56 protein-coding genes and 5 tRNA genes (2 of these 61 only partly in view) are annotated in these 55,647 nt (G+C 65.0%); 31 read left to right on the top strand and 30 right to left on the bottom strand.

Going from position 1 to position 55,647, the window contains the following annotated elements:
• The 11 genes from ASF81_RS11295 to ASF81_RS11250 all read right to left on the bottom strand — a co-directional run.
• Positions 1-52: the 5' portion of a biopolymer transporter ExbD gene (locus ASF81_RS11295; RefSeq protein ID WP_017505196.1), read on the bottom strand. It extends 383 nt beyond the left edge of the window; only the first 52 of its 435 coding nucleotides appear in the window; it begins with the start codon at positions 50-52; the stop codon falls past the left edge of the window.
• A 5-nt stretch (positions 53-57) separates the two neighbouring features.
• Positions 58-939, bottom strand: a complete 882-nt coding sequence (locus ASF81_RS11290; RefSeq protein WP_017505197.1) for a MotA/TolQ/ExbB proton channel family protein — start codon at positions 937-939, stop codon at positions 58-60.
• Positions 940-1,472: 533 nt separating this feature from the next.
• Positions 1,473-1,548 (bottom strand) — tRNA-Phe (locus tag ASF81_RS11285).
• Between the two features lie 63 nt (positions 1,549-1,611).
• Positions 1,612-1,776 (bottom strand): DNA gyrase inhibitor YacG, encoded by a 165-nt coding sequence (locus ASF81_RS14885; RefSeq protein WP_082503546.1) that lies wholly within the window; start codon positions 1,774-1,776, stop codon positions 1,612-1,614.
• A gap of 3 nt (positions 1,777-1,779) precedes the next feature.
• On the bottom strand, positions 1,780-2,814 hold the full coding sequence (locus ASF81_RS11280) for a ribonuclease E/G (protein WP_055808613.1): 1,035 nt from the start codon (positions 2,812-2,814) through the stop codon (positions 1,780-1,782).
• A complete protein-coding gene (locus tag ASF81_RS11275; RefSeq protein ID WP_055808611.1) occupies positions 2,811-3,392 on the bottom strand; it encodes a nucleoside triphosphate pyrophosphatase in 582 nt (193 codons plus the stop codon). The genes ASF81_RS11280 and ASF81_RS11275 overlap by 4 nt, the downstream gene beginning before the upstream one ends.
• The gene (gene infA, locus ASF81_RS11270; protein WP_008261544.1) at positions 3,393-3,611 is read right to left on the bottom strand and encodes a translation initiation factor IF-1; all 219 of its coding nucleotides are present in this window, start codon (positions 3,609-3,611) and stop codon (positions 3,393-3,395) included.
• Positions 3,612-3,714: 103 nt separating this feature from the next.
• A complete protein-coding gene (locus ASF81_RS11265; protein ID WP_017505201.1) occupies positions 3,715-4,182 on the bottom strand; it encodes a UPF0262 family protein in 468 nt (155 codons plus the stop codon).
• Positions 4,179-4,664 carry a DUF2948 family protein gene (locus ASF81_RS11260; protein ID WP_055808608.1) on the bottom strand — a complete coding sequence of 162 codons (486 nt, stop codon included), beginning with the start codon at positions 4,662-4,664 and terminating at the stop codon, positions 4,179-4,181. Before ASF81_RS11260 ends, ASF81_RS11265 begins: the two co-directional genes overlap by 4 nt.
• Complete coding sequence (gene murA, locus ASF81_RS11255; protein ID WP_055808606.1) at positions 4,654-5,943, bottom strand: UDP-N-acetylglucosamine 1-carboxyvinyltransferase; 1,290 nt, start codon at positions 5,941-5,943, stop codon at positions 4,654-4,656. Before murA ends, ASF81_RS11260 begins: the two co-directional genes overlap by 11 nt.
• A gap of 102 nt (positions 5,944-6,045) precedes the next feature.
• A complete protein-coding gene (locus ASF81_RS11250) occupies positions 6,046-6,243 on the bottom strand; it encodes a hypothetical protein (protein ID WP_045811305.1) in 198 nt (65 codons plus the stop codon).
• 110 nt (positions 6,244-6,353) lie between these two features.
• On the opposite strand from ASF81_RS11250, the gene ASF81_RS11245 reads away from it, so the two are divergent.
• Positions 6,354-6,428, top strand: a tRNA-Thr gene (locus ASF81_RS11245).
• A gap of 67 nt (positions 6,429-6,495) precedes the next feature.
• Here the strand turns inward: ASF81_RS11245 and ASF81_RS11240 are convergent.
• The 4 genes from ASF81_RS11240 to lipB form a co-directional block, all read right to left on the bottom strand.
• Positions 6,496-7,083: a hypothetical protein gene (locus ASF81_RS11240; protein WP_200932949.1), complete on the bottom strand. Its 588-nt coding sequence runs from the start codon at positions 7,081-7,083 to the stop codon at positions 6,496-6,498.
• 48 nt (positions 7,084-7,131) lie between these two features.
• Entirely contained in the window at positions 7,132-7,626 is a 495-nt protein-coding gene (gene msrB / locus ASF81_RS11235) for a peptide-methionine (R)-S-oxide reductase MsrB (protein WP_045811309.1), read from the bottom strand.
• A 72-nt stretch (positions 7,627-7,698) separates the two neighbouring features.
• Complete coding sequence (locus tag ASF81_RS11230; protein WP_055808604.1) at positions 7,699-9,183, bottom strand: hypothetical protein; 1,485 nt, start codon at positions 9,181-9,183, stop codon at positions 7,699-7,701.
• A gap of 127 nt (positions 9,184-9,310) precedes the next feature.
• The gene (gene lipB / locus ASF81_RS11225) at positions 9,311-10,027 is read right to left on the bottom strand and encodes a lipoyl(octanoyl) transferase LipB (RefSeq protein WP_055808602.1); all 717 of its coding nucleotides are present in this window, start codon (positions 10,025-10,027) and stop codon (positions 9,311-9,313) included.
• 65 nt (positions 10,028-10,092) lie between these two features.
• Between lipB and ASF81_RS11220 the strand changes: the two genes are divergently transcribed.
• The 7 genes from ASF81_RS11220 (at position 10,093) to ASF81_RS11190 (ending at position 15,624) form a co-directional block, all read left to right on the top strand.
• Positions 10,093-10,344 (top strand): FliM/FliN family flagellar motor switch protein, encoded by a 252-nt coding sequence (locus ASF81_RS11220; protein ID WP_017505209.1) that lies wholly within the window; start codon positions 10,093-10,095, stop codon positions 10,342-10,344.
• 195 nt (positions 10,345-10,539) lie between these two features.
• Positions 10,540-10,624 (top strand) — tRNA-Leu (locus ASF81_RS11215).
• A 65-nt stretch (positions 10,625-10,689) separates the two neighbouring features.
• Positions 10,690-12,108 carry a magnesium transporter gene (gene mgtE / locus ASF81_RS11210; RefSeq protein ID WP_045811312.1) on the top strand — a complete coding sequence of 473 codons (1,419 nt, stop codon included), beginning with the start codon at positions 10,690-10,692 and terminating at the stop codon, positions 12,106-12,108.
• Positions 12,109-12,186: 78 nt separating this feature from the next.
• Positions 12,187-13,332 carry a glycoside hydrolase family protein gene (locus ASF81_RS11205; RefSeq protein WP_156363236.1) on the top strand — a complete coding sequence of 382 codons (1,146 nt, stop codon included), beginning with the start codon at positions 12,187-12,189 and terminating at the stop codon, positions 13,330-13,332.
• A 43-nt stretch (positions 13,333-13,375) separates the two neighbouring features.
• Positions 13,376-14,545 carry an isovaleryl-CoA dehydrogenase gene (locus ASF81_RS11200; RefSeq protein WP_055808597.1) on the top strand — a complete coding sequence of 390 codons (1,170 nt, stop codon included), beginning with the start codon at positions 13,376-13,378 and terminating at the stop codon, positions 14,543-14,545.
• 29 nt (positions 14,546-14,574) lie between these two features.
• Positions 14,575-14,760 carry a DUF3008 family protein gene (locus tag ASF81_RS11195; protein ID WP_055808595.1) on the top strand — a complete coding sequence of 62 codons (186 nt, stop codon included), beginning with the start codon at positions 14,575-14,577 and terminating at the stop codon, positions 14,758-14,760.
• Positions 14,761-14,859: 99 nt separating this feature from the next.
• Positions 14,860-15,624, top strand: coding sequence for an exopolysaccharide biosynthesis protein (locus tag ASF81_RS11190; protein ID WP_200932948.1), 765 nt, complete (start codon positions 14,860-14,862; stop codon positions 15,622-15,624).
• Positions 15,625-15,875: 251 nt separating this feature from the next.
• On the opposite strand, the gene flaF is transcribed toward ASF81_RS11190, so the two are convergent.
• Complete coding sequence (gene flaF / locus ASF81_RS11185) at positions 15,876-16,241, bottom strand: flagellar biosynthesis regulator FlaF (RefSeq protein WP_055808591.1); 366 nt, start codon at positions 16,239-16,241, stop codon at positions 15,876-15,878.
• The gene (flbT, locus tag ASF81_RS11180) at positions 16,201-16,623 is read right to left on the bottom strand and encodes a flagellar biosynthesis repressor FlbT (RefSeq protein WP_055808589.1); all 423 of its coding nucleotides are present in this window, start codon (positions 16,621-16,623) and stop codon (positions 16,201-16,203) included. Before flbT ends, flaF begins: the two co-directional genes overlap by 41 nt.
• A gap of 156 nt (positions 16,624-16,779) precedes the next feature.
• Here flbT and ASF81_RS11175 point away from each other — a divergent pair, with 156 nt between their 5' ends.
• The 8 genes from ASF81_RS11175 to ASF81_RS11140 all read left to right on the top strand — a co-directional run bounded on the left by ASF81_RS11175 (position 16,780) and on the right by ASF81_RS11140 (position 22,812).
• Positions 16,780-17,223, top strand: coding sequence for a hypothetical protein (locus tag ASF81_RS11175; RefSeq protein WP_055808746.1), 444 nt, complete (start codon positions 16,780-16,782; stop codon positions 17,221-17,223).
• A 12-nt stretch (positions 17,224-17,235) separates the two neighbouring features.
• Complete coding sequence (locus ASF81_RS11170; RefSeq protein WP_017505218.1) at positions 17,236-17,430, top strand: hypothetical protein; 195 nt, start codon at positions 17,236-17,238, stop codon at positions 17,428-17,430.
• Positions 17,431-17,493: 63 nt separating this feature from the next.
• The gene (locus tag ASF81_RS11165) at positions 17,494-18,354 is read left to right on the top strand and encodes a MoxR family ATPase (protein ID WP_055808587.1); all 861 of its coding nucleotides are present in this window, start codon (positions 17,494-17,496) and stop codon (positions 18,352-18,354) included.
• 73 nt (positions 18,355-18,427) lie between these two features.
• Positions 18,428-19,231 (top strand): hypothetical protein, encoded by an 804-nt coding sequence (locus tag ASF81_RS11160; RefSeq protein ID WP_055808586.1) that lies wholly within the window; start codon positions 18,428-18,430, stop codon positions 19,229-19,231.
• A gap of 94 nt (positions 19,232-19,325) precedes the next feature.
• The gene (locus ASF81_RS11155; protein ID WP_017505221.1) at positions 19,326-19,967 is read left to right on the top strand and encodes a YfbR-like 5'-deoxynucleotidase; all 642 of its coding nucleotides are present in this window, start codon (positions 19,326-19,328) and stop codon (positions 19,965-19,967) included.
• Positions 19,968-19,971: 4 nt separating this feature from the next.
• Positions 19,972-20,904, top strand: coding sequence for a hypothetical protein (locus tag ASF81_RS11150; RefSeq protein WP_055808584.1), 933 nt, complete (start codon positions 19,972-19,974; stop codon positions 20,902-20,904).
• A gap of 87 nt (positions 20,905-20,991) precedes the next feature.
• Positions 20,992-21,081, top strand: a tRNA-Ser gene (locus ASF81_RS11145).
• A gap of 168 nt (positions 21,082-21,249) precedes the next feature.
• The gene (locus ASF81_RS11140; protein WP_055808581.1) at positions 21,250-22,812 is read left to right on the top strand and encodes a carboxylesterase/lipase family protein; all 1,563 of its coding nucleotides are present in this window, start codon (positions 21,250-21,252) and stop codon (positions 22,810-22,812) included.
• Here ASF81_RS11140 and ASF81_RS11135 read toward each other — a convergent pair.
• From ASF81_RS11135 to ASF81_RS11125, 3 genes are all read right to left on the bottom strand, one after another.
• Positions 22,809-23,795, bottom strand: coding sequence for an alpha/beta hydrolase (locus ASF81_RS11135; protein ID WP_055808579.1), 987 nt, complete (start codon positions 23,793-23,795; stop codon positions 22,809-22,811). The genes ASF81_RS11140 and ASF81_RS11135 overlap by 4 nt on opposite strands.
• 96 nt (positions 23,796-23,891) lie before the next feature.
• Positions 23,892-25,178, bottom strand: a complete 1,287-nt coding sequence (locus ASF81_RS11130) for an MFS transporter (protein ID WP_055808577.1) — start codon at positions 25,176-25,178, stop codon at positions 23,892-23,894.
• Positions 25,179-25,266: 88 nt separating this feature from the next.
• Positions 25,267-26,103: a 2-keto-4-pentenoate hydratase gene (locus tag ASF81_RS11125; RefSeq protein WP_055808574.1), complete on the bottom strand. Its 837-nt coding sequence runs from the start codon at positions 26,101-26,103 to the stop codon at positions 25,267-25,269.
• A 135-nt stretch (positions 26,104-26,238) separates the two neighbouring features.
• On the opposite strand from ASF81_RS11125, the gene ASF81_RS11120 reads away from it, so the two are divergent.
• On the top strand, positions 26,239-27,288 hold the full coding sequence (locus tag ASF81_RS11120) for a LacI family DNA-binding transcriptional regulator (protein WP_235559340.1): 1,050 nt from the start codon (positions 26,239-26,241) through the stop codon (positions 27,286-27,288).
• Positions 27,289-27,328: 40 nt separating this feature from the next.
• Here ASF81_RS11120 and ASF81_RS11115 read toward each other — a convergent pair whose 3' ends face one another.
• Positions 27,329-27,991, bottom strand: coding sequence for an RpiB/LacA/LacB family sugar-phosphate isomerase (locus ASF81_RS11115; protein ID WP_055808570.1), 663 nt, complete (start codon positions 27,989-27,991; stop codon positions 27,329-27,331).
• A 171-nt stretch (positions 27,992-28,162) separates the two neighbouring features.
• On the opposite strand from ASF81_RS11115, the gene kduI reads away from it, so the two are divergent.
• From kduI to ASF81_RS11095, 4 genes are all read left to right on the top strand, one after another.
• The gene (kduI, locus tag ASF81_RS11110) at positions 28,163-29,008 is read left to right on the top strand and encodes a 5-dehydro-4-deoxy-D-glucuronate isomerase (protein ID WP_055808744.1); all 846 of its coding nucleotides are present in this window, start codon (positions 28,163-28,165) and stop codon (positions 29,006-29,008) included.
• A 22-nt stretch (positions 29,009-29,030) separates the two neighbouring features.
• Positions 29,031-29,789, top strand: coding sequence for a 2-dehydro-3-deoxy-D-gluconate 5-dehydrogenase KduD (gene kduD / locus ASF81_RS11105; protein ID WP_055808568.1), 759 nt, complete (start codon positions 29,031-29,033; stop codon positions 29,787-29,789).
• 21 nt (positions 29,790-29,810) lie between these two features.
• Positions 29,811-30,854, top strand: a complete 1,044-nt coding sequence (locus tag ASF81_RS11100; protein ID WP_055808566.1) for a sugar kinase — start codon at positions 29,811-29,813, stop codon at positions 30,852-30,854.
• A 159-nt stretch (positions 30,855-31,013) separates the two neighbouring features.
• Complete coding sequence (locus tag ASF81_RS11095) at positions 31,014-32,657, top strand: pectate lyase (protein ID WP_055808564.1); 1,644 nt, start codon at positions 31,014-31,016, stop codon at positions 32,655-32,657.
• A 60-nt stretch (positions 32,658-32,717) separates the two neighbouring features.
• Here the strand turns inward: ASF81_RS11095 and lldD are convergent, their stop codons facing one another.
• The 3 genes from lldD to ASF81_RS11080 are packed head-to-tail and all read right to left on the bottom strand — an operon-like array spanning position 32,718 to position 35,453.
• Positions 32,718-33,851, bottom strand: a complete 1,134-nt coding sequence (lldD, locus tag ASF81_RS11090) for an FMN-dependent L-lactate dehydrogenase LldD (protein ID WP_055808562.1) — start codon at positions 33,849-33,851, stop codon at positions 32,718-32,720.
• A 9-nt stretch (positions 33,852-33,860) separates the two neighbouring features.
• Positions 33,861-34,622 (bottom strand): SDR family NAD(P)-dependent oxidoreductase, encoded by a 762-nt coding sequence (locus ASF81_RS11085; protein ID WP_055808560.1) that lies wholly within the window; start codon positions 34,620-34,622, stop codon positions 33,861-33,863.
• A 24-nt stretch (positions 34,623-34,646) separates the two neighbouring features.
• Positions 34,647-35,453 carry an IclR family transcriptional regulator gene (locus ASF81_RS11080; protein WP_055808558.1) on the bottom strand — a complete coding sequence of 269 codons (807 nt, stop codon included), beginning with the start codon at positions 35,451-35,453 and terminating at the stop codon, positions 34,647-34,649.
• A gap of 140 nt (positions 35,454-35,593) precedes the next feature.
• On the opposite strand from ASF81_RS11080, the gene rhmD reads away from it, so the two are divergent.
• From rhmD to ASF81_RS11040, 8 genes are all read left to right on the top strand, one after another.
• Positions 35,594-36,787, top strand: a complete 1,194-nt coding sequence (gene rhmD, locus ASF81_RS11075; RefSeq protein ID WP_055808557.1) for an L-rhamnonate dehydratase — start codon at positions 35,594-35,596, stop codon at positions 36,785-36,787.
• A 21-nt stretch (positions 36,788-36,808) separates the two neighbouring features.
• Complete coding sequence (locus tag ASF81_RS11070; RefSeq protein WP_055808556.1) at positions 36,809-37,657, top strand: fumarylacetoacetate hydrolase family protein; 849 nt, start codon at positions 36,809-36,811, stop codon at positions 37,655-37,657.
• Entirely contained in the window at positions 37,654-38,403 is a 750-nt protein-coding gene (locus ASF81_RS11065) for an SDR family NAD(P)-dependent oxidoreductase (RefSeq protein WP_055808555.1), read from the top strand. Before ASF81_RS11070 ends, ASF81_RS11065 begins: the two co-directional genes overlap by 4 nt.
• A gap of 9 nt (positions 38,404-38,412) precedes the next feature.
• Positions 38,413-39,315, top strand: a complete 903-nt coding sequence (locus tag ASF81_RS11060) for an amidohydrolase (protein ID WP_055808554.1) — start codon at positions 38,413-38,415, stop codon at positions 39,313-39,315.
• A 61-nt stretch (positions 39,316-39,376) separates the two neighbouring features.
• Entirely contained in the window at positions 39,377-40,642 is a 1,266-nt protein-coding gene (locus ASF81_RS11055) for a sugar MFS transporter (protein WP_055808553.1), read from the top strand.
• Positions 40,642-42,924, top strand: a complete 2,283-nt coding sequence (locus ASF81_RS11050) for a hypothetical protein (RefSeq protein WP_235559337.1) — start codon at positions 40,642-40,644, stop codon at positions 42,922-42,924. Before ASF81_RS11055 ends, ASF81_RS11050 begins: the two co-directional genes overlap by 1 nt.
• 27 nt (positions 42,925-42,951) lie before the next feature.
• Positions 42,952-44,403 carry an oligogalacturonate lyase family protein gene (locus ASF81_RS11045; RefSeq protein WP_055808552.1) on the top strand — a complete coding sequence of 484 codons (1,452 nt, stop codon included), beginning with the start codon at positions 42,952-42,954 and terminating at the stop codon, positions 44,401-44,403.
• Positions 44,404-44,609: 206 nt separating this feature from the next.
• On the top strand, positions 44,610-47,366 hold the full coding sequence (locus tag ASF81_RS11040; protein ID WP_055808551.1) for a TonB-dependent receptor: 2,757 nt from the start codon (positions 44,610-44,612) through the stop codon (positions 47,364-47,366).
• 117 nt (positions 47,367-47,483) lie between these two features.
• On the opposite strand, the gene ASF81_RS11035 is transcribed toward ASF81_RS11040, so the two are convergent.
• From ASF81_RS11035 to uxaC, 3 genes are read right to left on the bottom strand one after another with little or no spacing between them, the layout of a single operon-like run.
• Positions 47,484-48,983 (bottom strand): UxaA family hydrolase, encoded by a 1,500-nt coding sequence (locus ASF81_RS11035; protein ID WP_055808550.1) that lies wholly within the window; start codon positions 48,981-48,983, stop codon positions 47,484-47,486.
• A 3-nt stretch (positions 48,984-48,986) separates the two neighbouring features.
• Positions 48,987-50,456, bottom strand: coding sequence for a mannitol dehydrogenase family protein (locus tag ASF81_RS11030; RefSeq protein ID WP_055808549.1), 1,470 nt, complete (start codon positions 50,454-50,456; stop codon positions 48,987-48,989).
• On the bottom strand, positions 50,453-51,868 hold the full coding sequence (gene uxaC / locus ASF81_RS11025; RefSeq protein WP_055808740.1) for a glucuronate isomerase: 1,416 nt from the start codon (positions 51,866-51,868) through the stop codon (positions 50,453-50,455). Before uxaC ends, ASF81_RS11030 begins: the two co-directional genes overlap by 4 nt.
• A gap of 210 nt (positions 51,869-52,078) precedes the next feature.
• Between uxaC and ASF81_RS11020 the strand changes: the two genes are divergently transcribed.
• Together ASF81_RS11020 and ASF81_RS11015 are read left to right on the top strand one after the other, a co-directional pair.
• Positions 52,079-52,154 (top strand) — tRNA-Thr (locus ASF81_RS11020).
• 21 nt (positions 52,155-52,175) lie between these two features.
• The gene (locus ASF81_RS11015; RefSeq protein ID WP_055808548.1) at positions 52,176-52,802 is read left to right on the top strand and encodes a TetR/AcrR family transcriptional regulator; all 627 of its coding nucleotides are present in this window, start codon (positions 52,176-52,178) and stop codon (positions 52,800-52,802) included.
• Here ASF81_RS11015 and ASF81_RS11010 read toward each other — a convergent pair.
• The 3 genes in view from ASF81_RS11010 to ASF81_RS11000 are tightly spaced (at most 33 nt apart) and all read right to left on the bottom strand, a layout consistent with a single transcriptional unit that may run on beyond the window.
• The gene (locus ASF81_RS11010; protein ID WP_055808547.1) at positions 52,799-53,563 is read right to left on the bottom strand and encodes an A24 family peptidase; all 765 of its coding nucleotides are present in this window, start codon (positions 53,561-53,563) and stop codon (positions 52,799-52,801) included. The two genes, ASF81_RS11015 and ASF81_RS11010, sit on opposite strands and share 4 nt — an antisense overlap.
• Positions 53,564-53,596: 33 nt before the next feature.
• A complete protein-coding gene (locus tag ASF81_RS11005) occupies positions 53,597-55,465 on the bottom strand; it encodes a ferrous iron transporter B (protein WP_055808546.1) in 1,869 nt (622 codons plus the stop codon).
• On the bottom strand, positions 55,465-55,647 hold the 3' portion of the coding sequence (locus ASF81_RS11000) for a FeoA domain-containing protein (RefSeq protein WP_055754847.1). It continues 84 nt past the right edge of the window; the window shows 183 of its 267 coding nt (coding positions 85-267); its start codon lies off the right edge, out of view; the stop codon is at positions 55,465-55,467. The genes ASF81_RS11005 and ASF81_RS11000 overlap by 1 nt, the downstream gene beginning before the upstream one ends.

Here is a 55,647-nt window from a genome sequence, read left to right as displayed (position 1 = left end):
TGTTGGCCTGAGGCAGGTTGCCAGCGCCGCCCGATTTAATCTTGGCGGCCATCCGTCTTACGCCCCCTTGTCGAGCTGACGCGAGATGCCGTTCAGCAGCTCAGCGGCGAAGCCGTCGGCGCGCGTGCCGTAAGCAGCGATGCGGGTGTTGAAGTAGTTGTAGAACACAACGGCCGGGATAGCGGCGAACAGACCGATACCGGTGGCCAGCAGAGCCTCAGCGATACCCGGAGCCACGACGGCCAGGTTGGTCGTGTTCGACTGGGCGATACCGATGAAGGAGTTCATGATGCCGTAAACGGTGCCGAACAGACCGACGAACGGACCGATCGAGCCGACCGACGCCAGGAACTGCTGGCCGCCCGACAGGCGCAGGGCCAGACCGGATTGCACGGCGGCGACAGCCGACTGAGCGCGGGCCATGGCCGAGTCGAGGTGATCGCCGGTGACCGACAGACCCGATTGACGCGACAGTTCGATTTCCTCAGTGGCGGCGGCGGCCATGTCGGCCAGCGGGTTGCCGTCGAACTCTTCCTGGGTCGAAACAGCGCGCATGTCAGCGATGGTGCGGGCGCCGCGGAAGTTTTCGAGGAAGTTGTCGGTCTTGCGGTTCAGAGCGCCGAATTCGAACAGCTTGATGAGCAGCAGGGTCCACGACAGGATCGAGGCCAGCAGCAGGCCGGCCATGACGACCTTAACGACGACCGTGGCTTCCATGAACATGGAGATCGGGGTGATGTCGCCGTGACCGCCGCCGACGGCGTCGTTCACCGTTGCGGGATCAGCTTCGCCGGCAGCCGGAGCGGCGGCTGCGGGAGCCGCAGTCGAGGCAGCCGGGGTGGGCTCGGCCGGGGCCTGGGCCAGGACCGGCGAGCTCGCCATCAGCGCGGCGGCGCCGGCCATGGCGAGAAGGATATTCGTCTTTTTGCTGTTCAGCATAATTCGCCAGTTCCTGCTTGGTCTGACTCGTGGAACCAAAGGTGCGGCCATAGTCAGCGACCGCCCCCCAACCTGAAATGTTTCCTTCAACGCGCCCGTCCTTTCGAGGATCAGAGCCCGCTGAAATCTTCGGTGGAGATCGAGCCGGTCGCCCGCCTCGTCTCCGCTGGTCGAACCTTCGGAGACACGTCCCCGGCGATCCGCATTAACGTCTTCTTGCGAAGGCGCCTCAACCCTTTGACGAACCCTTACCGGAGCGTCAAGGGACAAGAGGGGCTTTTAACCCGTCGAGAGACATGGAGAAAAGTTCCACCAACCGGCGCATTAAAGTGCAGCCGCGCGACATTTTGATGATGATCTGACGTCAGATGAAGCAAGTTTGTTCAAAACGGCCATCTTGAGCGCGATCATTTCCCAATACAGCAAATTGTAGGGCTGATCGCTGCAAGCCAGTCAAAACCGATGGGCGGCGCAAAGGCCGCAGCGCAGGATCATGCGCCCAAAACAATCGATTTTCACGGTGTAAGAAAAGATGGTGCCTGGAGGCGGGTTCGAACCACCGACACGCGGATTTTCAATCCGCTGCTCTACCAGCTGAGCTATCCAGGCGCCGACGCGGCGTCGCGAGAGGCGGGTCTATAGGGGAGGCTTTTCCGCCTGTCCAGCGCCCAATCAGTCCTTTTCGTCATCATCTTCCGCACCCTCGTCCAGGGTGACCGGAATGGCGTAGCCGCCAGTGAACCAGCGCTGCAGATCGACGTCGGAACAGCGGCGTGAGCAGAAGGGCTTGTACTTGGGATCGGCGTCGGCCTTGCGGCAGATGGGACAGGAAGCCACGGCTCAACCCTCTTCTATTCGTCCGCGCCCGGCCGGGATCGCGGGATCGGCCTGGATCACCGCTCGCGGTCCCAGACGAGCCGCCAGCGGTTGAGCAATCAGGGCTTCTTCCGGCGCGCAACGCGCGATGATGCGCGGCGACAGGGTATCGGCCAGAAGCTGCCGCCGCAAAGCGCGCACGACAGACAAGGCTCGTGTTTGAACAGACGGGCGTCCGCTGGCGTCGAGCAAGACCTCCTCGGTCGGCGTACGGCGCCAGGGAAGCGACATCTGCAACAGGCCGAACCGACTGACGGGTCCGAAGACGGCCTGGGGGTCGTGACCGAACGCGGCCCGCGCAACCTTGGCCTGGGCCTCCGCGTCCGTACCGTCCCCGATCATGTCGATGACGACCAGGCCGCCCCAGTTCCGCAGGCCGATCAGCCGCGCCGCCTGTTTCAACCCCTCGCGATTCGCAGCCGCCCTTGCCTGTTTCGGATCACGACCGGGCGTGGATGCGAAGTCGATGTCCCCAGCCACCAGGGCGCGGGTGCGCTCTATGGCGAGATCGATTCCGTGCGAGGCGAAAACGCACGACCGAGCTAGGGCCTCCTCCTCCGCCTCGATCACGGCGTCGATGGCGGCGATGCCGGTGACTGATTCCTCGCCGGGCGCGAGATCGCGCAACTGTTCGGCGATGCTGGTCGCGGGCTGAATCAGGCGAGGCGTCCCCTCTCCCGCCCCCAGAAGGCGAACCACCGCCCCTTTCCCGGCCCGACGTTCGGCGGTGACGACGACTTCCAGCCGCTGGCCTTGGGTAAGCCGGTCGTTTCTCGGGAAAGGCAGAAAGGCGGCGGCCGGTGCGGCGATATCGACGAAGGCGCCGCGTAAGCCAAGGTTCACCTCGATCACACGCCCCACCGAGCGGGCGCCGAGCCGGGTCTGCGCCGCATCATCCTCGCGGTGGATCAGAAGATGAGTGTAGCGGCCGTCGCGCATGATCGCGCCACGCGTCTCGCCAGGCGTCTCGTCGAGGAATACCTCGACTGCGCCGCTCATGAACGCCAGCCGACGCCGTTCAAAAGCTGGACGGCCTCATAGACGGGCAGGCCCATCACGGACGGATGGCTGCCGACGATGCGCTGGATGAAGGCGGCTGCTGGCCCCTGGATGCCATAGCCGCCGGCCTTGCCACGCCAGTCGCCCGTGGCGACGTAGGATACGATCTCGTGGTCGGACAAGGGTTTGAAAGTCACGCGGGTTTCGTTGACGCGCGACGATATCTTTCCGTCGCGCCAGACAGCGACGCCGGTGAAGACGCGGTGATTGCGGCCGGACAGCAGTTTCAGAAAACGCGTCGCCTCGGCCTCATCCGCCGCCTTCTCCAGAAAGCGACGCCCCACGGCGACAACCGTATCGGCGGCGATGACGACCGCGTCGGGACGGCGTTCCGCGACGACCCGGGCTTTCGAGGTGGCGAGCCGTTCGGCCAGACGCGGCGGGGTCTCGCCCTTCAGAGGCGTCTCGTCGATATCGGCGGGATCGATGTGGTCGGGCGTGATCCCGACCTGCGCCAGCAATTCGATGCGGCGCGGGCTGGCCGAAGCCAGCACCAGTTCGGGGCGACCCGCAGCCACTTACTTGAAGCGATAGGTGATGCGACCCTTGGTCAGGTCGTAGGGGGTCATTTCGACCAGCACCTTGTCGCCGGCCAGGACGCGGATGCGGTTCTTGCGCATCTTGCCGGCGGTGTGGGCGATGATCTCGTGGTCGTTCTCGAGCGTCACGCGGAAGGTGGCGTTCGGCAGCAGTTCGCTGACGGTGCCGGGAAACTCGAGCAGTTCTTCCTTAGCCATGCGGCCTCTCACGCCCGTTGAATATGCGTTCGACCCCACGCCGGGCGGGCGCGAGGGGCGGAATGGACGGGCCTAATGCCCGAAAACACAGAGATAGTCGAGGTCAGCCGCGACGGTAGAGGGCGCAGAGCAATGTGAACAGGCGGCGAGACGTCTCGTGATCGACCACGATCTTGCCGTCCAACCGCGTCTTTAGCTGTTCGGCGCCCTCGTTGTGAAGGCCGCGCCGGCCCATATCGACCGATTCGATCTGGCTGGCCGAGGATCCGCGCAGAGCCTCATAGTAGCTGTCGCAGATCATCAGATAGTCTTTGATCACGCCCTTCAGCGGCGTCAGGCTGATGGCGTAGGTGCGCGTGAAGTTCTCGCCGTCGATGTCGAACACCAGACGGTTGTCCTGAAGCGACAGCTTCAGCCTGTAGGGTCCGCCCTCGGCGCCGACGGGCTCGAAGCTGTTCTTCTCGACCAGATCAAAGATGGCGACGCGACGCTCGTGCTCGATCTCGGCCGTCGCCGCCGGCAGGGTCGCGGCGTCCAGTTCGACCGAGGCCAGCTTGTGATCGGCGCTCATGCCGCAGTCCCTTCGTCCAGTTCGGGCGTGTCCAGGTGGGTCGGCGCGATCCTTGCAGGCCAGCGGTCGGAGATGTCCGTGACCACGGCATCCAGACATTCCACGTCGATTCGCAAATCACCGCCGCCGGCGAACATCAGGATGACGCGCCCGCTCAGATCCTCGGTCGGAGTGAAGTCGAGCGCGAGCAGTTCGAGCGAGGCGTCGGGACTGCGCGACAGGCGACGGCTCTTGACCGCCAGGACGTCGCCGAACTGCATGGCGCACATCACCCGCGTCCCGCCGCACTCCCAGCAGAAGCGGCTGAAGGCGATGGTCAGGGTCCGGGCCGCCTTTTCCCAGACGATGTCAACGGGCCGCAAAATCGCGTCCTGAAGGGCGGCGGAGATGATCTGAAGATCGTCGGCGTCCTCGGCCAGCAGGCGCAGCGGTTCGACTGGCGCCTTGGCTTCAGGGATGATGCCGTCGATCTCAGTGCTCATCACCTGTTCCCTTTATGCGGCGGATGTCGGCTCCGCATGCGCCGAGCTTTTCTTCCAAACGCTCGAAACCGCGATCCAGATGATAGACGCGTCCGACCGTCGTTTCGCCCTCGGCGACGAGGCCCGCGATGACCAGGCACATCGAAGCCCGAAGATCCGTCGCCATAACCTGTGCGCCGTGCAGAACTTCGACGCCGTTGACGTGCGCCTCTCCGGCGTGAACTGAAATGTCGGCTCCAAGTCGCGCCAACTCCGGCACATGCATGAAGCGGTTTTCGAAGATCGTCTCGCGAACCGTGCTGACGCCCTCCGCCGTCGTCATCAGCGCCATGAACTGGGCCTGGAGATCGGTGGCGAAGCCCGGATAGATGGCCGTCTCGACATCCACGGCCTTCAGGCGCTGCTTTGGGTCGCGCTTGATCAGAACGCCGTCGGCGGTCGGCGACACCTCGACGCCCGCCTCGACCATCTTGTCGGTCAGCGAACCGATCAGTTCAGCCCGCGCCTTGGTCAGCCGCACCTCGCCGCCCGCCATGGCGGCGGCGACGGCGTAGGAGCCCATCTCGATCCGGTCGGGAATCACAGACCAGGTCGTTCCGTTCAGCGACGAGACGCCGGTGATGGTCAGCACATCGGTGTCGATTCCCTCGATCCTAGCGCCCATGGCCGTCAGACAGTGGGCCAGATCGCCGATCTCGGGTTCGCGCGCCGCACGGCGCAGGACGGTCGTGCCCTCAGCCAGCACAGCGGCCAGAACCGCATGCTCGGTGGCGCCGACCGAAACGAAGGGGAACTCAATCTCGGCGCCCTTCAAGCCCTTGGGCGCGCGGGCGGTGACATAGCCTTCGTCCAGCTCGATCTCGGCGCCCAGCGCCGTCAGCGCCTGCAGATGCAGATCGACCGGACGCGCCCCGATGGTGCAGCCGCCCGGCAACGAGACCTTGGCTTCGCCTGTGCGCGCCAGCAACGGCCCCAGCACATTGAACGAAGCCCGCATCTGGCGCACCAGATCATAGGGCGCGAAGGTCGAGGTCAGGTCCTTGGCGTGGAACAGGCTCTCTTGCCCGTCCGCATTGTCACGCTCAGTCACTTCGATGCCGAACTGGCGCAGCAACTGACCCAGGAACCGGGTGTCGGCCAGACGCGGCATATTGGTCAGCAGCAAGGGCTGATCCGTCAGGATCGAGGCGGCCATCAGCTTGATGGCGGAGTTCTTGGCGCCGCTGACGGGAATGTCCCCGAAAAGCTGGGCGCCGCCCTGAATGGCGATGCTGTCCATGACGTCCTTAAGCGCGCCCGATGCCAACGCCTCGGGGGGAAGGTTCTCTAGCAAGCCGGCGGGCGCTTGCCAAAGGGCTGCGTGATCGCGAGCCGATGACTTTCAGTTGCTGTCGCGTGGCGCGGCCGGCGTGCGCGCCGGCGCCTTGCGCCGCCGCAGATTGGCCCGGAGCGCCGAGGCCAGCCGCATGGCCTTTTCCGCCTTCGCCCGCGCTTTCTCAAAATCGGGACCCGATTCGACGATCGGCGTCGCCTGCGCGGCGGCGGAGGGCGTATCGGCGTCATTCGGCGTGCGAGTCATGGCGCGATGATGCCGTGATCACGGGCCATGTCCAAACTTTCTTTCAGATCGTCAAAAAGCCGCTTCCCTCCCCGGAAGGGTTTGGCTATACGGCCGCTTCCTCAGTCGGGGCCGCCGTAGCTCAGTGGTAGAGCGCATCCTTGGTAAGGCTGAGGTCGTGGGTTCGATTCCCCCCGGCGGCACCATCTGAGACTTAAAAAGGCCCGGCTTTCGCCGGGCCTTTTTGATTTTCCAGATCGGACGGACAAGCCTTCAGTCGTAGCCGTAGAGGCCCCGGCGATAGGGGTCGCGGTCATCCGCATCGCCATCCTTGCTCCAGCTGAACCCCATCGACATCGACTTGGTCGTGGTGTCGGCCCCATGGCCTCGACCGCGCCAGCCGCCGCCATAAGGCGAATAGAAGCCCGGCCCGCGCAGACCATAGCCGCCATAGCCGTATCCCCAAGGCTCGTTGCGGCCTTCGCGGTAAGCGAGGTCCAGGCGACCGTTCTCGCCGACCGGCAAGGAAACGGCCGCGCCATAGCTGCGATAGCCGCCGGTGCCGATCCCGGCCTCGACGACACCATGCATCTTGCGCTCGGCCGGGGCGCCCGGCTCTGCGCTTTCGTCGAAGGTTGCGCCCGGCGTGCGCGCGCTGATCCAGTTCTGGATCTGTTGTTCGGTGGTCATGCCGTGCGGGGCGGCGTCCTGAGCCGTCGGCGCAGTCAACGACGCCTCAGGCGCCGCCGCCAGGGCCCGAGCCAGGATGGGCGCGTTTGTCGGCGCCGTCGTCACGACACCGTCCGGATCACCGTCCGACGCCGCCAGCGCCACACCCGCCAAGAGACTTGCGATCAGCATAGGCCACCTCCGTTCGACATCATCCTAGCACAGCGATTGAGGCCAAGGTCAGGCGATGCCGTCGCCACGGTTGAGAGGGTCCGGCAGAGCCTCGCCCTCGGCTACGAAACTGAGCGCGACCGAGTTGATGCAATAGCGGTTTCCGGTCGGCGGCGGACCGTCGGGGAAGACGTGACCCTGGTGGCTGCCGCAGCGGGCGCATTGGGTCTCGATCCGGATCATGCCGTAGCTGGTGTCGCGGATCGCGTGGACGTGCGCTTCATCAACCGGCTGGGTGAAGCTGGGCCAGCCGGTGCCGCTTTCGAACTTGGTTCCGCTCTTGAACAGCGGCAAGCCGCATTCGCGGCAGCAGAAGACGCCCGCCCGCTTCTCGCCCAGCAGAGTGCCGCAGAAGGGCGCCTCCGTGCCATGGGACAGCAGGACGCGCTTTTCCTCTGGGTTCAGGTCGGCTTCGAGCCGGGCGCGTTCTTCGGCGTTCGGCGGGGTCAGGTCATAGCCCGACGGCGAACGGAGGGATTCGGAGGTTTGGGCGAGATCGGTCATGGACTGCAAATAAGAAGGGCGGGCCAAGGGTTCCACCACTGCCCGCCCCTCGTTCATTCGACCGACCGTTCCTTATTGGAACAGCGTGCCCACCCAGGCGCGCACGGCCGCTTCGTCCGTCGCGGAACCGGTGTAGGCAAGGCCCTGCGCCGGCGTGAAGGGCGCATCATTGCCGCGCTGGCGCGTCGTCCAGGCCTTATGACCATAGGTCAGCTCGGCATAGTTCGACGGCAGGCGCAGAACGGTCGGCTCGATGAAGATCGAATCCTCCGCCGTCACCGATCCGGCCAGGCGCACGTTCGGCAGGCGCGTCAGCAGGTCCAGCGTATCCAGGCACCCGCTGGTGCAGCCGCTGTCGACCAGGACCACGACCGGACCCGCCACGGGGTTTGCTGCGCCCGTGTCCGCCACCGACGGGCGGCCCGGCATGGTGAAGGTCGGCTGATTGGCGGCCAAGGCCGAATCGAAGGCGGCGACGATGGCCTGGGTCTGTTCGATCACCGGGCCGGATTCGGCGACGAAGCGCGGGTCGGCCTGCATGCGGGCCAGGGTGTCGGCGAACCACTGACGGTTTGCGGTCGTGGCGCGGTAGGTGATCGAGCCGGCTTCTGGCTGACGGCTGACGGTGAACTCCGGCGTCCAGATGCGGTTGGCCAAGCCATAGCCCTTGCCCGTCGCATTCAGCGAAGTGCCGTTTGCGCCGCGCAGATCGATGACCAGACCCTGCGTGCCGCGAATGGCGGGCAGTTGGGCTTCGACAGCGGTGTAGAAGGCGTCCCATCCGGCGTCGTCAGCCAGGGTGTGAACGTTGATCCACGGACGGCCGTCGACCGTCTCGACCGACAACGGATTGGCGCCCGGCGTATAGACGGTGGCGCGATAGGCGGCTTCCAGGCTGGCGGCGTCGGCCGGCTGGGGCTGCATCTGGAAGTCGCGATCGCGACGCCCGACCTTGAAGGTGCACAGCGACGGAACGCCGCCGGTGAACGGGTTATTGCGGTTCCACAGCAGATAGGGGGCGGTGCGGACACGTCCGGCTTCCGTCGTCAGGTCGCCTTCCCAGCGGTCCAGCCGCTCTTCGGCCAACTGAGCGGCGGTCTTGTCGCCGCACTTGACCAGGGTCGCGCCGAGCGGCGGCACGTTGCGAACGCCGGGCTTCACATAGGAGACGACATATTCGCCGTTGCGCCACGCCGTGGTCACGCCCGGCCAGCTGGTCGCGAAGAAGGGACCGAGGCCTTCGTAGGTCGGGCGAATTGCGATGTTCGAATCGCGGAAGCCGTTGGCGTAGTAGCGCATCAGATAGGCGTGGCTGTCGCCGCTGTTCACGCGGCCAACCTTGCCTTGCGCATCCGTCAGGCCGGCATCGATCCAGCTGCGAAACGCTTCGCTGGGCGCGCCGGGAATCACGGCGGCGGGGTGGTTGGCGGCCAGCGCGTCATGCGCGGCCTGAAGGTCTTGCTGCGCCAGAGCGCGAAAATCCTGTGCGACAGCGGCGCCGGCGGCGACGGTCAGCGACAGAACGGCGGCCGATGCGGCGGCGATCATTCGGTTCATGGGGTTTCCTGCGGCCTTTGATTTCAAGCTCGTGGGAAAGGTTAAACCCCATGCGTCCGGCGCTTGCCAACCCCGCCGCGCGGGTTTTCGCCCGATTGTCACATGGGCTGCGGCGATGCGGCGCGCGTCAAAGCGGCGCCGGCGCCTCGACCGCTGCGCCGAAGATCCGATCGAAGCTGCGCCTCAAGGCCTCATCCGCCTCATCCATCGTCGCCAGGACGCCGAGATCGACCAGGCTGGTCACGCCGTGTTCCTGAATGCCGCAGGGCACGATGCCGCCGAAATGATCCAGATCCGGCTCCACGTTCAGACTGATGCCGTGGAAGCTGACCCATTTGCGGACCTTGACGCCGATGGCGGCGATCTTGTCCTCACGCGACCAGCCCGCCCCCTTGCGCTCGACCCACACGCCCACGCGACCCGGCCGGATGTCGGCCTTTACGCCGAACGTATCCAGGGCGCCGATCAGCCACAGCTCAAGCCCGCGCACGAAACACCGCACGTCCTTGCCGCGTCGGTTCAGGTCCAGCATCACATAGGCCACGCGCTGCCCCGGCCCGTGATAGGTGAACTGTCCACCTCGCCCCGTGCGATGCACTGGAAACCGGCCGGCATCCAGAAGGTCGTCGTCCTTGGCCGAGACGCCGGCCGTGTAGAGCGGCGGATGCTCGAGCAACCAGACCATCTCATTCGCCTCGCCGGCCGCAATGGCGGCGACGCGCGCCTCCATGAAAGCCTCCGCGGCCGTATAGTCGACGTAGCCTTTCGACACGGCCCATTCGACCGGTCGGCCATCGTCGAGACGCAGTTTCTGAAGGGACGGGCTTAACGGCTCAGCAAGCATGACGCTTCAATGTGGTCGCCAGGGCGTTTCTGCAAGAGACGGCCCTCCAGTGAAGAGAGCTTTACGTGACCCAGATCAACGCCGTCGATGTCGAAATCTCAGTGGTGCTGGGTCGCTCGGTGCTGCCGATGTCGCAACTGCTTCGCATGGGTCGCGGCGCGGTGATTCCCTTGGACGCCGCAGAGGGCGACGAGGTCTGGATCCTAGCCAACAACTATCCGGTCGCGCGCGGCGAAATCGAGATCCGAGACGACCGTATCGCCATCACCGTCACCCGCCAGGCGGACGTGTACGACTTCATGGCCGGGTCGGCCTGATCAGTCAGTGACGAGGGGCGAGTGACGAGTGGCGAGTGGCGAGTGAACGCATTGTGCCTTCCGTCGTCAAACCATGGTCGCGGCGTCGCTTAGAATCGCTTTGATCTCCTCGCCACTGACCACTCGTCACTCGCCACTGTATTCGCCCCTTTCCTTTTCCAACGGCTTCGTCTATTCGCCGCCGCTCCGATGCGAGCGGTCGTGGCGGAATTGGTAGACGCGCAGCGTTGAGGTCGCTGTGGGGCAACCCGTGGAAGTTCGAGTCTTCTCGACCGCACCATCTGGCTAAACAGGGCGATTCATCGGCTAAGTACGGCTGGACATTCTACCAAGGGAGGCGACCACGTGAGCACCACGGACACCGCCTTTGCTCCAGACGAGACGCTCGATAACGAAGACCACGCCGCCCTGGACGAGGACTATGTCCTCACCCCTCAATTCGTCGAGAAAGTCGTGGACGCCGCCGACGACGGCGACGGGATGCGGCTGCGCTCCCTTCTCGAAGACCTGCACCCGGCCGACGTCGCCGACCTGATGGGCTTTCTGACGGCGGAACACCGCGCCGTCGTGGTCCTTTGGTTGCCGCCCGAGCTTCTGGCCGAAACCCTGCCCGAGTTGGACGACAATATCCGCGAGGAGGTGCTGGAGCGCGTGCCGCACGGCACCCTGGCCGAGGCGCTGCAGGAACTGGATTCCGACGACGCCGCCGCCGTCGTCGAAGACCTGGAAGACGACCAACGCGAGCGCGTTCTGGCCGCCATGCCCGAAGTCGATCGCGCCGCCATCGAAAGCAGCCTGGGCTATGCGGAAGAGTCCGCCGGCCGCCTGATGCAGCGCGAGGTGATGGCCGCGCCCCAGTTCTGGAGCGTGGGCGACACCATCGACCACATCCGCAAACAGGGCGACGACCTACCCGAGCTGTTCTTCGACATCTATGTCGTCGATCCGCTGAACCGCCCGGTCGGCGGCGTGCCGATCAGCGGCCTTCTGCGCGCCGCCCGCACCGTCGCCCTGACCGATCTGATGGAGCCGATCAACGAGATCGCCGTCGATCAGGATCAGGAAGAAGTCGCCTACATCTTCGAGAAATACCACCTGATCTCGGCGCCCGTCGTGGACGCGGCCGGTCGGCTGGTGGGTCAGATCACCGTCGATGACATCGTCAACATCATTCAGGAAGAGAACCGCGAGGACATCCTGCGTCTGGCCGGTGTCGCCGACGAGGACCGCGGTTCGTCCGTCCCGGAGATCGTGCGCGGCCGCGTGCCCTGGCTGGCGATCAATCTGGCGACGGCGGCGCTGGGCGCCAGCGTCATCGGCCTGTTTGAAGCCACCATCCAGCAGATCGTCGCCCTCGCCGTTCTGATGCCGATCGTCTCGGCTATCGGCGGCAACGCCGGCACCCAGGCCCTGACCGTGACCGTGCGCGCCCTGGCGACACGCGAGCTGAACAGTTCGAACGCCCCGCGCACCTTCTGGCGCGAGATGGTGGTCGGCCTGGCCAACGGCCTGATTCTGGCGCCCCTGATCGGCATCGCGGCCGGCTTCTGGTTCCGGGACGAAGACTGGAAGATCGGCCTGGTGATCGGCGCGGCCATGATCCTGAACCTGCTGGTCGCCGCGTCGATCGGGGTCCTGACGCCCCTGACCCTGTCCAAGCTGAAGTTCGACCCGGCCGTGTCGTCGGCCGTGTTCGTTACGGCGACCACCGACTTCTTCGGCTTCCTCATCTTCCTTGGTCTGGCCACACTGGTGCTGCTCTAGACACGACGCGGAAGATGCGGCGCGGCCCTTGCTGGGAGCGGTGCGAGCGCCGCGCGCCTGTTTCCAATTGGGTCAACTGTGTCTGACGTCCTCCCCAAACCCAGCAAGGTGTCCCGCGAGGGCGTCCTGCTGATCAAGAGCTTCGAAGGCTTCCGGCCTCGGGCCATGCAGCGCAGCGACGGTCGCTGGGTCATCGGCTATGGCCACACCCAGTCGGCACGCGAGGGCGCGAGGGTGTCCGAGGCCGAGGCCGAACTGCTGATGCAATACGACCTGATCCCGGTCGTGAAGGCTGTGACCGATCACGTCCGCGTTCCTCTGAACCAGCATCAGTTCGACGCCCTGGCCAGTTTCGCCTTTTCCATCGGCGCAGACAGGTTCGCCGCCTCCGACGTGGTCGAGCAGTTGAACGCGGGGTCTGCGCGTCAGGCGTCCGCCTCCATGAGCGCCTGGGCCGATGAAGCGGCCGCCGAGACCCCAACCCGCCGTCGTTCGGCTGAACATGCGCTGTTCAACGCCGCACCCGGCGCGCCGGTCACCTTGGCGGACCTTCTGGCCGCGCCCCTGCCGTCTCCTTTCGAGACGGAAGAGCCGACCCTCCCCGCCGTCGACGGCGCCCTGGACGAAGCGGTCGCTCCCTTCCCGGCGCAAGACGGCGCGGCGCTGGCTCAAGCCACCACAACGCCCCAGCCGCACGCCGTCTATGCCGCGACGGCTGTCGGCTCGGTCCCGGACGTCGTGCCGTTGACCGGGCAATCGGAGACCGTCTCCGTCGCTGCACCGATCATCGCCGCCAACGACATCCATGCGCCGGTTGAGGCCAAGCAGCCGGAGACGCCGTCGGGCTTCGCCGATGCGCAGAAGACCAGCGTGGTGCTGACCGCGCCGGGACTGGCCGAAGCCACGTCCGGCGACGGCGCCGCCGCACCGGCCATCGAGGGTGATGCGGCAGCCAGCGAAGACGTGCTGAGCACGCGCGAGGTCGTGGCCCGCGCTCGGGCCAAGCGGCGTTCGGGCCTGGGGGAAACCCTGACCTTCGTCATCATGGGCGGCCTGGGCGCTCTGTGTCTCGGCGTCGCCATGGCCGCCTTTCGTCGCGCGTCGCTATCGAACAGCAGCGACACCGCCACGGTCGCCTGGGTCCTGATCCTGGTCGCCGCCGCCTGCCTCGGCGTGTCGGGCTACAACTGCTATCGGCGCTGGGGACGGGCTGACCGCGCCTGACAGCGCTTGGCGAAAGGCCGTGCGCGATGCTACGCCCTAGCGCATGAGCATTCCCTTCGCGCCCCAATCCATGGAATTCGGCCTTGGCGATAACGCCGATGCCATCCGCGACACCACCGCCCGCTGGGCCGCCGATCGCCTGGCGCCGCTGGCCGCCGAGATCGACGAAAAGAACGCGTTCAAACGCGAACTCTGGCCCGAAATGGGCGAGCTGGGCCTGCACGGAATCACCGTCGAGGAAGAGTTCGGCGGCCTCGGCCTGGGCTATCTCGAACATGTCGTCGCGATGGAGGAAGTGTCGCGCGCCTCGGCCTCGATCGGCCTCAGCTACGGCGCCCACTCCAACCTGTGCGTGAATCAGATTCGCCGCTGGGGCACGGCCGAGCAGAAGCAGAAATATCTGCCCAAGCTGATCAGCGGGGAACATGTCGGTTCATTGGCCATGTCCGAGGCCGGATCAGGCTCCGACGTCATGTCGATGCGCACCCGCGCTGAAAAGAAGGGCGATCGCTACGTCCTGAACGGCACTAAGTTCTGGATCACCAACGCGCCGCATGCCGACACCCTCGTCGTCTATGCCAAGACCGATCCGGATGCGGGATCAAAGGGCTGCACCGCCTTCCTGATCGAAAAGGGCATGAAGGGTTTCAGCGTCTCCAAGAAGCTGGACAAGATGGGCATGCGCGGCTCGGACACCGCCGAACTGGTGTTCGAGGACTGCGAAGTGCCCGAAGAGAACATCATGGGCCCGCTGGGCGGCGGCGCCGGCGTGCTGATGAGCGGCCTGGATTATGAGCGCGCCGTTCTGGCCGCCGGTCCGCTCGGCATCATGCAGGCCGCGCTGGACGTGGTTTTGCCCTACGTCCGCGACCGCAAGCAGTTCGGAAAGCCGATCGGCTCGTTCCAGCTGATGCAGGGCAAGATCGCCGACATGTATGTCGCCCTGAACAGCGCCCGCGCCTATGTCTATTCGGTCGCCCGCGCCTGCGACGCCGGCCTGACAACGCGCTACGACGCGGCCGGCGCCATCCTGCTGGCGTCCGAAAATGCGGTGAAGGTGACGATGGAGGCCGTTCAGGCTCTGGGCGGCGCCGGCTACACCAAGGAATGGCCGGTCGAACGCCTGGTCCGCGACGCCAAACTCTATGACATCGGCGCCGGGACTAACGAGATCCGCCGCTTCCTGATCGGACGGGAACTGCTGGGCGGCTGACGGCTTGTCTCCGCAGAAGGAGACAGACCATGCCCGCAAAATCCGCCGCTCAGCAAAAGGCCGCCGGCGCCGCTCTGTCAGCCAAGCGTGGAGATAGGCCGAAGTCGAAGCTGAAGGGCGCGTCCAAGTCCATGGTCGAGTCCATGACAGAAAAGCAGCTGGAAGACCTGGCGGAGACCAAGCGTAAGGGCAAACCCGAGCACGTGCAGGACTGAGACACAGTCGATTTATCTGATCGCCTGTCCGTTCTGTAAGTGGCGATCCGCGCGCCGACCGCCTAGATGGGCGCAATCTCTAGCCGAGCGCCCCGCCTGATGCCCGCCCAACCGCCTCCGAACGACGACCTGCGGCGGTTCTCCGACGTCCTTGAAGACCTCAGCCACGCCCCCGAACCCAAGCTGACCATGGCCGAACTGGTCGCTTCGTTCGGCGAGCGCGGCTTCGGGGCCATGATCCTGATCCTGTCGCTGCTGGCGCTCTTGCCCTGGCCGCCGGGCGGCAAGGCGGTGTTCGCCGTGCCGATCATCCTGATGTCTCTAGAACTCGCCTTCCAGAGGCAGAGCGTGTGGTTGCCGCGCTGGATGTTGAAGGCCTCTGTGTCCCGCGCCGCCTACACGTCCTTGATCGCCACGCCGTTCGCAGCCCCGGCCTGGCTACGCCGCTGGGTGCTGTCGGCAAAGGTGCGGATCGCCGGGCGCCGCTACATCTTCTCCGACGGCGTGAGGCGCGCCGTTCGCAGACGGCCGAATGGCCTGAGCGTCCTGAAGATGGTCCGCGCCATCGAACGACTGACCCGGCCGCGCCTGCCGCTGCTGACCGGCGATGTCGCCGACACCTTCACCGGCCTAGTCTGCGTAGTGTTGGCCCTGATTATGGCCTTGCCCATTCCGTTTGGAGACGCCCTGCCCGGCATCGCCCTGGTTCTGTTCGCCCTGGGCATGATGCAGCGCGACGGGGTCGCGATCCTGCTCGGCGTCGTCGCGACCGCCGCCAGCGCCCTCTATCTGTTTCTGATCTGGGCGACGGTGGTCGAGGTGGCGCAGCACTTGACTGGCTGGTTCGCCAAGCTGCTGCACTGACGGCGACAAAAAGGGCCGCCGGGTTTCCCCGGCGACCCTTCATTGCCTGACCGCGAACGGTCCGGCCGCAACTCAGTCTGAAAGGCTCAGACCAGACCCTCTCCGAGGGCCAGGGTCGCGGTCGCCGCTCGCGATTGATGACAATGAGACACTGGATCACCTCCTTTCGACTGTTGAACAGGGAGGTGAAACATAAGACGACTCAACGCCTTGCGCCAATGGGCTTCGCGCTTTCGTGAACGCGTGTCGATCTACTGCGTCGGCGACGCCCCGCCGGACAGGCCCTGCATGATCATGCGATTGATATCGATCAGATCCTGAAAGCTCTCTTCGCCCCGCATGATCGCCGAGGAATGGCGATTGATGAACAGGCTCAGGGAAATGATCTGCGCGCGCATCGGAGCGCCCAGAGCATTGCCTGCATCGCTGCACTCGCCGGCCAGCGTCGACCAGAGGCGCCGATTCCAGTCCAGCGCGTCGATACGGGTGGCGATGTCGGATTCGTCGACGGTCGAGGCGTGAACCAGAGCGCGCGTGACCTGACCGAACAGACGGTACTCCAGGTCGCGCGGGCTCTCAGCCCTCGCTGTCGCCGCTGTGTAGGCCTGAAGCGACATTCAGCACTCTCTCTTCATACTCGACAATCTTACGCGCCGACATCAGGGCCTTGTAGTATTCGCGCGCCAGCACATGACGCGAGGCCGAGACGCATTCGGCGAGGATGTCCGGGTTCTGCGTCGCGCCCATGAATTCGGTAATCCGTAGAGCGAGTTCGTCGAAGAACTTCGACGCCGAATTCTCGTCCAGATACATCATCATGATCGGGAAATAGATGCGGCGTGCGGGCGTGGTGACGTCCTCGGCCTGCATGATGTCCTTCTCGCGCAGGACGCTGGCGCGGTTTTGAAGGATCAATACGCCGCGACGATCGCCGTTCTGGACCACGGCGCCATTCAGAACGAACTTCTCGCCGGGTTTCAGCGACAGCTTCAAGGCCATTGAGGACCGTACTCCAGTCGTGGTCGAGCCGGTCGCGCACGACAGCTCCGAGTGAATCAGACCCTACCCCGGCATCAGTTAACCATCCCTTGTGAGATCGATCCGCTGGAACGCGTATCGTCGCCGTTGCGTTGGCTTGTCGAAGAGGAGACGACCATGCCGAACAACGACTATCAGGACGATCAGGAACAGTCTGAGACGTTTGACGAAACCCATCTGGACGACGAGGGCGACGGCGAATTTCTGCTGGATGAGGCCGATCAGGTGCTGGACGTGACCCAGGCTGACGGCGACGCCGACGAAGAGGAGTTCGACGAGGACGCCGAGATCGATCTCGACGACCAGTTAGCTCTCGACGGCATCGAACGCGAAGCCGACGCCCTGTTGGGCGTCGATGGCGAAAACCGCGATCAGATCGACGCCGACGGCGGGCCTCCGTCAGCGCCAGATGAAGTCGAGCTCGTCTATTCGGGCCTGATGGAAAACGAACGCGGCGCACAGGCAAGCGCCGCCCACTGGGAGGCCAAACGGCTCTCGGATGACGATATCACGGACCTGGGATACGGCCCGGACGGCGAGCAAGACGCTCCGGCGCGATAAGGAGAGAATGACATGACCGACGACAAAGCCCGTCACGACGCGTCGCCCGACGCCCCGCACGCCAAGCGCACGACCTCGCAGGACGGCGTGCCGGACCAACTCGACAAGATCGACAAGTCCGACAGCCGCCAGGAAGCTCTGGTCGATGAAGGCCTGGAAGAGACCTTCCCCGCCAGTGATCCGGTCTCGGCCAAGCGCATCACCTGATCGCTGTTCACGACGCAGGCGATCCGCTAACCCACTTCGTGGAAACATGGAGTGGGTTTTTCTATGAGCCGTTTCGAAGGCACGGACCGTTATATCGCGACGAGCGACCTCAAGGTCGCGGTGAACGCCGCGGTCGCACTGGAGCGTCCCCTGCTGATCAAGGGCGAGCCTGGCACAGGCAAGACGGTCTTGGCCTATGAGATCGCCAAGGCCTTTGACGCGCCTCTGATCACCTGGCACGTCAAATCCACCACCAAGGCCCACAACGGCCTGTACGAGTATGACGCGGTCAGCCGGCTGCGCGACAGCCAGTTGGGCGAGGAGCGCGTGCATGACGTCCGCAACTACCTGAAGAAGGGCAAGCTGTGGGAGGCCTTTACCGCCCCTGCCCGTCCCGTCCTGCTGATCGACGAGATCGACAAGGCCGACATCGAGTTCCCGAACGACCTGCTTCAGGAACTGGATCGGATGGAGTTCTACGTGCAGGAAACGGACGAGACGATCCGCGCCGAAGTGCGCCCCATCGTCATCATCACCTCCAACAATGAAAAAGAGCTGCCCGACGCCTTCCTGCGCCGCTGCTTCTTCCACTTCATTCGCTTCCCCGAAGCCGAGACCCTGTCGGCCATCGTCGATGTGCACTTCCCCGGTATCAAGCCGCGCCTGGTGTCCGAGGCGCTGAAGACCTTCTACGAAATCCGCGACACGCCGGGCCTGAAGAAGAAGCCGTCAACCTCGGAGCTTCTGGATTGGCTGAAGCTGCTGCTGGTCGAGGATATCGATGCTGAGACCCTGCGTGAGAAGACGCCGAACAAGCTTATCCCGCCGCTGCATGGCGCGCTGCTCAAGAACGAGCAGGACGTGCATCTGTTCGAACGTCTGGCGTTCTTGAACCGCCGCGAAGGTTCGCGCCCCGGCGGCTGACCCGGTGATTACCGCGATTTCACTGGATCATGCGGCCGCAGCGCGCAGAATGGGGGCCAAGAGAGGTTCGACCATGCGTCATGTCCTGCTTTATCTAGCCCTCAGCGCCAGCCTGGCCGCCTGCGACGGCGACAACTCGGTCCGCATCACCACCACCTCATCCAGCGACGATCAGGGCGCGGGCGTATTGAAGGTGATCGACGCCCTGCAATGCCCAGACAATCTTGGCGTCCTGACGCGAAAGGGCCTGGCGGCGGCAGGCGGCGCGAACTGCGTCTATGGCGGCCCCAAGGGCGCCGATGTCGTGCTGCATCTGGTCAAGCTGGACGGGCGCTCCGTCGATGACGTGCTGCGGGACTTCGAGGCGCGCGCCAGCGCCGATCTGCCTCATACAGTCGCGCGCCTGGCCCCGGGCGCAGGCGATGCGCCGCCGCCTCCGCCATCGATCGAGGCAGGCGATAAGACTTCCGTGCAGGCGCCTGGGGTCGACATCAAGACGCGCGGCGAAGACGCCTCGGTCCGCCTGCCCGGCCTGAAGATCGAGACCCAGGGCGATAACGCCAGCGTCCGCATCGGCGGCATCAACATCCAGTCCAAGGACGGACAGAACGTCCGCACTGAAACCTCGACGGTCAGCGTGGACGCCAACGACAACTCCACGCGCGTGCGCACCCGAGCGCCGGGCGCGGCGACGCGCATGACCTATATCCTCGCTGACGATCAGCCCGGTGATGCGGGCTGGCGCCAGGTCGGCTTCGAGGCGCGCGGGCCCAGCGGCGGCCCGATCGTGATCGCCGTGGTCAGGTCCAAGGATCGTAGAAACGACGGCATTTTCGACGACGCCAAGGAACTGGTCACACTGAACGTCGGACGCTGACGCGGCGATTTCCTGCGCCGTCTGGTCCCTCCCGCTTGATCCCGGCGTGTCTTTGCGTCACCTGACCACCCGACAAGCGATCAGGACACGCGATTTGGCCGAGCGCCCCACCAAGAAGAACGCCCCCCGCGCCTGGCAGCGCATGCTGTCCGGTCGTCGCCTGGACCTGCTGGACCCGTCGCCGTTCGACATCGAGATCGAGGACATCGCCCACGGCCTGGCGCGCGTCGCCCGCTGGAACGGTCAGACCATCGGCGAACACGCCTTCTCGGTCGCCCAGCATTCGTGCGTGGTCGAAGAGATCGCCGCCCACATCAAGCCCGGCCTGGATCCGAAATGGCGTCTGGCGGCCCTGCTGCATGACGCCTCGGAATACGTCATCGGCGACATGATCTCGCCGTTCAAGGCGGCGCTCGGCGCCGGTTACAAGGATTTTGAGGCCAAGCTGGAAGCCGCGATCCACCTGCGCTACGGCCTGCCGCCCAAGACGCCGCAAACGATCAAGACCCTGATCAAGAAGGCCGACAAGGCCTGCGCCTTCTTCGAGGCGACTCAGCTGGCGGGTTTCACCGAAAAGGAATCGTTGGGCTTCTTCGGCAGCCCGCCTGAGGGATACAGCCTGACGATCGAACCTCAACCCGCGCCGGTCGCCCAGGCCCGCTATCTGGAACGCTACCGCGTCCTGGCTGGAGCCGTCGGCTTGATCCCCGCCGACGACGCCTGGCATACGGAATAAAGCGATGACCCAGGGAGCGGAGGATGGCGTTCGCATCGGTCTGTCGGCGGTTGTGATGACCTTGAAAGACCGGCAGGCCGTCGTCCTGACCACGCCGACCGAGGACGGTTCGCGGGCCCTGCCCTTCGGGCCGTTTGATCCCGTGCGCGACCGCACCTTCGAACGCGCCCTGCGGGACTTCGTGACCGCCCAGACCGGGTTTCGGCTCGGCTTCGTCGAACAGCTCTACACCTTCGGCGACGCGGGCCGCGCCTCGCCCCGCGCGACGCCCGGCCCTGGCCGTCACAGAGAGGTCTCCGTCGGCTATCTGGCCCTTACGCCCGACGCGGCGGAAGGCCAGACCCACGACGCCCGCTGGGACGCCGTGTTTGAGTTCTTTCCCTGGGAAGATCGGCGCGGCGATCAGGACGCGCAAATCGCGGAAGGCCTGCACGCCTGGGCCGATGGCGACGAGCACCGCCTGGCCCGCGCCCGCGCCCTGTTTGCCCTGACGACCGATCACCGCTGGAACGAGGAGCGGGTCCTGGAGCGTTATGAACTGCTCTACGAAGCGCGTCTCGTCGCCGAGGCGTGGCGCGATGCCGACCTGTCGCCCACGCAGCCCATGCCGAGCCGCATCATGTCCTCGGATCACCGGCGCATCTTGGCGACGGCGCTCGGCCGCCTGCGCAGCAAGCTGAAATATCGTCCGGTCCTGTTCGATCTGACCCCTGGCGTCTTCACCCTGTCCGAACTCCAGGCGGGCGCCGAGGCCGTCTCGGGCCTCAGCCTGCACAAACAAAATTTCCGGCGCGGCGTAGAGCGGACAGGGCTGGTCGAACCCACCGGACAGCTCTCCTCCACCACAGGCGGCCGACCCGCCGAACTGTTTCGATTCAAGGGCGTGGACGCCCAGACCGGCGCCGCGCCGGGCCTGTCTTTGCCCGCGCAAAGATAGCGTCGGATTTCTTTCACAGACGGGTTGCGAAGCGCTGCGGCTCCGACTAGAGAAGCCCCTCGCTCGACCAAGCGATATCGGCGCCGCGGAGAGGTGGCAGAGTGGTCGAATGTACCGCACTCGAAATGCGGCGTGCCTGGAAGGGTACCGTGGGTTCGAATCCCACCCTCTCCGCCATCGGCCTGACTAGGGTCTGAGCCAAGTTCCAACATTCTTGAACCGAGGTTTCGGCCTTTATCTGCGGCCCGCTGCACGTGCATCTCGGCCTCGCTGTCATTCCGCATTGAATGGACATGATACCGGTGTCAGGATCGCGTTCGTTGGATATCAGATGGGCGACGATCGATGATCACGCGACGTAAGGCGCTGCTGAGCAGCTTGGCGACCGCAGGTCTGCTTTCGGCGCCCTCCGGCGTTCTTGCGGCGACGGCGCCGAATTGCGTGATGACCGCAGCCGGGCCGGTCATCGGTCTGCGACAGGACGGGATCAGCGTCTTCAAAGGCTTGCGATATGGAGCGCCGACGCGACGGTTTCAGCCGCCAGAGAAGCCAATGCCTTGGCGCGACCCGGTTCGTGCAACACGTTATGGCACGGCCAGTCCGCAGCGCGGCGATGAGCCGAATCAAAGCGAAGACTGCCTGTTTCTGAACGTCTGGACGCCAGGGACCGACGCGGGTCGGCGACCGGTGATGGTCTATATCCACGGCGGCGCTTATTCGAGCGGATCGGGATCGGACCCGCTGTATGACGGAACGCGTCTGGCGGCGCGCGGCGATGTCTTAGTGGTGACGCTGAACCACCGGCTGAATGTCTTCGGTTATGCCTATCTGGCGCGACTGGCGCCGGGGTTCGAAGATTCGGGCAACGTCGGCCAGCTGGATCTGGTCCTGGCGCTGCAGTGGGTACGAGACAACATTGCGGCGTTCGGCGGCGATCCGTCGAGGGTGATGCTGTTCGGTCAGTCCGGCGGGGGCGCCAAGATCGCCACCCTAATGGCGACGCCGGCGGCGCAAGGTCTGTTCCATCGCGCCGCGACCATGAGTGGTCAGCAGGTGACGGCGTCCGGGCCAATCAACGCCACGACGCGAGCCACGACATGGCTGAAAGCCTTGGGCCTGACGCCGGATCGGGCGGCCGAAGCGGCGACGATGCCGGTCGAGCGGCTGCTCGAAGCGCAAAGCGCCGAGGATCCGATCCTGGGCTTCGGCGGTCTGTATTTCGGGCCGGTGCTGGATTTCCGCACCCTGCCCCGCCACCCCTTCTATCCCGATGCGGCGCCGCTGGGCCGGTCAATCCCCATGATCATCGGCAACACGCGCGAAGAGACCTTGGGCTTCATGGGCAACGATCCCAAGAATGTAGGGCTGACATGGGACACCCTAGCGGCGCGACTGTCGCCCGGCGTCATGCGCATCGACATCACGCCCGAAGCCGTGATCGCCGGCTATCGCGCCATGCATCCTGAATGGTCGCCCGACCAGGTGCTGATCGCCGCGACGACGGCGGGGCGGTCCTGGCGCGGCGCGGTGATCGAGGCCGAGGAGCGCGCGAAGGCCGGTGCCCCCGCCTGGGTCTATCAACTCGACTTCCCTGGAGATTTGGCCTCGGGTCGCAAGGGCGCCTTCCATACCGCCGACATTCCGTTGGTGTTCGACAATGTCGAGGCGACAGGCTCACGGACGCGTGGGCCGGATGCGCAAATCATGTCGGACCGGATGAGCGACGCCTTCATCGCCTTGGCCCGCGACGGCGATCCGAATCATGCTGGGCTGCCGCGCTGGGACCGTTACGAGTTGCCTCGCCGCCAGACAATGTTGATGGATGTCCAGCCGCGCATGGTCGATGATCCGCGTGGCGACGAGCGGGCTTTCTTCTCGGCCATTCCCTATATCCAGCCGGGAACCTAGAGCGGGAAATCCAGCCGGGCGGCCCAGACGCGAACCAGAGCGGGCCAGACCTGGGCGGGCTTGCCCTGTATCAGGCGGATGCCAAATCCGTGGCCGCCTTCCTGGAAGAGATGCGCCTCGGTCGGGACGACGGCGGATTTAAGCGTGGTCAGCAGTTGCAGGCTGTTCTCGACCGGCACGGCCGCGTCGTCCACGGCGTGCAGCAGGAAGACGGGCACCGCATTTCGCCACTCCATCTGCTCCAGAGAATAGGCCGCGATCCGCTCGGCCGACGGCGTCTCGCCCAGCAGGTGCGTCCGCGATCCGGCGTGGACGTATGGGTCCGCCATGGTCGCGACCGGGTACATCAGAACAGTCAGATCCGGTCGCAAGGATGCGCTATCGGCGGCATCGACCGGTTCATAGGTCGCGTCCGTCCGAGCGCTGGCCAGGCCCGCCAGATGCCCCCCCGCCGAGGCTCCCAGCACGGCGATCTTGTGTGGATCGAAGCCATAGTCAGCGGCGCGGCTGCGGATCAGCCGGATCGCACGCTGAGCGTCCTGAAGAGGCGCATCGGCCCCGGCCGCCCAACCGTCAGCCGGCAGTCGATAGCGCAGGACGAAACAGGTCGTGCCGCTGGCTGCGAAAACGCGCGCAACGTCATACCCCTCCTTGTCCAGCACCGCCCAGCGATAGCCACCGCCGGGGATAAGAAGCATGGCCGAACCGTTCGACCGCTCGGGGCGAAAGACGGTCAGGATCGGATCGGTCGTGTACTGGGCGTAACGGTCGTGGAAGGCGGGATCGGTCGAGCGCTCTGGCACGACCGGCGTGACGGTCACACCCTGCCCGCCCGGCGCGCCGTCGGGCCATAGGCGGATGATCTCGGTTGGGTCGGGCGGAGCGACGCGGCGGCCGTCCGCCACTGTCTGCGCCCTCGCCCCGGATGCGCCGACCACGGCCCCCATCGCCAGACCTAATAGCGTCCTGCGTTCCATATCCATCACGGTTCTCTCTTCCTGAAAAGACGACGGCCGGACGATCGCTCGCCCGGCCGCAATCCTTGGTGACGTCGCGGCACTGAGCCACGCAGCCTTTCGTCAGACCTTGGCCAGTTCGTATTTCGGCGTGATCAGGTGAATGACGAGAAGCGCGATCAGATAGGCCGAGGCCGCCACGATGAAGATGGGCGTATAGGTGCCGATCTTTTCCAAGACGTAGCCAGCGTATTTGGCCATGGCCATGCCGCCGATGGCGCCCAGCATTCCGCCGATGCCGACCACTGATCCCACCGCCGAGCGCGGGAAGACGTCGCCTGGAAGCGCATAGAGATTGGCCGAGAAGCCCTGGTGCGCGGCCGTCGCCAGTCCGATAATACCGACCGCGACCCAAAGGTTTGACGCCTCGGCCGCGAAGGCCACCGGCACAGCGCACAGGGCGCAGATCAACATGGTGATCTTGCGGGCCTTGTTGATGCTCATACCCCTGTGCATGAAGCGCGACGAAAGCCAGCCCCCGCCAACCGACCCGATGTCGGACAGCAGATAGATGGCGACCAGCGGCGGGCCGAAGGTCTTCAGGTCCAGCCCATAGGTCTTGCCTAGGAAGTCCGGCAGCCAGAACAGGAACATCCACCAGATCGGATCGATCAGGAACTTGCCCAGAGCGTAGGCCCAGGTTTCCTTGACCGTCAGCAGTTTGGTCCATTTGACCTTTTCGACAACGTCGGCCGGGTCCTGCTCGATATAGGCCAGCTCAGCCGCTGACAGCTTCTTCTGCTCGCGCGGCTTGCGATAGACCAAGAGCCAGATCGGCAGCCAGATCAGGCCCAAGGCCCCGGTGATAACGAAGGCCATCTGCCAGCCGAAGGCCAGCACGAGGCCCGGCACGATCAGAGGGGTGACAATGGCGCCGATATTGGTGCCGGCGTTGAACAGGCCCGTGGCGAAGGCGCGTTCCTTCTTGGGAAACCACTCTGCGACCGCCTTGATCCCGCCAGGGAAACCGCCGGCCTCACCGACGCCAAGGACCATCCGCGCCATCATGAAGTGCGACAGATCTCGCGCCGCACCGTGCATGATATGGCCGATCTGCCAGATGCCGAAGGCGATCCCCAGCCCCCAACGCGCGCCGATCCGGTCCATGATCCGGCCCCACAACAGGTAGGCCACGGCATAGGACGCCTGGAACCAGAAGACGATGTCGGCATAGTCTGTTTCGGACCAACCGAATTCGGCCGAAAGGGTCGGCTTGAGGAAGCCGATCATCTGACGATCGACGTAGTTGATGACCATGGCCGCGAACAGCAGCCACATAATGATCCAGCGATACTTGCCGGGAGATGGCGCCTTGATGTGGATCGGCGGCGCGGCGGAAGCGTCTGACATGGTTATGAAAACCCGTTCCTGAATATTCCTCGACGCGTCCCTGCTCTTTTCCGTCCCTGAACGGCGGCGGGGTAGGCGTCCGATGATGTTACTGGGCTTCGGCCCTGACGACCGAACAGTGAAGTTCTGCGATACCCTTGAAGATGCACACGGCCTCGTCGCCCGCGTGGACACGGTGAACGCCGGTGACAGCGCCCGTTGAGACCAGCGTGCCCGCCTTCAACGGACGGCCCCAGCGTACGCAATGTTCCAGCAGAAACCGCACGGATTCCATCGCCCCGCCCGCGAGGGACTGCGACCCGCCCGTGCCGACGCTGGCGCCATTGATCACCGTCTCGACCGCAATGCCGTCCAGACGCTCGCGCCAGTTATCGACCTCGGGACCGATCATGAGTCCGCCATTGTTGCCGAAATCGGAGGCGACCACGGCTGATCCCAGGTCGTTGATCGTCGAAAGCGGACTGCCGGCCAACTCGACGCCGATGAACACCTTGTCCACGGCGTCCGTTGCTTCTTCGATGGTCCAGTCGGTCTTTGCAGGATCGGCGTCGACGCCGATCCGAGCAATGAACTCCGCTTCCACCGCTGCGAACCCGCCCTCGATTTCGGGCAAAGGAACGACCGTGTCGCCGGGCGCCGGCCAGACGTTGCGCGCGAAAATGGCGCCGGCCAGACGATGGATCCCCAGCTTGGGCTGCTGCTCCGGCGGGACGCCGCCCACCTTCCAGCCCACGACCTCATCGGGAAACAGGCCGATCGCGACGTCCTGAATGGCGTAGGATTCGGCCATGCTCTGGGGAATCACGCCCGGATAGTCTGGCGTGTTGCGCGCCGCCAGACGCGCGGCGACGAACTGCTGTGCGATCGCTGCCGGGTCGGCCGGCAGCGCGTCGTCCTGGCTCGCAAGTGAGGGGGTCGAAGTCAAAGGTGTCGCCTCGTAAATAGGCTCCGATAAGAGCGACGAAGGAAACCGGTGTCAATGCGCTTTGATTGAGCGCCATGGCGTCGGCCGCGAGTCGCGGCTATGCCTTTAAGCTGCACACAGGGAAGGAGCCGAACCTTGGCTCAAGACGATCCGCGATCCGGCAAGCCGGGCAAGCGGGCAACCATCAACGATGTCGCCCGTGAGGCGCAGGTCTCCAAGAAGACCGTCTCGCGAGTCATCAATCAGTCGCCCTTCGTCAAGGAAGACACGCGCGAAAAGGTCAACGCCGTCATCAAGGCTCTGGGGTTCACACCTGATCCACAGGCGCGCGGCCTGGCTTTCAGGCGCTCGTTCCTGGTCGGTCTGATCTACGACAACCCCAGCCCGACCTATGTCGTGAACATGCAGCAAGGCGTGCTGGATGCGCTGAAGGGGTCCGGCCTGGAACTGGTCGTTCATCCTTGCAATCGCAACTCCCCTACCCTGCTGGAAGACATCAGGGGCTTCGTCGAGCGCCAACGTCTGTATGGCGTCATCATGCCGCCTTCAGTGTCCGAGGACGAACAGGTCATCGACCTGCTGCGCGATCTCGACTGCCCCTATGTCCGCATCGCCTCTGTGGCGTTGGATGAACCTCAGGCGATGGTGGTCACCAATGACTGGATCGGCGCGGCTGAGGCTGCGGCGCATTTGGCCGAACTGGGACACGAGCGAATCGGTCTGGTGCGCGGGCCGGACCTGTTCCGGTCGTCGGCCGTGCGGGGCAAGGGGTTCCTGGACGCTCTGGCCGAGCGCGGGATCCCGCTGGACCCGGCTTACGATTTCAAAGGCGCCTATACGTTCGAATCAGGGGTGGAGGCGGGCCACGCCCTCTTGGCGCTGGAAACGCCGCCGACCGCCATCTTCACCCTCAACGACGACATGGCCATAGGGGTGATGCAGGCGGCGCGTGATCGCGGGCTGGAACTGCCGCGCGACCTGTCCGTCGTCGGCTTCGATGATCTGCCGATGGCGGCTCGCGTTTGGCCCAACCTGACTTCGGTGCGCCTACCGATCCGCGACATGGGACGAATGGCGGCCGAAAAGCTGCTGGCGCCGATGCGGGGAGTGGATCCAGCCAAGATGCAGCAGCCGGACGTTCGACCGGCCCTGGTCGTGCGCAAGTCGGCAATTCCGGCAGTCTGAGTAGGGTCGGCGCGCGTGATCGCGCGCCGACCTGTCTGCCTCAGGCTGTTTCGAGCGCAGGCTTGGCGGCGAGAACGCCCTTCAGATAATCGCGAATGCTTTCGTCGGTGGCGTTGGCGAAGAAGTAGTCCTGGAACTTCTCGCCGGCGATGGCGGCCTTCAGCAGGTCCTGGTCCATCGTCTTCAGAACCGTCAGCATGTCGTGGCAGGTCAGGGCCTTCAGGTCGCTGAGCACGCCGCGATTCTTGCGCATGATTTCGGCGCGTTCCCTGGGATAGCCCAAGCCGCGCTCGCCCTCGAACAGCTTGCGATAGACGTCCTGCAAATTCAGTTCCGCAGCCCAGCCGAAGCCCTTGGCATAGGGCATCGAGATGGCGTTGCCGTCGTTGATCTGGCCGAACAGGAAGGCGTCGGTCGGGTCGATCACCAAACCGCAGAAGACGCCCGGCATGCTGTTGCAGGCCAGCATCGAGCCCATACCGGTTCCGCAGCCGGTGACGACGAAATCGGCCGCGCCCGAATTCAGCAGGATGCCGGTCAGGACGCCGTTCATCACATAGGTCAGCGAGGCCTTATCTTCGGCTGCATACATTCCATAGTGGAAGACGTCATGGCCCAGCGGCTCCGCGACGGCGGTCAACGCGGCGTGCACGGTCTCACTTTTGGCGGCCTGGCTGTTTTCGATGATGAGAGCGATCTTCATGTGGAATCCTTGAGGCTTTGGCTAAGCGATGCCGACATATGTGGGCGGCGTTGGTCTAATCGATTGCATCATTATATGACACCGGTTACCTAGTCCACAGAAGGACGGACCTTAGATCCGTCACTGCGGCTCGCGGTGCGAGCTCCCAAGGAGACCCGCATGTACGACGCCATGTACAACAAAGTCTATCAGGCCACCCATCCCGACATGATGGACGGCGCCTCAAACCAACAGCTGCGCGATCGCTATCTGATCGAGAACCTGTTCGTTCCGGGCAGGATCAGCCTGAATTATTCCCACCACGAGCGCATGATCATCGGCGGCGCGACACCGGCCGAGACTGCCCTGAGACTGCCCACCCAGTCGGAGCCACCCTCCTTGACCGGCGCGCCGTTCCTGCAGGCCCGTGAACTGGGCGTGGTCAATATCGGCGGCGCCGGTTCGATCACGGTGGATGGCGAGACTATCGAATTAGGCTTCCGCGACGGCCTGTATGTGCCGATGGGATCGAGCGACGTCAGCTTCGCCTCGAATAACCCCGCCGAGGCCGCGAAATTCTATCTGGTCGCCACGCCGGCCCACGCCCGCTACGACTTGACCAAGATTTCGATCGAGGAGGCTGTGCCGCTGGAAATGGGGTCGCTGGAGACCTCCAACGAACGGACCATCTATCAGTACATCGTTCCCGCCAAGGTGAGGTCCTGCCAGTTGCTGTTGGGCGTGACGGTGCTCAAGTCGGGCTCGGTGTGGAACACCATGCCGCCGCACATTCACGACCGCCGTTCGGAAGCCTACCTCTATTTCGGCCTGGGCGAAGACGACCGCGTCTTCCACTTCATGGGCGAACCAGACAAGTCACGCCACATCGTCATCGCCGACGGTGAGGCGGTGATCTGCCCGCCGTGGTCGATCCATACTGGCGCAGGCACTTCGAACTACACCTTCATCTGGGGCATGGGCGGCGAGAACCTCGACTACACCGACATGTACAAGCTCGACATTTGCCAGTTGAAGTAATCAGGACAAGAGGAAGAAAAATATGAGCAGTCCGTTCGACCTGACCGGCAAGGTCGCCCTGGTCACCGGCGGCAACGTGGGCCTGGGCCAAGGCATCGCCCTCGCTTTGGCCGAAGCCGGCGCCGACATCGTCTCGGTCGCCCTGTCGGAGTCCGACGACACGGTCGCTAAGGTCCAGGCGATGGGCCGGCGCGCCCACGCGATCAGCGCCGACCTGACCTCGATCGAGCCGGTCGAGCGCGTGGTTCAGGAAGCTCTGGCCGCCATGGGCCGGATCGATATCCTGGTGAACAACGCCGGCCTGATCCGTCGCGCCGACGCCGTGGACTTCACCGAGGCCGACTGGGACCTGGTGATGAACATCAATCTGAAGACCGTCTTCTTCATGAGCCAGGCGGTCGCCCGCCTGTTCATCAAACAGGGCGACGGCGGCAAGATCATCAACATCGCCTCCATGCTCTCCTTCCAAGGCGGGATCCGCGTGCCGTCCTACACCGCGTCCAAATCGGGCGTCGCCGGCCTGACCAAGCTGATGGCCAACGAATGGGCGCCGCACCGCATCACCGCCAACGCCATCGCCCCCGGCTATTTCGCCACCGCCAACACCCAGGCTCTGCGCGAGGACCCGGTCCGTTCGGCCGAGATCCTGGGCCGTATCCCGGCCGGGCGCTGGGGCGAGCCGTCGGACCTGGGCGGCGCGGCCGTCTTCCTGGCCAGCCGGGCCTCCGACTACGTCCAGGGCGCCATCCTGCCGGTCGACGGCGGCTGGCAGGCGCGCTGATCCAGGGCTAGGCTTGCGACCATGACCCAGGCTGCATCTTCCCGGCGCATCCTCTGCTTCGGCGAGATGCTGCTGCGGTTTTCGCCCAACGCCAACGAACTGCTGATGCAGTCGCCTGCCCTGACCGTGCGTCCCGCCGGCGCCGAGGCCAATGTCGCCGTGTCGCTGGCCCGCTTCGGCGCGCCGACCGCCATGGCGACGGTCCTGGCCGCCAATGCGCTGGGCCGCGGCGTGCGTGACGAGGTGCGCAAGCACGGAGTCGACACCTCTCAGGTCGTCTTCAAACCCGGCCGTATGGGTCTGTATTTCCTGACCCCCGGCGCCGTGCGTCGTCCGTCGGAAGTCCTCTACGACCGCGCCGGATCGGCCTTCGTCGAACATGTCGATACGGCCTTCGACTGGGACCAAATGCTGGACGGCGTCGAATGGTTGCACGCCTCGGGCGTGACGCCGGCGACGGGCCCGAACGGCTCGGCCGCCGCCGTCGCCATCATCGAGGCCGCCGTCCGCAAAGGCGTCAAGGTCAGCTACGACGGCAACTTCCGTGGCAAGTTGTGGGAACAATGGGATGGCGATCCCCCAGCCACGCTGGGCAAAATGTTGGCAGGCGCCACGGTCGCCTTCGCCGACGACCGCGACTTCGCCCTGGTGCTGAAGACGACGTTCGACAGCCCCGATCCGGCTGTGCGGCGTCGTGAAGCCGCCAAGGCCGCCTTCGCCGCCTTCCCTCGCCTGCAACGCATCGCCTGCACCCTGCGCGTTCAGGATAGCGTCGCCGACCAGGCCTTGTCGGCTGTCATGCTGACCCGCAATGGCGGCGACGTGATCGAAACCAGAGCCGAGGCCATTCACATGGCCGGCGTCGTGGACCGGGTCGGCGGCGGCGACGCCTTCGCCTCCGGTGTGCTGTTTGGCCTGTGGAGCGGCTGGTCGGATCAGGAGGCCCTCGACTTCGGCCTCGCCGCCGCCGGCTTGAAACATTCGATCCCCGGCGACTTCAACCTGTTCTCCGCCGACGATGTGCGCGCCGCTATGGGCGACGGCGGGTTCGATATCCGCCGCTGAGGCTGCTAACATTGAGATTGTGTGGAGGCCGCATGGGGAAGTCCATGCGGCCTTTTTCAATGGCGCCATAGGGCTAGGAAACCGGTGTCAATCATGCTTCAGTGATAGTTCGAAACGGTCAGAAGAAACCGTGCGAGAGAGGTCACACCAGGAGTTTCCATGTCCGTCACGTCCATGAACCGCCGCGCCTTGCTGGCCGCAGGCGCCGCCGCCACCTTCGTCGCCGCTTCAGGGCCCGTCCTGGCCCAGGCGTCGCCAGAGCGCGCCGCCATTCTGGACACCATGAAGCGCGCCGCTCGGTTCATGAGCGAAGAGGCCGCCGTCGAGGGCGGATACGTTTGGCAATATCTGCCTGACTTTTCGCGCCGTTGGGGCGAGCTTGAGGCCAACCCGACGATGATCTGGGTCCAGCCCCCGGGCACCGCGACCGTGGGCCATCTGTTCCTGGACGCCTATCACGCCACCGGCGACGAATTTTACTATGAAGCGGCCCAGAAGGCTGCAGACGCTCTGATCAAGGGCCAGCACCCTCTGGGCGGCTGGAACTATGTGATCGACACCGCCGGCGAGGAGTCGCTGAAGCAGTGGTACGGCACGGTCGCCGCCAACGCCTGGCGGTTGGAGGAATTCCACCACTACTACGGCAACGCGACGTTCGACGACGCGGGGACAGCCGAGGCGTCGCAACTGTTGCTGCGGATCTACCTTGAGAAAAAGGATCGCAAATATCTGGCGCCGCTGAACAAGGCGATCACCTTCGTACTGGAAAGCCAGTACGAGAACGGCGGCTGGCCCCAGCGCTATCCGTTCGTCGAGAACGGCGGCCTGCACGGCCATGCCGACTACACGCCCTACATCACCTTCAACGACGACGTGGCCGGCGAGAACCTGGAGTTCCTGATCTACGCCTATCACGGCCTAGCGCGAAACGGCCGGGGCGATGCGAGGATCCTGGACGCCATCAATCGCGGCATGGACATCTTCGTGAAGACCCAGCAGCCGCAGCCGCAACCGGCCTGGGGCCTGCAACACTTTCCCGACACGCTGAAGCCGGCGGGCGCCCGGACGATCGAGCCGCAAGCCTTCGTCACCCACACGACCGGCACCAACATCAAGTCGATGATGGGCTTCTATCGCCTGACGGGCGACCGCAAGTATCTGGCCCGCCTGCCCGAGGCGATGGACTGGCTGGATCAGGTCGCGGCCAAGCCGCCGCTGAACACGCCGGGCCGCACGCACCCGACCTTCATTCTGGAGGGCGCCAACACGCCGATCTACATCCACCGGCGCGGGTCCAACATCGCCAACGGCCAATATTACGCCGACGACAACCCCACCAATCTGATCGTCCACTACGGCTCGTTCCGCAATGTGGATACCCCGGCCCTGCGCGCGGAGTACGCGCGTCTGTCGGCCATGCCGGTCGATGAGGCCACGCGCGGTTCGCCGCTGAAGGCTCGCCCCGGCTCGCTGAACCTGCCCAGGTACTTCACGCTTCAGGATGTCGACGTGTGGGACATGTCCAGCGACGCTCGTCGCCCGACCGCGCCTCACGCCGGTCGCGCGGCCGAAGTCATGGCCGGGCTGAATGCGCGCGGCTATTGGCCCACGCCGCTGACAACGACGTCGAACCCGTACAAGGGCCCCTCCCCCATCGCCATCACCGGCGGTGAATATCAGATGACCCGCGTCGGCGACCTGTGGGATACCTCGCCGTACAATACTGACTTCCCGGTCGAGGGCGTCTCCACCTCAGTCTTCATCCGCAACATGGGCGACCTGATCGAGTCGTTGGGGGCTTAGGACTTTCGAAGATGTGCTTTATCCCCGCTTTCGTGGCGGGGATAACGCACTGATCCTGTGTCAAATCGCCAGCATCTCTCGGGTGATGCCCGTTACCGATTTGGCGCCGGTCAGGGTCATGGCGACGCGTATTTCCTTTTCGAACAGATCCAGCAGGTTTTCGACCCCCGCTTGGCCCTTCGCCGCCAGGGCGTAGATGAAGGCCCGGCCCAGCAGGACAGCGTCGGCGCCCAGGGCGATGGCGCGGACCACGTCCAGACCGTTGCGGATGCCGGAATCCACCAGAATCTTCAGCTCGCCCTGCACCGCGTTGGCGATGGCGGGCAGAGCGCAGGCAGACGACAGCACTCCATCCAACTGACGCCCGCCGTGGTTCGACACCACGATGCCGTCTGCGCCGAAGCTGACGGCGTCGCGGGCGTCTTGCGGATCCAGGATGCCCTTGATGATCATCGGCCCGTCCCAGAAATCGCGGATCCATTGCAGATCCTTCCACGAAATCGACGGATCGAAGTTGTTCGCCAGCCAACCGATGTAGTCGGCCAGGCCCGTCGGCTTCCCAAGATAGGCCGACACATTGCCCAGATCGTGCGGCGTGCCGCGCACCCCGACGTCCCAGGCCCAGGCCGGATGGGTCATGGCCTGGATCATGCGGCGAATCTCGGCATTGGGCCCGCTCATACCCGAATGGGCGTCGCGATAGCGAGCGCCCGGCGTGGGCATGTCGACGGTGAAGACCAGGGTCTTCACACCCGCCGCCTTGGCCCGTTCCAGCGCATTCCTCATGAAGCCGCGATCGCGCAGCACATAGAGCTGGAACCACATGGGCCGGTCGATGGCCGGCGCGACCTCCTCGATCGGGCAGACAGACACGGTCGACATCGTGAACGGCACGCCGCGCGAGGCCGCCGCCTTGGCCGCCTGGACCTCGCCACGCCGGGCGTACATGCCGGTCAGACCGACCGGCGCCAGGATGATCGGCAGGCGCAGGGTCTCGTCAAACAGCTTGGTCTCAAGGCTGAGGCTCGTCATGTCCTGCAGCACGCGCTGGCGCAGGGCGATCGCTTGCCAGTCCTCAACGTTGCGACGCAGGGTCTGCTCGGCATAGGCGCCGCCGTCGATGTAATGAAACAAGAAGGGCGGCAGCTTGCGCCGCGCCGCTTCCCGATAATCGCTCGGCGACGAAATGATCACGGCTTGGCCTTACTGAAAGTTGGCGAAAGCGCCGCCGTCCACCAGCAGCGCCGCACCGGACATATAACTCGCCATGTCCGAGGCCAAAAAGGCGACGACCGAGGCGATGTCCTCGGGCCGACCCAGACGCCCCAGCGGAATGCGACCTTCCATATATTCGCGCTTATGCGGATCGGCGAGATCGTCCTTGTTGATGTCGGTGGCGATGGTGCCGGGCAGGACCGAATTGCAGCGGATGCCGTGACGACCCAGCGCGACGGCGCAGGACTGCATCAGGCTGTGCACCCCCGCCTTGGTCGGTGTGTAGTGGGTTTGCATCTCGCCGCCGACCAGGGCGGAGATGGAGCTTATGGCGACAATTGACCCGCCGTCGCCCTGCTTCACCATCTGGTTGGCGGCGGCCTGGGTCATGAAGTAGGCGCCGTGCAGATTGACCTCCATCGTCCGGCGCAGGGTCTCGACCGGCATGTCGAGGAAGGCGTGGAACGGACAGATGCCGGCGTTTGAGACGAAGACGTCTACCCGGCCCAGCACCTGAACGGCGGCGTCGACGAAGTCTGCGGCGCTCTCGGGCTGCGCAACGTCCCCGTCCACGGCGATGGCGCGGCGGCCCAGCGCTTGAATCTCGGCGACCACCTGGGCGGCGGCCGTCTCGTCGCGATAGGTGTTGAGAGCGACGTCGGCGCCCTGGCGCGCAGCTTCGATCGCCGTCGCCCGTCCGATACCCCGCGATGCGCCCGTGATCAGGACGACCTTGTTCTCAAGCAGCATGCGGGCTCCGGTGATGGTTCGGCTTCAGGGTTTGGGCGACCAGCCCAGGTCGGCGCTGATCGCGTCGGCGGCCTCGGTCACGGTCTTGGTCAGTTCGGTCATCCGGGCGTCGGACATATATTGCGCAGCGGAAGACACGCTAAGCGCGGCGACGATCTGGCCGTTCACCGAACGGATCGGCGCGGCGACGCAACGGATCTGGTCTTCGTTCTCTTCCAGATCGAAGGCGTAGCCCTTCTGGGCGTAGCCATGCATCCGCTCCAGCCAGACGGCGCGGGCGGCCGAGTCGAACTTGGCGCCAGGCTCGGCGTAGAAGTCGATCCAATCCGCCTCGGTCTTGTCCAGGATCAGCGCCTTGCCCAAGCCGGTCGAGGCGATGGGATGACGCTCGCCCAGACGCGAGCCGATGTTGATGCGACGCCGGCCGGCGACCTTGTCCAGATAGAGCGCATGGCGGCCGTCCAGCACGCCGAGATGCACCGTGTCGTCCGTCTGGGCCGACAGCTGTTCCAGCCAGGGCCGAGCCACGCGCGGCAGATGCATCTGCTGGCTTGCGGCGTGACCCAGTTCAAGCAGTTTGGGGCCAAGGGAATAGCCTTCGCGCGGGCGGAACGACAGCAGGCGACGCTCGACCAGGGCCGAGGCCAGACGGTGCGTGGTGCTGCGGGTCAGATCCAGCTTTTCGGACAGTTCCGCCAAGGGCAGAGAACCCTCGATGAGGGCGTCGATGACGTCCAGACCACGCAGCAGGGTTTGGCTGCCGGACGCCTTGGCCCCCGCCTCTTCTTCCCCATCGACCTGCACGGTCTTGATTGACGACGATCGTCCCATTTCGTAATCCTCATTCTCAGAATGTAGCAATACGCGCAAGTCGCTCCGCCACATCGGCCTGACTTTGACGCTATGCACGGAGGAACGCCAGTGAAATCCCGCATTATGGGAGCAAATCACCAATCACTGGTGATGACGCGATGAGCCGCCTGCCCCGCATCAAACACGTCCGCGCCTTCGTCGTGAAAAACGACGGCACGGGAGGCGGCGCCGACTATCACGATCAGGGCGACGGTCACTGGATCGACGACCACATCGCCACCCCCATGGCGAGATACCCGGAGTACCGCCAGAGCCGCCGCAGCTTCGGCATCAATGTGCTGGGCACGCTGGTGGTGGAGATCGAGGCCGAAAACGGCGTGGTCGGTTTTGCGGTGACCACCGGCGGCGAACCCGCCGCCTATATCGTCGAGAAACACTTGGCCCGCTTCCTGGAGGGCCGCGATCCGTCCGAGGTCGAGAAGATCTGGGACCAGATGTATTTCTCGACCCAGTATTACGGCCGAAAAGGTCTGGTGGTGAACGCCATCTCCGGCGTGGATCTGGCGCTGTGGGACCTGCTGGGCCGTCTGCGTCAGGAGCCGGTTTTCGCCATGCTGGGCGGGGCGGTGCGCGACGAACTGACCTTCTACGCCACCGGTGCGCGGCCCGACAAAGCCAAGGAACTGGGCTTCATCGGCGGCAAGATGCCCCTGCACCACGGCCCGGCCGAGGGCGAGGAAGGCCTGCACAAGAACATCGCTGAACTCGCAGCCATGCGGAACGCCTGCGGCGACGATTTTTGGCTGATGTTCGACTGCTGGATGGCGCTGGACCTGAACTACGCCACGCGGCTGGCTCAGGAGGCCCACAAGCTGGGTCTGAAGTGGATCGAGGAGGCGCTCAGCCCCGACGACTACTGGGGCTATCAGGCGCTGAAGAAGAACGCTCCCAAGGGGATGCTGGTCACGACCGGCGAGCATGAGGCCACCCGCTGGGGCTTCCGCATGCTCTTGGAGATGGAATGCTGCGACATCATCCAGCCGGACGTGGGCTGGTGCGGCGGCGTCACCGAACTGATCAAGATCTCCGCCATGGCCGACGCCAAGGGCGTGCTGATGATCCCGCACGGCTCATCGGTCTATTCCTACCACTTCGTGGTGACCCGCCATAACAGCCCGTTCGCCGAGTTCCTGATGATGGCCCCCGGCGCCGACGAGGTCGTGCCCATGTTCCATCCGCAACTGATCGGCGAACCCGTCCCCGTAAACGGCCGCCTGAAGGTTCCAGATACCCCCGGCTTCGGCGTTGAGCTGAACCGCGGCATCGCCCTGCATCGCCCGTACGCGCGCTAAGACGAAAGCCCTACTTCCACCATGAAACTACTGCGTTACGGGCCCAAGGGCCAGGAAAAGCCGGGCACGCTGGACGCCGAGGGGCGCATCCGCGACCTGTCGGGCGTTATCGCCGACGTCACACCGGACCAACTGCACGGCCCGGCGCTCGAGGCGCTGAAGGCCATCGACCCGACCACCCTGCCCCTGGTCGAGGGCCAGCCCCGCTATGGCGTGCCGATCAATGGCGTGCGCAAATTCCTGGCCATCGGCCTGAACTTCGCAGATCACGCGGAGGAATCGAACCTGCCGATCCCGGCCGAGCCGGTCCTGTTCACCAAGGCCATCACCTGTCTGAACGGGCCGAACGATGACGTGGTCATCCCGCGCGGTTCGGAAAAGACCGATTGGGAGGTCGAGCTGGGCATCGTCATCGGCAAGCCCGCCTCCTACGTCATCCAGGCCGAGGCGCTGGATCATGTCGCCGGCTATGTCCTGATCAACGACGTGTCCGAGCGCGCCTATCAGACCGAGCGCGGCGGCACCTGGGACAAGGGCAAGGGCTGCGACAGCTTCGGTCCCGTCGGCCCCTGGCTGGTCACGACTGACGAGGTCGGCGACGTCCAGAACCTGGACATGTGGCTGGATCTGAACGGCAAGCGAATGCAGACCGGCAACACCCGCACCATGATCTTCGGCGTCGCCGAGATCGTCTCCTATCTGTCAGAGTTCATGACGCTGGAGCCTGGCGACCTGATCACCACCGGCACCCCGCCTGGCGTGGGCCTGGGCCAGAAGCCGCCGCTCTATCTCAAGGCTGGCGACACGGTCCGTCTGGGCATCCAGAAGCTGGGTGAACAGGGTCAGACCTTCGTGGAGTGGACCCGATGAGCGCCTACCGGGATCGGTTCGCGGGCCGCACCGCCGTCGTCACCGGCGGCGCCTCCGGCCTAGGCAAGGCCTCGGCCGCCCGGATCGTCTCCGAGGGTGGCAAAGTCGTACTGTGGGATCTGAACGCCGACGCGCTGGAGGCGGCGGCCGAAGAGGTCGGCGCGACCCACGTCGTGGCCCTGGACGTCTCGGACGCAGACGCCGTCGCTGCGGCGGCCGAGGTATCCAACAAGGCGCTGGGCAAGATCGACATCCTGATCGCCTCGGCCGGCATCACCGGCGCCACCGTGCCGGTGCACGAGTTCCCGATCGACAGCTGGAAACGCGTCGTCGACATCAATCTGAACGGCGTCTTCTACTGCTGCCGCGCCATCGTGCCCTTCATGCTGACCAACGGCTATGGCCGCATCGTCAACGTGGCCTCGGTCGCGGGCAAGGAAGGCAACCCCAACGCCAGCGCCTATTCGGCGTCCAAGGCCGGCGTCATCGGCTTCACCAAGTCGCTGGGCAAGGAACTGGCCGGCAAGGGCGTCATCGCCAACAGCCTGACCCCGGCCACCTTCGAAAGCCCGATCTTGGCCCAGATGCCGCAAAGCCAGGTCGACTACATGCGCTCCAAGATCCCCATGGGTCGCCTGGGCGAGGTCGACGAGAGCGCCGCCATGGTCTGTTTCATGGCCTCGGAAGAATGCAGCTTCACCACCGCCTCGACGTTCGACACGTCGGGCGGACGCACCACCTACTAGGCGCGAAAGGTGGGTTCGGATCTTCGCATCGTCGACAGCCACGTCCACCTGTGGGACCTGTCGCGTGTGCGCTATGGCTGGCTTCAGGACGATCCCCTGCCGAACAATCCGGCGGGGGACATGAGCCCCATCGCCAACGCGAACTACCTGCTGGACGACTACCTCGACGACACGACCGGCTGGCGCGTGGATAAGATCGTCCACGTCGAGGCCGGCCAGCCGGTGGGCCAGCAGTTGGCCGAGACCGACTGGCTCCAGTCCCTGGCCGATAACCGTGGCTACCCGCACGCCATTGTCGCCGGCGCCGATATGCTGGATCCCGACCTCGACGCCCTGCTGGAGGCCCACGCGGCACGCCCGAACGTGCGCGGCGTGCGCCAGATCGTCTGCTGGTACGAGGATCCGCTGAAGACCTATACCGACCGCGACCTGTTGCGGGATCCTCAGTGGGTCGAGGGTTTCGCCAAGCTGGCGCGCCACGGTCTGTCGTTCGACCTTCAGCTCTATCCGTCGCAGATGGCGACCGCCGCCATCATCGCCTCGCGCCACCCCGACATCCCCATGATCGTCAATCACGCCGGCCTGCCGACGGATCGGGACGAGGCGGGGATGGAGCGCTGGCGCAACGGCCTGCGCCTGCTGGCCGCACAGCCCCAAGTCTCGATCAAGATCTCGGGCCTGGGCATCACCGACCGCGCGTGGACACCCGACAGCATCCGCCCCGTCGTTCTGGAATGCATCGACGCCTTTGGGACCGAGCGGGCCATGTTCGCCTCCGACTTCCCCGTCGAAAGCGTCCACGGGACCTTCGACGCCTTCTACTCCGCCTTCGAAGCGATCACGGCCGACTTCTCGGCCGACGAACGCGACCGCCTGTTCGCCGCCAACGCCGAGGCGATCTACCGCATCTAACCCAGTCCGCCGAAGCCGCACCAAGACGGCTAGGCCCCGAGGAACACCAGGAGAATATCCCATGGTCATCGAGACCGACGCCGCCCACACGCCCGGAGGCCTCGCCAAGCCTGCCGCCTCCCTGAAGGGCCCGCTGGCCTTCGCCATCGCCTGCTTCCTGATCTGGGGCCTGGCCTATGGTCTGCTGGACGTGCTGAACAAGCATTTCCAGGAGACGCTGAGCATCAGCCAAGCCGACAGCGCCTGGCTGCAGATCGCCTATTTCGGGGCCTATCTGCTGCTGTCGATCCCGGCGGGCATGCTGCTGCACGCGCGAGGCTACAAGTTCGGCATCGTGTCGGGCCTGGCGGTCACGGCCATCGGCGCCCTGTTGTTCATTCCGGCGGCTGGCGCAGGCGCCTTCCTGCCCTTCGTCGGCTCGATGTTCGTCCTCGCCGCCGGCCTGTGCATCCTGGAGACCAGCGCCGACACCTACGTCAACGTCCTAGGCGATCCGTCCAAAGCCTCCCAGCGGCTGAACCTGGCCCAGTCGTTCAACGCTCTGGGCGTCTTCTTCGGCCCGCTGATCGGCGGCGCGGTCTTCTTCAGCCCGACCACGACCGAGGCCCTGGGCGGCGCGACCCGCTCGATCCAGATCGTCTACGGGCTGATCGCCGTCGGCGTGGTCCTGTTCGCCCTCGCCGTCTGGCGCGCGCGCCTGCCGGAAACCGGCCTTTCGGACCACGGCGGCGCGGTGGAGGGCGACGCCCCCGCCCTGCCCCTGTCGCAACAGCCGCACTTCATCGCCGGCGTGATCACCCAGGCCCTCTACATCGGCGCCCAAGTCGGCATCGGCGCCTATTTCATCAATCTGGTGACCCACAACTGGCAGGGCCTGACCTCGCAGCAAGGCGCCTTCATGCTGTCGCTGGCGGCCATCGGCTATCTGGTCGGACGCTTCTTCGCCACCGCTCTGCTGCTGAAGGTCCGCCCCCGCGCCTTGCTGACGGCTTATGGCGTGATCAATGTGGTCCTGACCCTGGTCGTCGCCGCCGGCATCGACAAGGTCTCGCCCATCGCCCTGCTGGCCGTCTTCTTCTTCATGTCGACCATGTTCGCCACCATCTTCGCCCTGGGCACCACCGGCCTGGGCGCGGGGACCAAGAAGGCCTCGTCCCTGATGGTCATGGCCATCGGCGGCGGCGTGCTGCTGCCCTGGCCCATGGGCAAGATCGCCGACCTGTACGGCGCCAATGTCGCCTTCCTGCTGCCGGCCGTCTGCTTCGCCGTTGTCGCCTGGTACGGCTGGAGGGGAGCTGGCCTTGGACTGAAGAAGGACGCCGCCTGATGCGCCTGCGCACCGCCCTCCTCGCCTTCACCCTGCTCGCCGGCCCCACGGCCGCCTGCGCCCAGACGGTGACGCCTACCGCCGCCGTCGCGCCCGCCGCGCCGATAGACCGGCACGCCCTGGTCACGCGCCACAACGTCAGCCTGACCGCCATCGACCGACATGCCCCGATCATGCTGGGTAACGGCGACCTGGGCTTCACCGCCGACATCACCGGGCTCCAGACCTTCCCGGAGCAGTATTCGGAACTGTCGCCCCTGCTGACCATGGCCCAGTGGGCCTGGCACAGCTTTCCCAATCCGAACGGCTATACCGAACAGGATGGCCTGATCGACGTGCCCGTGCCGGGTCGGGGCGAGCAGCCCTATGCCTGGATGAAGTCCTGGGACGTGGCGGAAACCCAACCCGCCTACACCTGGCTGCGGGCCAATCCGCATCGGTTCTCGCTCAGCCGCATCGGCCTGACCTTCGCAGACGGCAAGCCTCTGGACTTCGCCAAGGTCGCCGACACGCGCCAGACGCTGGACCTGTGGTCCGGCGCCCTGACCAGCCGTTTCACCTATGACGGCCAGCCGGTCGAGGTCGTGACCCGCGTCCACCCGACGCTGGACATGGTGATGGTCGAGATCGCCTCGCCCCTGGTCGCCGCCCAGGGTCTGGGCGTCCAAATCCGCTATCCTGGCGTGAACCCCGCCATCAATCCCGACCCGACGACGTTCGAGGCCTCTGATACGCAAAGCCTGAGCATCGTCGCCTCCGACACGGGCGACGTCCACATTCGCCGCACCCTGGACGACACCACCTATTATTCCGGTATCACCGCGTCCGGTAAGATCGAACAGAGCGGCGCCGGCGCCTTCCGTGTCGTCTCCTCCGGTCGCGACCGGCTGACCGTCATGGTCCGTTTCGATCAGCAGGAGCCCGTCGAGAAGACACCCGCCTATTCCGCCGGCGTCCAGGCGACCGCCGCACACTGGAACGCCTTCTGGACCCAGGGCGGCGCCGTCGATTTTTCGGGGTCAACCGACCCGCGCGCAGCCGAGCTGGAGCGGCGTGTGGTCCTGTCTCAGTACCTGTCGGCCGTTAACGGCGCCGGCGAACTGCCTCCGCAGGAAGAGGGCCTGTTCTCCAACAGCTGGTACGGCAAGTTCCATCTGGAAATGCATCCCTGGCACTCCGGCTGGCAAGCGATGTGGGGTCACGCCGACATGCTGGAGCGCAGCCTGCCTTGGTATGTCGGCAATCTGGACAACGCGCGCGCCGAGGCCGTCCGTCACCACGTCAAGGGCGCTTGGTGGCCCAAGATGGTGGGGCCAGAGGGTCGCAATAGCCCCAGTCTGGTCTCGCCCTTTATCATGTGGCAGCAGCCGCATCCGATCCTTTTGGCCGAACTGGTCTGGCGCGCCGGAAAGGATCCGGCCGTACTCGATCGATACGGCGAGGTAGTCGAGGCGACCGCCGACCTGTTGGCCTCCTGGCCCATCCAACGCGACGGCCGGCTGAACCTGGGCGCGCCGATGATCCCGGCGCAGGAGAACTATGATCCCCTGACCACGGTGAACCCGACGTTCGAAGTCGAGTATTTCCGCTGGGCCCTTGAAACCGCGCAACAGTGGCGCGAACGCAAGGGTCAGGCCCGCCGCGCCGACTGGGATCAGGCTCTAGCCAAGATCGCCCTGCCACCGATGAAGGACGGCCTGTACCTGCCGATCGAGAACCTTCCGGACTTCTGGGAGACGGCCATGTCCGACGCCTGCCGCAGGCACGCGGCGGCGACCCAGTGCAAGAACCGCGACCACCCCTCCTTCCTGATGGCCTATGGCTTCATCCCAGGCGCGCGGATCGATCCAACCGCCATGCGCCGCACGTTTGAAGCGGTGGAGCAGAACTGGGACGTGCGCCAGACCTGGGGCTGGGATTTCCCGATGATCGCGATGACGGCGGCTCGCCTCGGCGAACCGGACAAGGCGGTGAACTGGCTGTTTGCTGACCTGAAAAACAATCAGTGGGGCGTTAACGGCATGACGCCTCGCGTTCACCTGGATGAACACGCCGACGAACTGGTGCCCGTCTCGGCCGGCGCCGGCGGCGTGACTATGGCGGTCAATCCGGATGGTCCGGGCTATCGCCGCGCAGCCGAGACCTATTTCCCGTCCAACGGATCCCTGCTTATGGCCGTCGGTCTGATGGCGGCGGGTTGGGACGGGTCCAGCGGCCACGCGCCCGGCTTCCCCAAGCAAGGCTGGACCGTCCGTGTCGAAGGCCTGACCCCTGCGCCATAATCCAGAAAACCCGAGAGGAACGCCCCAATGACGACCTCGAGACGCACCGCCCTGAAGGCCCTGCTGAGCGCCCCCGCCGTCGGCGCCTTCACCACGACGACCGCTCAGGCGCGGACCACGCCGGCTGTCCCGCCAGCGCCGGGACAGACCCCCGTCTGGCCCGCGCCCAACACCGCCCCGCCCTCGACTCAAGAGACGCCGGTCGAGCGGCCGCGCTGGGATGGCCCGGTGCCGACCGAGTGGGTCGATCCGAAGACCGGCCATCGCATCCGCCGCGTCTCGCCCGATGGCGGAGGCGGAAAGCCCTATTTCTACAAGAATATGTTCCTGCCGAAGAAGGCCGGGGCGCCCGACCTGATGGTCATCTCGACGCCTCAGGGCATCTCGACCGTCAATCTGGCGACCTGGGCCGTTGACGTTCTGGTCCCCAACCATGACGCCGACCTGATGTTCACGGGCCGCAAGGGGCGCAACGTCTATTACTCGGTGACCGCGCCTGGCGAAGGCCAGTTGATGGACCGCGCCAAGACCCTGTTCGTCATCGACGTCGACACCAAACAGCGTCGCGAGGTCGGCCGGATTTCGAACGGCCAGATCAACTCGGTCAATGCCGATGAGACCCTGCTGTTGGGCTTCGTGGCGTATGACAGCCAACCGCTCCAGCCGACCGTGCCCGACCCGCGCAACCGCCGCTTCGATCAGGCCGAATACGAAGCTGATGGGCCGGACGGAAAGCCGCTGAACTTCGCCCGCGCCAAGGGCGTGCGGATGCTTCAGCGCTGGGCCGCGCGCTATCCGATGGAAATCTTCGTCATCGACCTGACCACGGGCGAGCGACGCGTGATCCACAAGACCAACGAATGGATCGGCCACACCCAGTTCTCGCCCACCGATCCTCAGCAGATCATTTTTTGCCATGAAGGGCCTTGGCACCGCGTGGACCGAATGTGGGCTATCCGCGCCGATGGTACGAGCCTGAGAAAGACCCATCAGCGGACGATGAACTTCGAGATCTTCGGCCACGAATGGTTCAGCCCGGACGGCAGACAGGTGCTCTATGACCTGCAAACCCCGCGCGGCCAGGTCTTCTGGGTCGCCTCGGTCGATCTGGAGACGGGCCGCCGGGTCTATCGCAAGGTCGAGCAGAATGACTGGTCGGTTCATTACAACGTCTCGCCGGACGGCCGTCTGTTCGCTGGCGACGGCGGCGACGGCGACATGGTCGCTCATGCGCCAGACGGTAAATGGCTAGTCCTGTTGCGCCCCGAACCGATCGTCGATGAAGATCCGTCGAGCGACAAGGACAACCAGATCTTCGTCGAATATCTGCGCTCCGAGCGGCTCGTGGATATGTCCAACCATGACTACCGGCTTGAGCCGAATCTGACTTTCACGCCGGACGCAAAATGGATCGTCTTCGTGTCGAACATGCACGGCGCCAACCACGTCTATGCTGTCGAAGTCGATCGTAGCGCTTAGGAACATCGCCAGCTTCTCGAGCCCTAACGCCTGAGATGTCGAGGATTTATCGACATCTCAGCGGAATCTCTCGGTCCTGACATCACCTTGTTGCAAAATGCGGGAAGCTGTTGCAATAAGCGACACGTCGCCAATCTGAATATACGCGACAGCATGCCACAAAATGACACCGGTGCCAGATGGACGCCGGGATGGGGAGAGAACGAATGCGACGGATCAACACCCGGACTCTGTGCGCGGTTGGCGTATCCCTGGCGGCCCTGATGGGTGCGTCGGCGGCTGCGGCTCAGGCGGTTCCTGCCTCAGAACCCGTCACGCAAGACGCCGCCCAAGATGCAACCGTGGTCGATGAAATCGTCGTCACCGGCTTCCGGTCCAGCCTGCAACAGGCGCTGAACATCAAGCGCCGCGAAGCCGGAGCGGTGGACGCCATCCTGGCTGAAGACATGGCCGACTTCCCCGATCAGAACCTGGCCGAAGCGATCCAGCGCCTGCCCGGCGTGACCATCGACCGCGTCAACGGCCAAGGCACCACCATCTCGGTGCGTGGTTTGGGTTCCGATTTCACCCGCACCCGCATCAACGGCCTGGAAGCCCAGGCTGCGTCTGGCGGCAACCGCAACCGCAGCTTCGACTTCTCGATGTTCGCGTCCGAATTGTTCAACAGCATCAAGGTTCGCAAGACGCAATCGGCCGAGATCGAGGAGGGCTCGCTGGGCGCCACGGTCGATCTGCAGACGGGTCGCCCCTTGGACTTCGGCGGCAGCGGCCTGAACTCCGCCCTGTCTGTACAGGGTTCGTACAATGATCTGTCTGAGAAGACGGTGCCGCGGCTCGCGGGTCTGCTCAGCTGGTCGAACGAGGACCGAACTTTCGGCGCCTTGGTGTCAATTGCCTATTCCGAGCGGTCGCCAATCCTGGGCAGCTTCAACACGACGCGTTGGCAGAAGGGCGACCCGTCAAACGTCAACGCCGCCGGCAATCCCTATGGGCGCGGCCAGAACTTCGGCGGCTGCATTCCCTGCACCACGACAGCGCAACGTGACGCCGTCCTGAACGCCTTCTATCCCCGCATCCCGCGTTACACCTTGGGCAATACTCAAGAAGACCGCCTAGGCATGACGGGCGCGCTGCAATGGCGGCCAAGCGACCGCACCGAGGCGGTGCTGGACGTCCTGTGGTCGCGCTTTAACTCGGAACTGGAAAGCCCCAACATCGAAGCTTGGTCGTTCAGTCGCGCCAACGTCAACAGCGTCGTCGTGCGCGATTATGCGATCGACGCCGACAAGAACATCCTGTCCTACGGCGTCTTCGACAACATGCTGGTTCGCGCCGAAAACGGCTTCACCCGCAACGAAAGCAACTTCTACCAAGCCTCGCTGAACGTCCGCCACGATTTCAGCGACCGCTTGCATGGCAATCTGAAGGTCGGCGCCAACCGATCCGAAGCCCGCACGCCGCTCAACGTCGCCTATGCCTTCGAGGCTGCGGGCGTAAACGGCTACACCTTCGACTTCCGCGAGGATGATCGCCGGCCGCGCATCAACTACGGCTTTGACGTCACCTCGGGTCAGCGCTTTACCCTGGTCAATGCGACGCGCAGCAACGCCGGCGGCAACTTTGATAATAAGGTCGGCGCTGGCTCCTTGGCCTACGACTGGTCCGACTCCCTGACCTTCAAGATCGGCGGCGAGTATCGCACATATGGGTTCGAGACCTTCGGCCTGACGCGGACCAAAACGTCTCCGACCGGCGCCGATCGGCTTACCGGGGTAAACAGCATCGGACGCGTCGTCAGCATCGGGGACGGTGTAAGCGCCGGCGCAGGTTCGGACCTCAGCTTCATCGTTCCGGACATTTCCAAGATTGCTGACTTCCTCAGCTTTTATGACGATCCCCTTGTCCCTAATCGCAGCGAGCGTGAAGTGGACGAATCGGATAAGGGCGTCTTCTTCCAGGCCGACTTCAATACGACTGTTGCAGGTATGGTCCTGCGCGGCAATGCGGGCATCCGCTATGCCCAGACCGAGGTCACGGCCAAAGGCTGGCAAACCATCGCGGTGGGGACGCCGCCGGTCACGACCTATGACTATGTCACGACCGACAACGACTATGACGACGTCTTGCCGTCCTTCAATCTGGCGCTGGAGCCGCGTGACGACGTCGTGATTCGCCTGGGCGCCGCCAAGGTGATGTCCCGTCCGACCCTCGGCGATCTGACCCCGGGCGGCAGCGTCTCGCCAACCACCCGCACCGTCTCCTACGGAAACCCGCTTCTCGATCCGTTCCGCGCCACCAACTACGATTTCTCCGTCGAGTGGTATTTCCAGACTGAGGGCCTTTTGGCCGCCGCCGTCTTCTACAAAGACATCGACAGCTTCATCACATCGGAAACCGTCGGCATCCCCTACAACCAGCTGGGCCTGCCCAACGAACTGCTTCAGGGCGCTGCAAGCCCGACCGATATCTTCCAGGTCACGCGCCGCCTGAACGGCGAAGGCGGCGCGCTGAAAGGAATTGAAATCCAGTATCAGCAACCCTTCACCTTCCTGCCCGGTCTTTGGTCCAACTTCGGCTTCACCGGGAACGTCACCTGGGTTGATTCCGAAGTCAGCTACGGCACGGCCGGCAAGAATCGCCTGACGGGCCAGTCGAAGAACACCGCCAACGCGACCCTGTATTATGAGGATGGCCCGTTCCAGGCCCGCGTCTCGGTCGCACACCGCAGCCAGTATCTGCTGTCCTTCCCCGGCGCGAACGGCAACTCCGAAGAAGGCGTTAACGACACCACCAATGTCGATGCCTCAATGTCCTACGAGTTCACGCCGAACCTGACCATCTCGCTCGAAGGCATCAATCTGACGGACGCCTATACCGACCGTTATGTCGACGTGACCAACCGCGTGTCCGACTACCGTCACACCGGCCGAGAGATCGCCGTGGGATTGCGCTGGAAGTATTGAGCTTCCCTCCCTGACGCCTCCAGCGTGACAAACTAAAGGCCCGGAGCGAACGGCTCCGGGCCTTCTTTTTAGCTAGGCGAAAAGCGGCGATTGAGGTTTTCGGATCCCGCGCCGCCTCTACAAATACGCTCCCACCTGCCAAGGCACGAACTCGTTGTCGCCGATGCCGAGGGCCTCGGATTTGGACGGCTCGCCTGACGCGACATCGAGCATCTTGCGGAAGATGACCTCGCCGACCTCGGCCAAGCTGGTTCCCGTCAGGACGGGCGAGGCGTCGATGTCCATGTCCTCGTCCATCCAGTTCGCCAGCCTGGCGTTGGAGGCGACCTTGATCGACGGGGCGGGCTTGGCGCCGAAGACCGAGCCCCGGCCGGTGGTGAAGACGATCAGATTGGCGCCCGAGGCGATCTGGCCCGTGGCCGAGCACGGGTCGTAACCGGGGCTGTCCATGAAACTGAGGCCCTTGGTCTTCAGCGGGTCGGCATAACCGATCACGTCGTTCAGCGGGGTCGAGCCGGACTTGGCCACCGCCCCCAAAGATTTCTCGAGGATAGTGGTCAGACCGCCTTTCAGATTGCCCGGCGACGGATTGTTGTTCAGCTCCATCTGGTGGCGATCGGCATAGTCGCGCCACCAGGCGAGACGCGCGTTCAGCTTGTCCGCCACGTCCTGCGACGCCGCACGCCGCAGGAGCAGATGTTCGGCGCCCCATATCTCGGGTGTCTCGGACAGCATGGCTGATCCGCCGTGCGCGACCAGCATATCGACAGCCGCGCCCAAGGCCGGATTGGCGGTGACGCCGGACCAGCCGTCCGAACCGCCGCATTGCAGACCGACAGTCAGGTGAGATGCGGAAACAGGTTGGCGCTGGACCTTTGCGGCCTCCACAACCAGCTCGCGCACCACCTTAATCCCGGCCTCGATTGCACGGGCCGTGCCGCCGGCCTCTTGGATCGTCAGGGCGCGCAGACGCGGGCTGGATTGCAGGCCCTCATTGGCGAGCAAAGCGGGAATCTGATTGGCCTCGCAACCCAAACCCACGATCAGGATGGAGTGGAAGTTCGGATGCTTGGCATACCCCGCTAAAGTCCGCTGCAGCAGGGTCACGTCGCTGCTGAGCGACGAGCCGCCACAACCGCCTTGGTGAGTGAAGGCGACCACGCCGTCGACGCCCGCAGGCAGGCTGGAGTCCGGGAAGGCGTCGGCGATGCGGCGCGCCACGGTGGCCGAACAGTTCACGCTGGTCAGGACGCCGATGTAGTTTCGCGTGCCGACGCGACCCTCCGGGCGAACGATGCCGTTGAACGTCGCGCCAGACAGCAACGAGGGCGCACGCAGGTCGGCCCCGACCTCGGCCTCGCGGCCGTCTTCCGCCATAGCCAGATTGTGAATATGGACATGATCGCCGGCGGCGATAGCGGCTTTGGCGCGTCCAATGACCTGGCCATATCGGCGGACCAGACCGCCTTCGTCCACCGCGTGACGGGCGATCTTGTGGCCGGTGGCGATGTCCGCGCGCGCCGGGGCGTTCAGGCCAACGGGCGTATCGCCGCTGGCGATGTCGTCCAGGGCGATGGCGACGTCATCGGCGGGGTTCAGGATCAGGACGCGAGACATGGACTACTCCGCGACCAGGCGCGCGGCCTCGACGGCGCCGTTCTGGCTGAGCGACAGATAGGCGGACGTGACCGCTTCGGCGAACCGGTCGTCAGCGCCCAGCGCGGGCGGGAAGACGGCGGACAGGCTCAGCAAGGCCGAAACGCGCGCTTTATCAGTGTCGGCGTCGGCCAACAGTTCAGAGGTCTTGGCCGCCAGAGGATCGTCGACGACGAAGATCTCGTCACTTTCGGTCACGCCCGACTGCCATTTCATCCAGGCGGCGACGCCCAAGGCTATGGCATCGATACCCTGCGCCGCCGCAAGACGTTCGGCGGCCCCGGCCAGCAGGCGCTGGGGCAGTTTCTGCGAGCCGTCCATGGCGATCTGGCGCGTACGGTGCATCAGGGCCGCATTGGAGAACCGGGCCATCAGCGCCTTACGATAGGCGGGGATGTCCAGACCTGGCGGGGGATTTAGCGTCGTTTCGGCCTCGTCCCACAGGGCCTCGACATAGGCGCGGAAGCCGGGAACGGCCACGACTTCGTGGACATGTTCATAACCCGACAAGGCGCCCAGATAGGCGATGGCCGAATGTGCGCCGTTCAAAAGGCGCAGCTTGGCGTCTTCCCACGGTTCGACCGCGTCGGTCAGTTGCACGCCGAGAGAGGCGAAATCGGGCCGTTCGCCGGCGAACCGGTCCTCGATCACCCACTGGGTGAAGGGTTCGGCCTTGACCATGCCCTGGTCCTCGACGCCCAGGCGGGCAGTCAGGCGGGCGATGTCGTCGGGAATGGTCGCCGGGACGATCCGGTCGATCATCGTCTGGGGGAAGGCGCCCTCGGCTTCGATCCAGTCCGCCAGCGACGGGTCGATCCGGCGCGCCATGGCGATGACCCCGGCACGGATACGCTTGCCGTTGTGGGGAAGGTTGTCGCAACTGATGACGGTGAAGGGCTTCAGCCCCGCCGCCCTTCGCGCCTTCAACGCCGCGACGATGAATCCAGGCGCGGTGCGGGGCGCGGCGAGATCAACCAGATCGGCCGCGACATCAGCGTCGCTCAAAAGCAGGTCGCCGGCCGCCGGATCGAGGCGATAGCCCTTTTCGGTCACCGTCAGGGTGACGATGTGCGCGTCGGTATCGGCCATGGCGGCGACCAGGGCGGCGGGATCCTCCGGCCCGACCATCACGCCCGCGCAGGCGCCGATCACCCGCAGATGATCGTCCGATCCGTCACGCACGACCAGGGTGTACAGCCCGTCCTGCGGATTCAGCTGATCGCGTACGCCGGGCGACCGAAGCGAAGCGCCCAGCACACCCCAGCGCGGATCCCCCGACTTGATTGCATCGTCGAACACGACCGCCTGGTGGGCGCGGTGGAAGGCGCCGATGCCCAGATGGACGACACCCGTCTTCACCTGGGCGCGGTCGTAGCCGGGGACGGCGACATCGGCGGCCAGCCCCTTCAGAGCGGCTTGGTTCAGTCTGCTCACAGCTTGTACGCCGCCTTGACCAAGCCATAGGTTAGGGCGTGGGCCAGTTCGTGCGCCTCGTCCTCCTCCATCCGGTGCTCGACGACCAGTTTGGCCAGGAAGCCGCAGTCCATGCGCCGCGCCACGTCATGACGGGCGGGAATGGAAAGGAAGGCGCGGGTGTCGTCGTTAAAGCCGACCGTATTGTAGAAGCCGGCCGTCTCGGTCACCTGTTCGCGGAAGCGACGCATCCCTTCGGGACTGTCGTGAAACCACCAACTCGGCCCCAGCTTCAACGCCGGATAGTGGCCGGCGAGCGGCGCGAGTTCGCGGCTGTAAGTGGTTTCGTCCAGGGTGAACAGGATCAGAGACAGACGGCTGTTCGACCCGAACCGATCCAGCAGCGGCTTCAGCGCCCGGACATAGTCGGTCTGGGTGGGTATATCGCAACCCTTGTCGCGGCCGAACCGGTTGAAGACGGTGGCCGAGTGGTTGCGGAAAGATCCGGGGTGAAGCTGCATCACCAGACCGTCCTCGACCGACATGGCCGCCATCTCGGTCAGCATCTGGCCGCGGAACAGTTCAGCGTCGGCGGCGCTGGCGGGCGCCGTCGACACACGCCGGAACAGGGCCTCGGTTTCGGCCTTGGGCAAATCGGCGGTGAAGGCGGTCGGGTGGCCGTGATCGGTCGAGGTGGCGCCCATCTCTATGAAGAAGGCGCGGCGGTCGCGCAGGGCCTGCAGATAGCCGTCCCACGACAGGGTGTCGCGGCCGGTCTGTTCGGCCAGGATCTTCAGGTTGTCGCGGAAGCCTTCATAGTCGGGGTCCAGCACCGGGTCGGGGCGATAGGCGGTCAGGACCCGGCCCTTCCAGCCCGAGGTTGCGATGGTCCTGTGATGCTCCAGCGTGTCGAGCGGGCTCTCGGTCGTGGTCAGGACCTCGATATTATAGCGCTCGAACAGGGCGCGCGGCCTGAAGGCGTCCGTCTTCAGGACCGCATCAATCACGTCGTAATAGTGATCGGCCGTCTCGGCCGACAGGCGCACGTCGATGCCGAAGGCCTCGGCATAGACCCAGTCGTGCCACATCCGTGAAGGCGTCCCCCGGAACAGGTGATAGTTCTCGGCGAAGCGCCGCCAGATCTCGCGTGGATCGGTCTCGACCGGCCCGCCATCGGCGCGCGGCACGCCCAGATCCTCCATCGCCATGCCCTGCGAGTGCAGCATGCGGAAGACGTAGTGGTCGGGTGTGATCAGAAGTTCGGCCGGATTGGCGAAGGGTTCGTTCAACGCAAACCAGCTAGGATCCGTATGACCATGCGGGCTGATGATCGGCAGCCCCTTGATCTCGCCATACAGACGACGCGCGATCGCCCGGGTGTCGGCGTCCGCCGGAAACAGGCGATCGGGGTTCAGTTTGAGCGGATGAACCATAGCGTTCCTCATGGCCTCGTGGCGGAGGCTTGGTTCGCCTCTCGATCTTGATCCAACAAACTTACAACATCGGCCGCAAAAAGACACCGGTTACCAACATTGAAGCTCAGCTTGTCTTGCGTGTCGCACGTCGGATTTTTCGCAAGCCTGCTCTGGCGCCTTGCGTCCGGACGCGAGGCTGGACATAAGGGCCGCTCACCGCCCGTTCGGGCCGGCTTAGCTCAGTTGGTAGAGCGCCAGTTTTGTAAACTGGATGTCGCGGGTTCGATTCCTGCAGCCGGCACCACGCCTTTCGACCATCGGGGACATGGCCGACACAACCAACAAGCTGGGCCACAAGATCGGTGCGCGAGGCGGCAGAACCCGCCAAGCGATCCTCGACGCGACCCAACGCCTGTTGAACGAGCGGCATTACGGTGAAATCCGCGTCGCCGATCTGGCCTCGGCCGCCGGTGTATCGCCTTCCAACTTCTACACCTATTTCAAGACAGTCGAAGAACCTGTTTTGGCGCTGTGCGAGGTCGCTGCGACGGATTTTCAGGGGCTGGCGGCGCATTTCCAGGCCGACTGGCCGGGCGATAAGGCCTTCGTCATCGCGCGCGCCTTCATTCTGGATGTGATGGCCATCTGGCGCAGCCACGGTCAGGTGCTGCGTGTCGAACATATGCTGGCCGACAATGGCGACGCCGCCTTCGTCGAAAGCCGGGTGCGCCGTTTGCGCCGGCTGCACCTGTCCATCGAACGTCGCGTGGCCCAAGCCCACGCCAGCGGCCTGCATCCCAAGGACTATAGTCCGCGGCTGGCCTCGTATCAGATCGCCTCGATCGCCGAATCGACGGCGGCCAGTTTCGATCTTCTGCGACGGGCCGATACGCCCGAAGCCATTCTGGATACGGCGGCCATTATTATCGTCAAGCTGACGACCGGACGTTAGAGGCCCAACGGCCCATACAGCCAGGTCAGCCAGATCCCGACGGCCAGGAAGACGCCGAAAGGCAGCTTCTCTGATCCGCTGACGCTGCGCCGGACCACCAGAATGCCGAAGACCACGCTGAGCCCGACCGCGCAGGCCCACAGCAGCACGCTGGGCAGGCCCATCCAGCCGACCCAGGCCCCTGCCCCCGCGAACAGGAAGGGGTCACCTCCCCCCAGTCCCTGACGCTTTCGGACGAGTTGGTAGAGCCAACCGACCAGCCACAGACCACAGAACCCGACAGCCGCACCGATCAGATGGGAAAAACCGAGGCCCCAATCCAGAATCAGGGCGACCGTAACCCCTGTCGAGATCAAGGGCAGCGTCAGACTATCCGGCAGCCAGAAGTGTTCGCCGTCGACGATGGCGATCAGCAACAGCTGCCAACCCAGAACGGCCGTGGCGGCGATCATGAATGTCGAGGTGCCGCCCGTCACACCCCACACGCCGGCCCAGATGCCGACGCCGGCCGAAGCTAACTCGATCAGCGGATAACGCGGCGAAATCCGCGTGTGGCATCGCGCACACCGCCCGCGCAAACCAAGCCAGCTGAAGACCGGCACAAGCTCCCAGGGACGTAGCGTCTGATCACAGCCCCGGCAGCGCGAGCGGGCGACGACGATGTCCTCGTCGCGCGGCAGGCGAACGCTGACGGCGGCGATGAAACTGCCGACGATCAGGCCCAGCCCGCCCATGACGGCGGCGGCGAGTACAGGATTCATCAGGACGTCCCGAAGGCGGCGAACCCTTCTGGCTTAGCCGCCTCCGAGCGCCACCGCCACATGATAGGTCACCAGCGACGCCAGATAGGCCAGACCGAACATGTAGCCGATCATGATCCAGGTCCATTTCAGCGAGTTGGTCTCGCGCCGCACGACGCCCAAGGTCGCCACGCACTGGGGCGCGAAGATGTACCAGGCCAGGAAGGACAAGGCTGTCGCCAGCGACCAGTGCGACGCCAGGGTCGAGGCTAGAAGGCCCGTCGCATTCTCGGCGTCAGCGATGGCGTAGGTCGTGCCAAGCGCCGCCACTGCAACCTCACGCGCCGCCATGCCGGGGATCAGGGCGATCACCATCTGCCAGTTGAAGCCGATGGGCGCGAAGATCGGCTCCAGAGCGCGGCCGATCATGCCCGCGAACGAATAGTCGATGGCCGGCAGGGTCGCGTTCTCGGGCGGATAGGGGAAGGTCGCCAGCACCCACAAGATGATCACCAACGGCAGGATGATGCGGCCCGCGCGGTTCAGGAAGATCTTGGCCCGGAGCCACAGATTGAAGCCGACGCTGCGCAGGTCCGGCGTCTTGTAGGCCGGAAGCTCCATCATGAAGGGCTCGACCGCCCCTCGCCAGAACACTTTGCGGATCAGCAGGGAGACGATCAGGGCGCTGACGATGCCGGCGGCGTAGAGGCCGAACATCACAAGGCCCTGCAGATTGGCGAAGCCCCAGACCGTCTCATTCGGAATGAAGGCGGCGATGATCAGCGTATAGACCGGGATGCGCGCTGAGCAGGTCATCAGCGGGGCGACCAGGATGGTGGTCAGGCGGTCGCGTCGCGAATCGATCACCCGCGCCGCCATGACGCCGGGAATGGCGCAGGCGAAACTGGACAGCAGCGGGATGAAGGCCCGGCCGTGCAGCCCCGCCCCGCCCATGATCTTGTCCATCAGGAAGGCCGCGCGCGCCATATAGCCGAAGTCTTCCAGCGCGATGATGAACAGGAAGAGGATCAGAATCTGCGGCAGGAACACTAGCACGCTGCCGACGCCGGAAATGATCCCGTCAACGATCAGGCTTTGCAGCAGACCGTCAGGCAAGACGTTGGCGACCAAGCCGCCCAACCAGGCGATGCTGGCCTCGATCCCGTCCATTACGGGCGCGGCCCAGCTGAACACGGCCTGGAACATCACGAACAGCAGGGCGAACAGGATCAGCAGCCCGCCGACCGGATGCAGCAGCACTGAGTCGATCTTGCCGGTAAGGGTATCGGGCCGCTCCGGCGGGCGGACGCAGGCCTTCATGATCCGCTCGGCTTCGCGGGCCGCGGCTCGTAGCTCGGCGGCGTCCGGACTGCGCCATTGGCTTTCGGTCACGGCCGCGACGGCCGCCTGGTCCTCAATGGCGGCGACCAGATCGTCGATGCCGCGCTTGCGCGTGGCCACGGTGGTGATGATCGGCACGCCCAGTTCGGCGCGCAGTCGCTCCAGATCGATGCGCAGGCCCTGGCGCTGGGCGATGTCATACATGTTCAGCGCCAGAACCATGGGCCGCCCGACGGCCTTCAGCTCCAGGATCAGCCGCAGGACCAGACGCAGGTTGGTGGCGTCGGCGACGCAGACCACGACGTCGGGCGGCGTCTCGCCGGCCAGTCGCCCCAGAACGGCGTCGCGCGTGACCTCCTCGTCCGGACTGCGGGCGCGCAGGGAATAGGTGCCGGGCAGGTCCAGCACCGACATCGTGCGGCCGGAGGCGGCGCGGATCAGGCCTTCCTTACGCTCCACCGTCACGCCGGCGTAGTTGGCGACCTTCTGATGAGCGCCGGTCAGGGCGTTGAACAGAGCGGTCTTGCCGCTATTGGGATTGCCGACCAGCGCGACGCGGGCCGTCTTCAGCGCGATGTCCATCAGGCGGCGCCCAGCCGGATCGAGAGGCTTTCCGCCTCGTGGCGACGCAGGGCCACGCGCATATCGTCCACCTTCATGGCGATGGGGTCGCGTCCGAACAGACCTTCGTGCAGCAGTTCGATTTGCGCGCCTTCGACAAAGCCCAGTTCCAGCAGACGGCGTTCCAGCTCGACCGCCTCGCC

Origin of the sequence: Brevundimonas sp. Leaf168 (assembly GCF_001423685.1) — a bacterium.
Classification (GTDB): domain Bacteria; phylum Pseudomonadota; class Alphaproteobacteria; order Caulobacterales; family Caulobacteraceae; genus Brevundimonas; species Brevundimonas vesicularis_C.
This window is presented reverse-complemented; position numbering and strand designations above follow the sequence as displayed.

What these genes read in the sequence shown, in the direction of transcription:
- ASF81_RS11175 (WP_055808746.1), top strand. Translation starts at nt 16,780, where the DNA reads ATGCCGAACAACGACTATCAGGACGATCAGGAACAGTCTGAGACGTTT.
- ASF81_RS11035 (WP_055808550.1), bottom strand. Translation starts at nt 48,983, where the DNA reads ATGTCTCGCGTCCTGATCCTGAACCCCGCCGATGACGTCGCCATCGCC.
- msrB (WP_045811309.1), bottom strand. Translation starts at nt 7,626, where the DNA reads ATGACCGATCTCGCCCAAACCTCCGAATCCCTCCGTTCGCCGTCGGGC.
- ASF81_RS11165 (WP_055808587.1), top strand. Translation starts at nt 17,494, where the DNA reads ATGAGCCGTTTCGAAGGCACGGACCGTTATATCGCGACGAGCGACCTC.
- ASF81_RS11065 (WP_055808555.1), top strand. Translation starts at nt 37,654, where the DNA reads ATGAGCGCCTACCGGGATCGGTTCGCGGGCCGCACCGCCGTCGTCACC.
- ASF81_RS11150 (WP_055808584.1), top strand. Translation starts at nt 19,972, where the DNA reads ATGACCCAGGGAGCGGAGGATGGCGTTCGCATCGGTCTGTCGGCGGTT.
- ASF81_RS11160 (WP_055808586.1), top strand. Translation starts at nt 18,428, where the DNA reads ATGCGTCATGTCCTGCTTTATCTAGCCCTCAGCGCCAGCCTGGCCGCC.
- ASF81_RS11045 (WP_055808552.1), top strand. Translation starts at nt 42,952, where the DNA reads ATGACGACCTCGAGACGCACCGCCCTGAAGGCCCTGCTGAGCGCCCCC.
- ASF81_RS11195 (WP_055808595.1), top strand. Translation starts at nt 14,575, where the DNA reads ATGCCCGCAAAATCCGCCGCTCAGCAAAAGGCCGCCGGCGCCGCTCTG.
- ASF81_RS11250 (WP_045811305.1), bottom strand. Translation starts at nt 6,243, where the DNA reads ATGACTCGCACGCCGAATGACGCCGATACGCCCTCCGCCGCCGCGCAG.
- ASF81_RS11265 (WP_017505201.1), bottom strand. Translation starts at nt 4,182, where the DNA reads ATGAGCGCCGATCACAAGCTGGCCTCGGTCGAACTGGACGCCGCGACC.
- kduD (WP_055808568.1), top strand. Translation starts at nt 29,031, where the DNA reads ATGAGCAGTCCGTTCGACCTGACCGGCAAGGTCGCCCTGGTCACCGGC.
- ASF81_RS11080 (WP_055808558.1), bottom strand. Translation starts at nt 35,453, where the DNA reads ATGGGACGATCGTCGTCAATCAAGACCGTGCAGGTCGATGGGGAAGAA.
- ASF81_RS11280 (WP_055808613.1), bottom strand. Translation starts at nt 2,814, where the DNA reads ATGAGCGGCGCAGTCGAGGTATTCCTCGACGAGACGCCTGGCGAGACG.
- ASF81_RS11005 (WP_055808546.1), bottom strand. Translation starts at nt 55,465, where the DNA reads ATGGACATCGCGCTGAAGACGGCCCGCGTCGCGCTGGTCGGCAATCCC.
- uxaC (WP_055808740.1), bottom strand. Translation starts at nt 51,868, where the DNA reads ATGGTTCATCCGCTCAAACTGAACCCCGATCGCCTGTTTCCGGCGGAC.
- ASF81_RS11015 (WP_055808548.1), top strand. Translation starts at nt 52,176, where the DNA reads ATGGCCGACACAACCAACAAGCTGGGCCACAAGATCGGTGCGCGAGGC.
- ASF81_RS11095 (WP_055808564.1), top strand. Translation starts at nt 31,014, where the DNA reads ATGTCCGTCACGTCCATGAACCGCCGCGCCTTGCTGGCCGCAGGCGCC.
- ASF81_RS11200 (WP_055808597.1), top strand. Translation starts at nt 13,376, where the DNA reads ATGAGCATTCCCTTCGCGCCCCAATCCATGGAATTCGGCCTTGGCGAT.
- ASF81_RS11130 (WP_055808577.1), bottom strand. Translation starts at nt 25,178, where the DNA reads ATGTCAGACGCTTCCGCCGCGCCGCCGATCCACATCAAGGCGCCATCT.
- murA (WP_055808606.1), bottom strand. Translation starts at nt 5,943, where the DNA reads ATGGACAGCATCGCCATTCAGGGCGGCGCCCAGCTTTTCGGGGACATT.
- ASF81_RS11135 (WP_055808579.1), bottom strand. Translation starts at nt 23,795, where the DNA reads ATGGATATGGAACGCAGGACGCTATTAGGTCTGGCGATGGGGGCCGTG.
- ASF81_RS11040 (WP_055808551.1), top strand. Translation starts at nt 44,610, where the DNA reads ATGCGACGGATCAACACCCGGACTCTGTGCGCGGTTGGCGTATCCCTG.
- ASF81_RS11170 (WP_017505218.1), top strand. Translation starts at nt 17,236, where the DNA reads ATGACCGACGACAAAGCCCGTCACGACGCGTCGCCCGACGCCCCGCAC.
- ASF81_RS11050 (WP_235559337.1), top strand. Translation starts at nt 40,642, where the DNA reads ATGCGCCTGCGCACCGCCCTCCTCGCCTTCACCCTGCTCGCCGGCCCC.
- ASF81_RS11240 (WP_200932949.1), bottom strand. Translation starts at nt 7,083, where the DNA reads ATGCTGATCGCAAGTCTCTTGGCGGGTGTGGCGCTGGCGGCGTCGGAC.
- kduI (WP_055808744.1), top strand. Translation starts at nt 28,163, where the DNA reads ATGTACAACAAAGTCTATCAGGCCACCCATCCCGACATGATGGACGGC.
- flbT (WP_055808589.1), bottom strand. Translation starts at nt 16,623, where the DNA reads ATGGCCTTGAAGCTGTCGCTGAAACCCGGCGAGAAGTTCGTTCTGAAT.
- ASF81_RS11010 (WP_055808547.1), bottom strand. Translation starts at nt 53,563, where the DNA reads ATGAATCCTGTACTCGCCGCCGCCGTCATGGGCGGGCTGGGCCTGATC.
- ASF81_RS11140 (WP_055808581.1), top strand. Translation starts at nt 21,250, where the DNA reads ATGATCACGCGACGTAAGGCGCTGCTGAGCAGCTTGGCGACCGCAGGT.
- infA (WP_008261544.1), bottom strand. Translation starts at nt 3,611, where the DNA reads ATGGCTAAGGAAGAACTGCTCGAGTTTCCCGGCACCGTCAGCGAACTG.
- ASF81_RS11070 (WP_055808556.1), top strand. Translation starts at nt 36,809, where the DNA reads ATGAAACTACTGCGTTACGGGCCCAAGGGCCAGGAAAAGCCGGGCACG.
- ASF81_RS11290 (WP_017505197.1), bottom strand. Translation starts at nt 939, where the DNA reads ATGCTGAACAGCAAAAAGACGAATATCCTTCTCGCCATGGCCGGCGCC.
- ASF81_RS11115 (WP_055808570.1), bottom strand. Translation starts at nt 27,991, where the DNA reads ATGAAGATCGCTCTCATCATCGAAAACAGCCAGGCCGCCAAAAGTGAG.
- rhmD (WP_055808557.1), top strand. Translation starts at nt 35,594, where the DNA reads ATGAGCCGCCTGCCCCGCATCAAACACGTCCGCGCCTTCGTCGTGAAA.
- ASF81_RS11260 (WP_055808608.1), bottom strand. Translation starts at nt 4,664, where the DNA reads ATGAGCACTGAGATCGACGGCATCATCCCTGAAGCCAAGGCGCCAGTC.
- ASF81_RS11100 (WP_055808566.1), top strand. Translation starts at nt 29,811, where the DNA reads ATGACCCAGGCTGCATCTTCCCGGCGCATCCTCTGCTTCGGCGAGATG.
- ASF81_RS11190 (WP_200932948.1), top strand. Translation starts at nt 14,860, where the DNA reads ATGCCCGCCCAACCGCCTCCGAACGACGACCTGCGGCGGTTCTCCGAC.
- flaF (WP_055808591.1), bottom strand. Translation starts at nt 16,241, where the DNA reads ATGTCGCTTCAGGCCTACACAGCGGCGACAGCGAGGGCTGAGAGCCCG.
- ASF81_RS11085 (WP_055808560.1), bottom strand. Translation starts at nt 34,622, where the DNA reads ATGCTGCTTGAGAACAAGGTCGTCCTGATCACGGGCGCATCGCGGGGT.
- ASF81_RS11055 (WP_055808553.1), top strand. Translation starts at nt 39,377, where the DNA reads ATGGTCATCGAGACCGACGCCGCCCACACGCCCGGAGGCCTCGCCAAG.
- lipB (WP_055808602.1), bottom strand. Translation starts at nt 10,027, where the DNA reads ATGCTTGCTGAGCCGTTAAGCCCGTCCCTTCAGAAACTGCGTCTCGAC.
- ASF81_RS11230 (WP_055808604.1), bottom strand. Translation starts at nt 9,183, where the DNA reads ATGAACCGAATGATCGCCGCCGCATCGGCCGCCGTTCTGTCGCTGACC.